Source organism: Pseudomonas sp. Irchel 3H9, from assembly GCF_900187495.1.
Taxonomy (GTDB): Bacteria; Pseudomonadota; Gammaproteobacteria; order Pseudomonadales; family Pseudomonadaceae; genus Aquipseudomonas; species Aquipseudomonas sivasensis.
This window is the reverse complement of sequence record NZ_FYDK01000007.1, coordinates 115,343-171,685: the sequence shown is the minus strand read 5'-3', so window position 1 is coordinate 171,685 and position 56,343 is coordinate 115,343. Positions and strand designations below refer to the sequence as shown.

Genomic DNA, 56,343 nt, shown 5'->3' with positions numbered 1-56,343 from the left:
CGGGGAGCCGGCTCATGAACCCACGCGTTTTACTGCCGTTGACGTTGCCGCTGGTATTCGCGGTGATCGTGTTGGTGTTTGCCTTGCAGGCGCCGGGCTTCCTGAGCGGCGGCAACCTCAAAAGCCTGGTGCTGAATAACTTCGTGCTGCTGGCGATTGTCGCCATCGGCATGACATACGCCGTGGCGGCGGGTGGCATCGACCTGTCAGTGGGCACGGCACTGGATTTCGCCAGTTTCAGTTTTGTGGTGTTGCTCAATGGTGGGCATGGCTGGGCAGTTGCCGCGACCGGGGCGTTGGTCGCGGCCCTGTTGGTCGGTGTGGTGAATGCCGGGTTGATCGCCGGCCTGCGGATCAGTCCATTCCTTGCCACCTTGGGCACGCTGTTTATCGGCACCAGTGCCCAGCAATTGCTCTCGGACGGCGGCCAGCCTATCTACATCAGCCAGGGTGTGAAGCCTGAACTGACCGGCCTTACGCCTTTGCTGATCGTGCTGGGACTGGCGTTGTTCTATGGCCTGGTATTGGCGCGCGGACGCCTGGGCCGCGAACTCCTGGCCCAGGGCACCCAGCCGCTGCTGGCGTATTACTCAGGCTTATCGGTGCAGCGAATCGTCACCGTCGTGGCCTTGGCGACTGCCTTGGCCTGTGGCGTGGCGGGGGTGTTGCTCAGTTCGACGGTCAGCGCCTATGTGCCGCTGTCGGGCAATGCGTTTTTGCTCAATGCCATCGGCGCGGTCTTTATCGGCACCACCTTGAGCCGGCAGGGGCGGGCGAATGTTCCCGGAACCCTGTTGGGGGTGTTGTTTATCAACGTGATCGCCAACGGCTTGCTGCTGATCGGCTGGAATTTCTACTGGCAGCAAGTGGCGACCGGTGTGCTGATTTTTGTGGTGCTGGCGTTCAGCTTTGCCAGTCGCCGGTTGCTGGAATCCCGCTGATTAGAACTGGTACTCAGCACCTGCGCCGGCGTACCACGAGCGGCCCGGTGCCGCTTCGTAGTAGCGACCGTTGCTGTCGCCGACGATGACTGAGCCGACGTACTGGCGGTCCAGCAGGTTGTCCAGGCGCAGGGTCTGGTGGAAGGTCCAGTGCTCGACTTTCTGTTCGAAGCGCGCGCGCCAGTTGAACACGCTGTAGCCCGGCGCGGCGTGCTGGCTGTTGGTGTCTTCGACGTAGACCTTGCTGCGGTACATGCCCTCGATGGCGGTGCTCACCCAGTCGCGGGGTTTCCAGTTGAGTTCGGCGAACAGCGTGGTTTGCGGTACGCCAGGGAGGTAGTTGCCCTTATCGACGGCGGTACTGGTGCCGCTGACGAAGTCGCTGTCGTAGGTGGCTTGCAGGCGGGTATAGGCGAGGCTGGTGGTCCAGTGTTCGGCGAGTTGGCTTTCGAGGCCCAGTTCGAAGCCGCGGCGCAGGGTGCGGCCGGCGTTTTGATAGGTGGAACGCCCTCCAACGGATTGCTGTATCACCAGTTCATCTTCGCTCGTGATCTGGAAGACGGCAGCGTTGATGCGTGTGTCTTGGCCAAGTCGTGCTTTCAAACCGACTTCGTACTGCGTGCTGACCGACGGTTTGAGCGCGAAGTTGAAACCGTTTGAGCTGCTGGAGTAGGCCGACTCGGCTTGTGTCGGCGTTTCAAATCCTTTGCCCGCGCTCACATAGCCGTGCAGGTCGGGCGTGAAAGCGTACATCACGCTGACCGATGGGGTGTTCTTCTGGTAGGTCTTGCTGCCGCTGTCGTCGCCGTCGGTACCACTGACGAAGCGGTCGTCCACGTCCATTTTCATAGTGTTGTGACGCAGGCCGGCTTGCAGGGTCCAGTCGCCCAGCAACCAGTTGGCTTGCACGAACGGGTCGAGGCTGGTGGCGGTGTCGGTTTCATCGCGGCCCAAGGCGCCTTTGACGCCTTGCACCCCGTTGACGGTGTTGGAATAACCTTGGCGATCATCCTGGCTGCGATCGTAGTCCAGGCCGGCGATGAGGGTCAGGTCGCCGGGCGCGCTGTTGATAGGTTGCAGCCAGTGGACAGAGCCGCCGTAGAACTTGCGGTCGAACGCTACTACGCCGCCGCGTTTGCCCGCGGGGATAGTGCCTGGAATCGACAAGTACTGAATCACACTCCTACGCCCCGTATAGGCATTTACCTGCAACGTCGCATCGCCGATGTAGCGCTCGTAATTCATCCCCAATTGCTGGTGATCGATGCTTTTGCGCGTGTTGTACGTCAGCGCGTTACTGCTCACCGAGCGCGGGTCCGCTTTGTACGCTTCCCACGTTTGCCCCAGCGGGTCCTGGGTGCCGTTCTGTTCCAGGCTGCTGTAGATCAGCGCCAGTTTGCTGTCGTCATCGGGCTGGACATTGAGCTTGGCAAAGGTCTGGTCCCGGCGTGCGCTGCTGTGGTCGCGGTAGCCGTTGGTGTCCATGCGCGAGGCGTCGAGCACAAAACCTGCGCCGTTGGTCGCGCCTTCGGCGCTCAGGTGGTTTTTGTTCAGGCCGTCGCTGCCGATCAGGGTTTCGGCGCCGATACGTGGCGGGCCTTCGCCGTCGCGGGAGAACATCTGGATCACGCCGCCGGCGTTGCTGCCGTACAAGGTGGCGGCCGGCCCACGCAGCACTTCGATGCGTTCGGCGGTGTCGAGGTTGAATGTGGCCGCCTGGCCCTGGCCATCCGGGGTGCTGGCGGGGATGCCGTCGGCGATCAACTTGATGCCGCGCACGCCAAAGGCCGACCGGGCGCCAAAGCCGCGTGAGGAAATCTGCAGGTCCTGGGCGTAGTTCTGGCGATTCTGCACCACCAGGCCGGGCACGCGGGACAGGGCTTCGGAGGCGTTGATACCCAATTGGCCGTCGCTGATCTGTTCGCGGCTGACACTGTCCACCGAATACGGCAGGTCGAACGTCGGGCTGGCGCTGCGCGAGCCGGTGACCACGCTGGGATCGAGGACCAGGGGCGCATCGTCGGCCAGGGCGGTGGTGCACAGGCCTAGCAGCAGAACGGCAAGGCGAGTGGGGATAATTGGGGTCATGATGAGGCCGGGTCTATGGCGCAACGCGAGTGATTGGCGTAGGCGTAAAAAGTGCGAGTTTAACGATTCAACCCTTGTTTTGCCGAATTCGTTGCAACTGGTCAGAACCGGAAGCGTCCTACGCTAGGCGTCGGTTCCGGATGCCTGAGCCGCGGGTTTCGCAGTGCTAGCTTTTCGCTCCCTGAATTTAAAAGAAGAATTAGATATGCGGACCCCTATCGTGCGGTTGTTGGTGTTGGTGGGCATGACGTTAATCATGGGCGGCTGCGGAACGGTCACCACGGTGTTTCGTGGTGATGACGTCACCGTGCGGGAACTCAAGGGGAAAAAAACCTATTGTCAGTCTGTTCCGCGTGTCTACAGCGGCGTGGCGTATGACTTGTGCGTGCTGCATGGGCCGGCGAATTCTGCCGATGGGCTTTCGCTGAACGGAATTCCCTGGGCTGTTCTCGATGTGCCGATATCCGGTGTTCTCGATACGCTCATCCTGCCCTACACGATCTACCGGCAACGTGCTGACGGGAGTGTTGAGCTTCGCTAACCCCTTGCGGCTAGCAGTTTCCCATCATTTTTAAGCTATAATCCCGCCCTTTAGCTGTTTCCTGCCCAGGTGGGAAGCACACTTTTTTCAGGCGCAACCCGCCTGCATGCAGACTAAAAGAGGCTAGACCCCAGTGGCATTGACGATTCTTGGCCTGTCCGGCGCCCTTAGCCATGATCCTTCCGCAGCCTTGTATATCGACGGCAAGCTGATCGCGGCCGCCGAAGAAGAGCGCTTCGTACGCGACAAACATGCAAAGAACCGCATGCCCTACGAATCGGCGAAGTTCTGCCTGGAACAGGCCGGTATCAAGCCTTCCGACGTTGACGTGGTAGCGATCCCGTTCGCCCCGATCAGCCTGTTCGGCGAGGCACGTTGGCACTACGCCAAGCGTTACTGGTACGCCCCGGACCGCGCCCTCGACGCGATCCTGATGGGCAACCGTCGCTACAAACGCTATCGCAACAAGATCGTCTGGTGCCTGGAGCAACTGGGCTTCGATCCGAAGAAAATCAAGATCGAACCGGTTGAACACCACCTGGCCCACGCTTCCAGCGCCTACCACTGCTCCGGCTTCCAGGAGAAGACCGCGATCCTCGGGATCGACGGCAAGGGTGAGTACGCCACCACGTTCTTCGGCTACGGCGAAAACGGCAAGATTCACAAGATCAAGGAGTTCTACGATCCGGACTCCCTCGGCGGCCTGTACGGCGCGATCACCGAGTTCCTCGGTTTCGAGATGCTCGACGGCGAGTTCAAGGTCATGGGCATGGCGCCGTACGGCGACGCCAGCAAGTACGACTTCTCGCGCCTGGCCTCCTTTGAGAACGGCGAGCTGGTGATCAACACCGACTACGCCAACGTCATCGGCCTGCGCCGGTATAAAGAGAAGGGCAAGGGCTTCTACTTCTCGCCAAAACTGATCGAGTGGCTGGGTCCGAAGCGCGAAGGCGACATCGCCGACGAGCCTTACATCCACTACGCCGCGAGCATGCAAGCGCTGTTCGAGAAACTGGCCTTGCAGATGATCGACCACTATCTGGGCGACATCCTCAAGGACACCGGCAAGCTGGCCTTCGCCGGCGGCTGTGCACTGAACGTCAAGCTGAACCAGAAGATCATTGCCCGCGACGACGTAAAAGAGCTGTTCGTGCAGCCTGCGTCCGGCGATGCCGGCACTGCGGTTGGCGCGGCGGCCTATGTGTCCCACGCCCGTGGTGTGCCGGTGGAGAAGATGGAGCACGTCTACCTCGGCCCGTCCTACAGCAACGAAGAGGTGATTGCTGCGTGCGCCAAGCACGAGAGCAAACCGGTGTGGCGCAAAATCGAAAACATGCCCAAGCGCATTGCCAAGATCATGGTCGATGGCAACCCCGTGGCCTGGTTCCAGGGCCGCATGGAGTTTGGCCCGCGTGCGTTGGGTGGTCGTTCGATCATCGGTTGCCCAAGCGCGACCGGCGTGGCTGACCGCATCAACCACCAGATCAAGTTCCGCGAGCGCTGGAGGCCTTTCTGCCCGTCGATGCTCGACACCGTGGCCCCACAGATGATCAAGGTCGATCACCCGGCGCCGTTCATGACCTTCACCTTTGAAGTGTCGGAAGAATGGAAGACCCGCGTACCGGAAGTGGTCCATGAAGATGGCACCTCCCGCGCCCAGGTGCTCAAGCGCGAATACAACCCGCGCTACTACGACATGATGAAAGAGCTCGAAGTGCTGACCGGCAACGGCGTGTCCCTGAACACCTCGCTCAACCGTCGTGGCGAAGCAATGATCTGCTCGCCGAAAGACGCGCTGGACATGTTCTTCGGCTCCGACCTGCAGTACCTGATCATGGAAGACATCCTGGTCGTCAAAGACGGCGTGGACCCTTATGACGCGCTCGGCTGACCGCCACGTCCTGCAGTTCTGCCATGGCTATGACGGGCCGTTCCTGGACTGCGCACGGCAGTACGCGAGTCTGTTCGCAGGCTCTGGCTACAAAGTGACCACGGTGTTTCTCACCGGGGTCGCTGACCCTGCTGTAGCGGCCGGGTGTGCGTCCGATGAAGTGTTGTTCATGGAATTCAGCTCCAAAGCCATTCGTGGCTTGAAGCTGGGTGCCATCCGTGAACTGCGCAAGATCGCCGCGTCGCGCAATTTCAGCTTTTGTATCGCCCACCGGTTCAAGCCGATCTATATCGCCTTGCTTGGCACGCGGTTGCCGGTCATCGGCGTGCATCACGCGTTCGGTGATTACCTGCGCGGCAGCCGTAAGCTGTTTGCCGGGATCTTTCGCAAGCGCCTGAGCTTGCTGGGGGTTTCCGACGCTGTGCGTGATGACATGCGCCGCTGCCTGCCGGCCTGGCCCGCTGCGCGCATCCAGACGTTGTATAACCGCATTGATGTCGACGCTTTGCAGGCCATCCAGGTGCCTGTGGATGAGGCGCGCGATGCCTTGGGCCTGTCGCCGGATGAGTGGGTGGTCGGCAATGTCGGCCGCCTGCACCCGGATAAAGACCAGGCCACGCTGCTCAAGGGTTTTGCCCTGGCATTGCCGCACTTACCGGCCGAGAGTCGCTTGGCGATCCTTGGCACCGGGCGCCTTGAACAAGCGCTCAAGGATCAGGCTCGTGAGCTGGGGATTGCCGACAAGGTGCTGTTCCTCGGCCAGGTGCCGGATGCGCGTCGGTATTTCCGCGCATTCGTTGTGTTTGCCCTGAGCTCCGATCACGAACCGTTCGGCATGGTGCTGCTGGAGGCCATGGCAGCCGGCGTACCGTTGCTGGCCACGGCCTGTGGCGGCGCGAAGGAAGTGGTCGAAGGCGTCGGTATTCTGTTTCCCTTCGGCGACGCCGAACATCTCGCGCAGGGGCTGCGGCACCTGGCCGGGATGGATCAGCACCAGCAACGGCAGTGTGCCGAGATGATGCTGGAACGCCTGCGTACGCGTTTCTCGGATCAGGCGGTACGCGATACCTTCTGGCAACTGCCGCACGTTATTGAACTGACCGCGGGGGCTTGATGCTCAATCGATTTCAAGGCTGGCGCGAGCGCGGCTGGTCCGTCGTCGACGCGCGTGCGTACAACGACGCCTGGCAACGTTTTGGCGGCAGTGTCGCGACCCATCCTCAAGTGATCGAACGTCTGGCCGGGTTGGCCGATATCCCGGTGCGTTACCTGGCCTGGGAGCAGGGCGGTGAACTGCAGGCGTGCATCGCCACCTGGGGCCGCGACCTTGCGTTGTCCAAGGACGTGCTCAAACAAAAGGGCAAGAAAGGCCTGTTTGACTTGGGTAACGCCGAGTTGATCCTGCCGGCCGCCGCGAACACCCAGGCGCCGTTGCGCCACCGCGCACGCTACCTGTCGGTCCTGAACGAAGGCCGTTTCAGCGGCCTCAAGCCCCAGGCCGAGCAACTGGCCATGGCCCGCACCCCGGAAGAACTGTCGAAGAAATTCCGCTATAACCAGCGCCGCGAACTGCGTTTGCTCGAAGAGGCAGGCGGTGTCGTGCGCCCGGTCAGTGAGTTTTCCAGTCAGGAATTGGCTGCGATCTACTGCGATCTGTTCCTACGCCGCTGGGGATTTGTCGCCACGGGCGCCGAGCGTATGGCTGAAGTGATCGAGCTGTTGCGCGAGTGGCTGATCGGCTCGGTTATTTTTCTCAACGATGCGCCCATCGCTGTCCAGTTGGTGTACCGGGTCGAATCGCCCGAGTGGATCAGCGTGGAGTACGTCAACGGCGGTGTCGACCCTGAAACCCGCGCGTTCAGCCCGGGCAGCGTCCTAAGTTTTCTCAACACCCAAAGCGCTTGGGAACAGGCGCGTGAAGTCGGCAAGCCGCTGCGCTTTTCCTTCGGGCGTGCCGACCGTGAGTACAAGGACCGTTGGTGCAACCCCGTGCCGGTGCTGACCGTATGAGCCGCAAACAACAATTGCTCAAGCGCCATCGGCGCAACAAACGTGTCGCCGTATTGATCGGCCTGTTGCTGCTGGTGGTGATCGGTGTCTGGGTTGCCTGGTGGCTGCCGCTGGTACTCGGAGTGCTGGCCTGGATCGCCCATGAGGCGTGGTTTGCCGACCATCTGTTTTATGCCCCCGGCGAAGACTATCAATACCGTTTTTCGGCGGAAGCCGAAGTGGCTGGGGTTCGCTTCGAAGGCGGGCAGCTGCGGGTTGATTCACCCCTGCAAGCCGATGCGACCTTGGTATTGGCCATCAAGATCAAGAGCGGTTGGTTAGGTCGCTTTCTGGATCCGGCCGTTGAGATTACAGGCGGTGACAGCACTGATCGCCAGGCTTTCGAGCGCGGTGTGAACGGCATTCGTTATCTCAATCTCAGTGGCCTGGCGCCCGCCCTGGCGGCGGGCGAGCTGCGTTTGCGCGGGCGCTTTTGCACGTTGCACGGCACGCCCCGGTTGTGGGCCTGGGTCAATCCCGAGTATTCAAAACAGCGGGTGATGGTCATCGCGCCCCATGCCGACGACGCCGAGCTGGCCGCTTTTGGCTTATACAGCCAGGCTGAAAAACCGTGGATCGTGACCCTCACCGCCGGTGAAATCGAAGCCGAGCATTATCAGCAAATGGGTCTGGACCCGGTCGAAGCCTCGCGTATCAAGGGCCGCCTGCGCGCCTGGGACAGCATTGCCGTGCCGCTTTGGGCCGGTGTGCCGCAGGCGCATTGCGTGCAGTTGGGCTACTTCTGCCTGCAACTGCCGGCGATGCGCGCAACGCCTGATCAGCCAGTGGCCTCGCGCGAAGCTGAGCTGTCGGATATCCGCTTGTTTCGCCAGTTCAATCCGTTCCCGTTGCCGGCGGATGTTGACGGCCTGCCGACCTGGAACAACCTGCTGGCCGATCTGCGCCAGTTGCTGCTGACGGCACGTCCCGAAGTGATCGTATTGCCGCATCCAGTGCTCGACCCTCACCCAGACCATATCTGCGCGCAGCAAGCGGTGGTCGAGGCGTTGCAAGGGTTGGAATGGCAGCCGACCGTCGTACTGGGTTACGCCAACCATCTGCATGACAACGACCGCTGGCCCATGGGTGACGCGGGCGCCGGTATTGCCTTGCCGCCGCTGTTCGACGATACGCTTGAGCTACGCCCGTGCAGCCTGCCACTGTCGTTGGCGCAGCAGCGTGACAAGGCCATGGCGCTGGGCATGATGCATGACCTGCAGCCCGCTCCGCCGTTCAAGCGTCGTGTGCGCCGCTGGCTGCAGCGGTTGCTGGCGGGCCGGGCGCGGTCGCCTTATGGTGAGAACGAGTTTTTCCGCAAAGCCGTACGACGGCATGAGTTGTTCTGGCGTTTGTGAAGGCATTTGTGAAAGGGAAAGTCATGAAAGTTTTATTTCTGGTGCAGAAAGAGCAGCGTGCGATTCTGGATCGCTTGTACGAAGGCATTGCCGAGCACTGCGAGTGTGATACCCGCTGGCTGAGCAGTGATGAGCAGCGCAACCTGCGCGGGTACTTCAAACGCGAAGTCGACGTGACGCGCTATGACCGCATCGTGTTCTTCCTGCGCTTCAAGCAGGAAATCCGCCAGGCCGGGTTCATCCGTACGATCCCGAATCTGGTGATCCTCGAACACGATGCCTACCAGAACTACATTCCCTGCAAGTACACCGGTAAATTCAGTGCCCACTACCGTCGTTTGCCCTGGGCACGGGTGATCAGCTCGGGCCACATGGTGACCGAGCGCCTGCGTGCCGAAGGCTTTGATGCGGTGTTTGTGCCCAAGGGTTACGACCAGGCGTTGTTGCAGCCCCAGGGACTTGAGCGCGACATCGAGCTGGCATTTGTCGGCAGCACCAACAGCGTGGCCTATAGCGGACGCAAAGCACTGCTCGATGAGTTGGCACGGGTTGAGCCTTTGGTGGTCACGCGCACCAAGTCGGGTGAGGAGTACTGCGCGACCCTCAACCGGATTCGCTTTTTCGTCAGCGCCGACGTGGGCATGGGCGAGTACATGATCAAGAACTTCGAAGCCATGGCCTGCGGGTGTGTGCTGCTGGCGTTTGACCAAGGGGCTGCGGAGAACGAGGCCCTTGGCTTCAAGGACATGGTCAATGTGGTGTTCTACAAGGACATTCCACAGTTGCAGCAAAAGCTCTCGCAACTGCGCGCCAACCCGCAACTGGCTGCAGAGATTGCGCGCAACGGGCAAGACCTCGCCGTCAGCCAGTTCAGCTTTGCGCGCATCGGGCAGCGTATTGTCGAAGCCCTGAAGCCGCCGTTGCGGCCGCGTGCTCCACTGAGTTTGCTGGAAACGCTGCGCCTGAAACTGGGCGTGTGACATCGGACGCATGGCAGCCAATGATGGCTAAACAACCTATCGAGACTTGAATGCAATTCTCCGATCAGAGCGACATAACCCTCGTCGTGACCAGTTGCGGTCGCTTCGATTTGTTGAAGCGTACGCTTGAGAGCTTCGACCTGTTCAATACCGCAGACATACGCGAAGTCTTCATTACTGAAGACTCTGGCGATGAAGCGGTACGTCTCGCGATTCCCGAGCACTGGCACAGTCATTGCACTTTTTTGATCAACCGTCCGAAGCTTGGGCAACTGGCTTCCATCGACCTGGCCTATGGATCGGTCAAAACCCCCTACATCTTCCATTGCGAAGATGACTGGGCGTTTTACCGGTCTGGGTTTGTCGAAGATTCCAAGATGGTGCTGGAGCAGCGTCCCGATATCCTGCAAGTCTGGTTGCGTAACTTTGTCTACGATTTGCAGGTGCACAGCCCCTATATCCACCGTGGGCCACGCGAGGTGATTGGTGGCGTACCGTGTTATCCGTTGTTGTCTGAGAAACCTGAATGGCAGGGGTTTTCTCTCAACCCCGGCCTGCGGCGTATCAAGGAATACTGGTTGTGCGCACCTTACGCCGGGTTCGAGGGTGAGAAGGGGCTTTCCAAGCGGTACGCCCAGTTGAATCTGCCTGCCGTTACCCTGGAAGGCGATGCGGTGTTGCACACTGGCTTTGGCTTGCATGTGTCGACATCAGAAGAGCGCGCGACCAAAGCACGGCGTAAGCGCAGAGAGCGGGTGAAGCTGGCAGTCATGCTGAGCCTGGGGCTGGTTATCGGGTGGGCGATTCCCTGGTAATTCCAACACGCGACAACAACGCCTCATAAGGTTTTGCGATGAGTATTCTCAACATCATGTGGGCCGGTGGTTCTGCATTTGCTTCGGTGCAGAAGGTTCATCGGCAGATACTGTCCCGCGCCGACAGCGGCGTACCGATTCACACCTGGTTGCTTCAAGGCAGTGCTGATTCGAGTGACGGCCTGGTTGAACAGGCCGTGGAGTGGAACCTCTCTTCCGCCAGGCTCAAGGGGCGGCACCTCTGGAAATGGTTGATGCCCTTGATGCGTGCACGCTTCCAGAAGGCCCTGCCTGAGGATGTACAGGTTGTGCTTCTTGATGGGGTCGGTGTTGCGCGGGTGCTTTTGCCCGTGCTCAAGCGTTTACCGAACGTGCGTGCGGTGGTGATTTTTCATGGTGCCACGCGCTTGCGGCGTGCAGATCAACAGTTGTTCGATCAATTCCCGGCGTCCCAACTGACGCTGACGGCCGTCTCGAAAACCCTCGCACACTCGCTGGAGCGTTCTCTGCAACGGCCAGTGACGGTGCTGCGCAGCGCCTTTGACCCGGCCGTTTTTCGCGCTGCGGCGCTTTCCCGTGAGCAGGCGCGATCCCGTCTGGGCTTGCCGTTGTCTGGCACGCCCGTAGTGGGTGCGGTTGGTCGACTGGTAGACGGCAAGGGGTTTGCCTGTTTGTTGGAGGCCTTTGCCCGTGCGGCGGCTGATCAGCCCGATGCGCGCCTGGTGATCCTCGGCGAAGGGCCAGCGAGGCCCGGGCTTGAGGCACGTATTGCAGCGCTTGGCTTGCAGGACAAAGTGTCGCTGCCTGGGCATCTGCCTGATGCGGCCAGCCTTTACCGGGCGTTTGACTGGGTTGCCATCCCTTCGACGGAAGAAGGCCTGGGGTTGATTCTGCAAGAGGCGGTGATGGTCGGCGTGCCCGTACTGACCAGTGAACTGGCAGTGTTCCGCGAGCAACTGGGGGATGCCGGTTGGTACGCCCCGGCAGACAATGCCGCGTTTTGGGGCGAGCTCCTGACCCGCGCGTTCGCGAGTTCGGGTGAGGAGGTTGTCGAGGCTCAGTTGCGGGCGTTGGCGCCGGAGCAAGCCTGGAATGAATTCAGTGAAACCACCCGGCGTCTGTTCTCATGCACCTAGCAGCGCTTGCTCCAGTGCCTGCATTGGAAAGCGTTCGTTCAGCTTCTCGCGCGCAATATAGCGGGCGAAATGCTGCAGGTTGCGCCGCGCCAGTGCCGGGCTCAACGGCGCGCGCAGGAAGCGCATGTCTGCTACGTCGATCAGGCCCATCTGGTTGTCCGGCGTGACGACGATATTGCCCAGGTGCAGGGAGCGAAAGTAGATGCCGGCAGTGTGCAAGCGGCGAATCAGCGCCACCAGCGGGTCCAGGTTCTGCTCCCAGTCAAAGCCTTCTTTGTTGGCAATCTGGCGCAGTGTCTCGCCCGGCAGCGGGCTATACAGCACAGCGGTCATGCCTGCAGCGTCCAGTTGGAAGTACTCAAGGACGGTCAGGGTTGGAATACCGCGTTCTTGCAGCTTGACCGCGTTATCGATGAAGCGCTTGGAGTAGGGGCGCAACAGTGCCGACGAAAAAAAACGTTTACGACGAAACAGTTTAAGAATGTTCCCGTCCGTCAGCAGGTAGACTTTGGGCCCGTAGCTGTCCTTTTCCAGGATTCTGGCGCCTTCAATCATCGTGTTTAGCGTGGTTTGGGGGAGCCTTGAACATTGCATCGTCGGAAAGCCTTGTTGGAGTCACGGGCACAGTGGTCGGCAATGATGCCGAAAGTTTTTAGTTTTAACCATGCCAGGTTGGCAGGTTGGCCGTATTAGGAGCGGGTGATGCAAGCAGGTCGTTGGGCGCGCGGATGGATGTGTTTTGGGTTGTTGTGGTTTTTGCTGGCGATAGCGTTCGCGCCGACCAACAAAGTTTATCAACAGGGGCTGGCGCTCTTTCTGTGGCTGCCGGCGCTGGTGTTTGCCTGGTCTGCCCGTGAGCAACTCAAACAAGTCTGGCGCGCTCAGCGCTGGATCTGTCTGGCACTCGCCGCGCTGGCGGCATGGGGCTTGATCAGCCTGTGGTGGACCAATGCCGAAGACGGCTCCCGCGAGGCCAAGCGCCTGCTCTATATCGGCGTGTTCCTGTTGTTCTTTCCGATACTCGCTGAAGCTCAGCCCCAGCGCGTGATTCGTTTGATGCAGTGGGGAGGCTTTGGTCTTGCCTTGTCGTCGCTGCTGGCCATGATCAAGTTCTATGGCATGGAAGGGAACGTTTGGTACGCGCGTCTTGAAGGGCTGGGTCAGTTGTCTCACCCGATCCTGGGCGCGTATGTGATTGGTCTGGCTGCTGTGTGGTTGCTGCACTGGATGCCGCGTGAGCGCTGGATGCAAGTAGCCTGTATGGCGGCGATCGGCTTGCTCGGCCTGTTTGTGGTAGCCAGCCAAAGCCGCGGCGCCGCATTGGCCCTGTTTTTGAGTGTGGTGGCCATGCCGCTGTGGTGCCGAGACCGGCGCAGCACCCTGATTGCCATTGCGTCAGTGGTGGCGGCAGTGCTGGTATTCCTGTCGATGCAGTCGTTGATGCTATCCCGTGGCGCGTCGTTCCGGCCGCAGATTTTTATGGCGGCGATGCAGATGATTAGCGAGCGTCCCTGGACGGGCCTGGGCCTGGGTGGTGATTACAACCTGTTCTGGGATGAGCACCGTTTCGATCACTCCCACAACCTGTTCACCCATGTGACCATCGAGCTGGGCCTGCCGGGCCTGATCCTGTGGTCGGCGGTATGGTTCGGCGTGCTGTGGCAAGCCTTGAAAATGCGCGACACCCCGTACGGCAAGGGCATTATCGGCATGTGGGTGTTCTCGTCCCTGGCGATGCAATTCGATGCGGCAAGCCTCACAGGCACTCCTCGGGCCGAGTGGTTCATCACCTGGTTGCCGGTTGCGCTGGCCAGTGTTTTGGTCTGGGCGCGGGCCAAACCCGACGTGTGTGATAAAGTTCGCGTCCTACCCAATCAGTGAGCTCGACACATGAGTGACGCACCGCCCAAAGCGGACCAGGAATCCAGCCTGAAAATTTATTTCCGGCTGCTGGGCTATGTGAAACCGTACCTCGGCATGTTCCTGCTGAGTATCGTGGGCTTCGTGATCTTTGCTTCGACCCAGCCAATGCTCGCCGGGATTCTCAAGTACTTCGTGGATGGCTTGAGCAATCCCGATGTGGTGTTCCTGCCCAAGGTTCCGTTTTTCAAGGACCTGAAGTTGCTGATGGCCGTGCCGCTGCTGATCATCCTGATCGCCGCGTGGCAAGGCCTCGGGTCTTTCCTGGGCAACTACTACCTGGCCAAGGTTTCCTTGGGGCTGGTGCATGACCTGCGGGTCCAGCTGTTCAACAAGCTATTGGTGCTGCCTAACCGCTACTTCGATACCCATAACTCGGGGCACCTGATCTCACGCATCACCTTCAACGTGACCATGGTCACCGGCGCTGCCACGGATGCGATCAAGGTCGTGATCCGCGAAGGCCTGACGGTGGTGTTCCTGTTCGGTTACCTGCTGTGGATGAACTGGAAACTGACCCTGGTGATGCTGGCGATCCTGCCGCTGATCGCAATCATGGTCGGCAGCACCAGCAAGAAATTCCGCAAGCAGAGCAAGAAGATCCAGGTGGCGATGGGTGACGTGACCCACGTCGCCTCCGAGACCATCCAGGGCTACCGTGTGGTGCGCAGCTTCGGTGGCGAAGACTATGAGCAGCGTCGCTTTGCCGCCGCCAGCCAGGGCAACACCGACAAGCAATTGCGCATGAACAAGACCGGTGCGGTCTATACGCCGATGCTGCAGCTGGTGATCTACACGGCCATGGCTGTGTTGATGTTCCTGGTCCTGCTGTTGCGCGGTGACGCCACGGCAGGCGATCTGGTTGCCTACATCACCGCGGCGGGCCTGCTGCCCAAGCCGATCCGCCAGTTGTCGGAAGTCAGCTCGACGATCCAGAAAGGCGTGGCGGGTGCCGAGAGCATCTTCGAACAGCTGGATGAAGTGCCTGAAGTCGACGGCGGTACCGTGGAGCGTGATCGCGTCAGCGGTCGCCTGGACGTGCGCAACCTGAGCTTCACTTACCCAGGTACTGAACGCGAGGTGCTCAAGAACATCAGCTTCAGCGCAGCCCCTGGGCAGATGATCGCTCTGGTTGGCCGCTCAGGCAGCGGCAAGTCGACCCTGGCCAGCCTGATCCCGCGTTTCTACCATCATGAAACCGGGGAAATCCTGCTGGACGAGGTGGAGATTGAAGACTACCGCCTGCGCAACCTGCGCCGGCATGTAGCCCAGGTTACCCAGCACGTGACTCTGTTCAACGACACCGTGGCCAACAACATCGCCTATGGCGACCTGGCCGACGCGCCGCGTGCCGACATCGAGAAAGCTGCGGCCGATGCCTACGCCATGGACTTCATCTCGGAGCTGCCAAAAGGCCTGGACACCGAGGTCGGTGAAAACGGCGTGCTGCTCTCCGGTGGTCAGCGCCAGCGTCTGGCAATCGCCCGGGCCCTGCTGAAAAATGCCCCGCTGCTGATCCTGGATGAGGCGACATCGGCGTTGGATACCGAGTCCGAGCGGCACATTCAAGCTGCGTTGGATAAGGTCATGAAAGGTCGCACCACCCTGGTGATCGCGCACCGTTTGTCCACTATCGAGAAAGCCGACCTGATTCTGGTGATGGACCACGGTGAAATTGTCGAGCGTGGTACGCATGTCGAACTGCTCGCCAAAGGCGGCTACTACTCGCGGTTGCATGCGATGGGGCTGGACGAGCCGGTCGCGAACAACATCACCTGATCCGACGGGGCGCGCAATGCGCCCCGTTGTTTGTATCGAGTTCCTTACAGGGCTTGACCAAAGCCAAATAATTCGTTGCCTATCGTTTGTTATGTTGGCCTTCTCGATTCGAATGACGAACGAGAGGGCTAACCTTCTTGCGTGGGTAATGGAATCTTGCAACGTCTGTTCTGGAAAATGCTTCCCAAGCACCAGAGGGTGTTTCTGCTGGGGCGTTTGTCGGTGGTTGACCGTCAGGCGGTGAACAAATCCCTGTCTGGGGTGACCACCCTTAATCCCGCGTTCGAGCGACACAAGTGCGTGTTTATCCATGTGCCAAAATGCGCCGGCAGCAGCGTGTGCTCGGCGCTTCTTGATGGCCGCTGGCCGGGGCATCTGCCGTATTACTGGTATCAGCAGCAGTTTCCCGAACACTGCGAGCGCAGTTTCAAGTTTGCCTTTGTGCGTGACCCGCTGGAGCGGGCTTACTCGGCCTACACCTACTTGCGCGGCAACCACATGGGCGCCCGCGACGTGCAAGCCCAGGCCCTGGTCAGCAGCTACCGTGACTTCGACCAATTTGTGGCCGGCTGGCTGCACCCGGACAACCTGCGCCGCCAACTGCATTTCGCGCCCCAGACCGACTTTCTGGTTGATCACCTGGGCGGGATGGCTATGGATTTTCTCGGCCGTCAGGAATCGCTGGAACAAGATTTCCAGCACCTGTGCGAGCGCCTCGGCGTGACCTCATCCCTGCCACATCTGAATGTTTCACTGGGGCGGCGCAGCGAGCCGGTCAGGGCGTTCTGCTCGGTGCGTACGCGCCGTTTGGTCAGGCGCGCCTATCAGCGTGATTACGAGGTGTTGGGTTATGAATAACCAGTCGCTTGCCAGTGGGTCCGCTGCCATTCGTCCCTTTGCCCTGTCGTTGTCGGCGGCGGCACGGGCCGCGCTCAAGCATCAACAGCCGTGCTGCCTGTGGTTGACGGGGTTGTCCGGTTCCGGCAAGTCGACCCTGGCCAATGCCCTTGAGGTGCAACTCAACGAGCAGGGCCGGCACACCTTTGTGCTCGATGGCGATAATTTGCGCACGGGGTTGTGCAATGACTTGGGCATGAGCGATGCGGCGCGCAAGGAAAATATCCGGCGCATTGGCGAAGTAGCGCGGTTGATGGTCGATGCGGGATTGATTGTGATTGTGTCAGCGATCTCGCCGTTCAGCGTTGATCGGGCAACCGCCAGGGCGCTGTTCGGGCCGGGGCAATTCTTTGAGGTTTACATCAGCACGCCGTTCGACGTGTGTGCTCGGCGTGACCCCAAGGGCTTGTACCGAGCGGCGTTGGATGGGCGTATCAAAGCGTTCACCGGTTTGGACAGCCCCTATGAAGCGCCGAGCGCGGCTGACTGTGAGATCAACACCGATGAGGTCGAGCTGGCCGATGCCGTTGAGCAGATCCTGGCGGTTTTGTTTAAAAAATAACCAGTTTTGGCGCATGGCGCATTGCGGATAAAGCTCTCGAACTAGGCAGCGCTCACCCTGTGCTAATATCGCGCCCCTGTTCATTTTGTATGTGGGTTGCTCCATGAAGTTGTCCATGCCGCGATTCGATCAAGCCCCTGTCTTGGTGGTCGGCGATGTCATGCTCGACCGTTACTGGCATGGCGGTACCTCACGGATTTCCCCTGAGGCGCCGGTACCGGTAGTCAAGGTCGAGCAAATCGAAGACCGTCCGGGTGGCGCTGCCAACGTTGCCCTCAATATTGCCGCCCTCGGCGCCCCGGCCTCCCTGGTGGGTGTGACCGGCGACGACGAAGCCGCCGACAGCCTGGCCAACAGCCTGCGCGGTGCTGGCGTGCGTGCGCTGTTCCAGCGCATTGCCCACCAGCCTACCATCGTCAAGCTGCGGGTCATGAGCCGTCACCAGCAGTTGCTGCGTATCGATTTCGAAGAACCCTTCGCCACCGACGCCTTGGCCCTTAGCGGTCAGGTCGACGAGTTGCTCGAAGGCATCAAGGTGCTGGTGCTGTCCGACTACGGCAAAGGCGCGTTGAAGAATCACCAAGTGCTGATCCAGGCCGCCAAGGCCAAGGGCATCCCGGTGTTGGCCGATCCCAAGGGCAAGGACTTCTCGATTTATCGGGGCGCCAGCCTGATCACGCCGAACCTCAGCGAGTTCGAAGCCATCGTCGGCGGTTGTGCCGATGAGCACGAACTGGTGACCAAAGGCGCGGCACTCATGGCCGATCTCGACCTCGGTGCCTTGCTGGTAACCCGTGGCGAGCACGGCATGACCCTGCTGCGTCCAGGCCACCCGCCGATGCACCTGCCGGCGCGGGCCCGTGAAGTGTTCGACGTCACCGGCGCCGGAGACACCGTGATTTCTACCCTGGCCGCTTCCATCGCGGCCGGCGAAGAGCTGCCTCACGCCGTGGCCCTGGCCAATCTGGCGGCGGGCATCGTGGTCGGCAAACTGGGTACCGCTGCCATCAGCGCACCTGAGCTGCGCCGCGCCATCCAACGCTCCGAAGGCTCGGAGCGCGGTGTGCTGACCATCGAGCAATTGCTGCTGGCGATTGACGACGCTCGCGCGCATAACGAAAGCATTGTGTTCACCAACGGCTGCTTCGACATCCTGCACGCCGGCCACGTGACTTACTTGGAGCAGGCGCGCGCCCAAGGCGATCGCCTGATCGTTGCGGTCAACGACGACGCTTCGGTCAGCCGCCTGAAAGGCCCTGGCCGTCCAATCAACAGCGTCGACCGGCGCATGGCCGTGCTGGCTGGGTTGGGTGCAGTGGACTGGGTGATCAGTTTCCCTGAAGCGACCCCGGAAAATCTGCTGGCTCAGGTCAAGCCGGACGTTCTGGTCAAGGGCGGCGACTATTCCGTCGACCAGGTGGTCGGTGCGGATATCGTCAGCGCCTACGGCGGCAAGGTCAAAGTGTTGGGTCTGGTTGAGAACAGCTCGACCACGGCGATTGTCGAGAAGATCCGCAATAATGAGTAAGGCTGATCCGTTGGTTCTGATCACCGGTGGCGCGGGCTTTATTGGCTCGCACCTCGTGGATGCCTTGCTAGCTAAGGGCTACGCGGTGCGTGTGCTGGACAACTTGTCCACAGGCAAACGCAGCAACCTGCCGTTGCACAACCCGCTTGTCGAGCTGCTCGAAGGTGATGTCGCCGATGCCGGGCTGGTTGCGCGTGCCGCTGTTGGCGCAACGGCGGTGGTGCACCTGGCGGCGGTCGCGTCCGTGCAGGCCTCGGTGGATGATCCAGTCAGCACGCACCAGAGCAATTTCGTCGGTACCCTGAATGTCTGCGAAGCCATGCGCAAGGCAGGCGTCAAGCGCGTGGTCTTTGCATCCAGCGCAGCGGTGTATGGCAACAACGGCGAAGGTGCTTCGATTGACGAAGAGACTACCAAGGCGCCGTTGACGCCCTATGCGTCCGATAAGCTGGCCGGCGAGCACTACTTTGATTTCTATCGCCGCCAGCATGGTCTGGAGCCGGTGATTTTCCGCTTCTTCAATATCTTCGGGCCGCGCCAGGACCCGTCGTCGCCATACTCCGGCGTGATCAGTATCTTCAGCGAACGTGCACAGCAGGGTTTGCCGATTGCCGTGTTTGGCGATGGCGAGCAAACCCGCGACTTCATGTACGTGGAAGACCTGGTTGACGTGTTGGTGCAGGCGATCGAAGCGCCGCAGGCTCCTTTGGGGGCGATCAACGTGGGCTGGAACCGTACCACTACGCTCAAGCAAGTGCTGCAGGCGCTGGAAGAAGCGGTGGGCTCCTTGCCATCCGTGACTTACGGGCCGGCGCGGTCGGGGGATATTCGGCATTCACGGGCGAACAACCAGCGGTTGTTGGCGAGTTTCACGTTGCCGGAACCTACCCCGCTGAAAGTCGGCCTGGAACGACTGCTTAACGGCTAACCCCAATCTAATGTGGGAGTGGCAATCCCTCTCCCACATTTAGATTGCAGTTTAGCCCTTGGCCTTTTTCTTCGGCACGATCTTGCGCAACACGCGCCGCGCCAATCCCTTCAACTTCGACTCCTTCTCCGGCTCCGCCAGACCTTGCTGTCTCAGCCAATCCTTCCAGCGAATGCGCTCTTCCCGCACCAGCCAGCCTTCCTGCTGGGCGAAGCTTTCCGCCAGGTACAAACCCCGCGTACTGGCCGGGTACAGTTGGTCTTTCTTCACGGTGTACAACTCGGGAAGGGGCTGGCCGTCTTTTAGCGGCATCAGGTACAAGTCCGGACGCTTGCGGTCCAGGCGCGCGACCAACTGGTCGCCTTCCAGGCGCTCATCCACATGGAACAGGCTCAGCGACTTGGCTTCCTTCGGCACTTCCAGGCGAAGGTCGTAGATCAATTGCAGCGATGCCGTGGGCAAATGCACATAGGCCCGTGGTCGTTCGATCAACTGGGTGGTGGCGCAACGCACCGGGCGGGCCGCACCGGATAGCGGGCTCAGGCGAAACGGCAGCGCTTCGCGGTAATGCAGCGCCGCGGAGTAGGGCGCCGGCAGCCAGGTGTCATTGAAGCGCCCGCCGAGCCAGCCTTCGGGTGTTTCCAGCAGGCACTCTTCAGCAATTTCCTGGATGGCGGTGTGCAGTGGCAGATTCAGCTCGTGGGCCGGGACGTAGCCGGAGATGAGCTTGAGCACCACATCACCACGGTCCTGGCGACGCTGGCGCACCAGCACCCAGTAATCGCGGTTTTGCCAGTGCAGGGTCAAGCGTACCGACACGCCGAGGTTGGCCAGTTCCAGCACGAAACGTTCCGAGTCTGCCACCTCCACCGGCTTGCGCCGTTGCAGGGTCTGGGCGAAGTTGAGCGGCATGCCCACGCTCTGATAGCTCAGGCCTTCAGGGGTGGCTTCGACGTGCAGCGGCAGTGTTTTAAAGTTGCTGGGGTTTTTTCTTATGAGCGTTCGCGGCATGTCGGCTCCTTTTTGCGACGGGGTCGGCCGCGTGGGCGGCATCAGAGTTGACGAATGACCTTGGCAGCGGTCGCCACGTTATGGGCCAGGTGCAGCGGATTAATGGTCCCGACAATAGCACTGGCGACGCCGGTTTGCGCAAACAACAGCATGAAACTGGCATGTATTGGATCCATTCCGGGCTCCAGGCAAACGTGGCCGCTGGCCAGCGCCTTTTTGACCAGGATGCCCTTGCCATGGGCCGCTGCATAATCAATGACGGCTTTCTCCGCCTGTTCGTTCAAATTGTAGGTAACCATCGCGCAATCACCTTGTTCCAGAGCCTTCACGCCGCCTTCGACGGTTTTGCCGGAGAAGCCGAAACCGCGAATCTTGCCCTCTTTTTTCAGCTCTGCGAGGGTCTGGTAGACCTCGCACTCGTTGAGGATGTGCAGGTCGTTACCATCGGAATGCACCAGCACCAGGTCGATAAAATCCGTTTCAAGTCGTTTCAAGCTGCGCTCAATGGACAGCCGAGTGTGGGCGGCGCTGAAATCGTGCTGGGAGACACCATTTTCGAACTCTTCACCTACCTTGCTGACGATCACCCAATCCTTACGCTGGTCGCGTAACAGCGGCCCCAGGCGTTCTTCGCTGCGGCCATAGGCAGGGGCGGTGTCGATCAGATTGATGCCAAGCTGACGAGCCTGGCGCAGTAGCATTCGCGCTTCGTCGTCATCCGGAATCTGGAAACCGTTGGGGTATTTAACACCCTGGTCGCGGCCCAGCTTGACGGTGCCCAGGCCCAGCGGCGATACCAGAATGCCGGTGCTGCCCAAAGGGCGATGCAGGTCGTGCAAAGTTGGCAGGCTCATGGCAACAGTTGCTCCCAAGCTGGAACGCCGAGGGCGGGTTTTGGCAGGTCCGGCAGCGGTTCAGCTGCGCTTGGGCGGATGCCGTCACGTTCGAGGCTGTTAATTACGCGATCGGCGAAGTCAGGCGCCAAGGCCAGTTTGGTCGGCCAGCCCACCAGCAGGCGACCTTCGTCGGCGACAAAGGCGTTGTCGGGACGGCTGAGGCCTGATTGCAGCGGTTCGGCGCGGTCGACGCGCAGAGTGGCCCAGCGGGTTTGGCTCATGTCGATCCAGGGCAGCAATTGCGCGAGTTCTTTCTGGGCGGTGGCGATTTGTTCCTCGGGCGTACGTGCAACGCCGTCGGCCTCGGCAATATCACCGCCCATGTACCACACCCAGTTGCCATCGGCAGCCGGGTGGGTGGTCACGGTGATACGTGGCTTGGTGCCGCCGCCCAGACAGTGAGCGTACAGCGGCTTCAGGCCTGGGCCTTTGGCGATGATCATATGCAGTGGCCGTTTTTGCATGGCCGGATTGTTCAGGCCAAGGGTGCTCAGCAGTTCAGCGGTGCCGCCGCCAGCGCTCAAGACAATGCGCTGGGCGCGGATTTCACGGCCATCCACCTTCAAGCCCACCAGCGTGTTGGCGTCCAGCAGCGGTTCGATATGTTGACCTGCAAGCAGGCCGTCACCGGCAAGCTGCGCGAGGCGTTCGATCAGGCTTGGTACATCAACCACCAACTCGGCCAGGCGATACACCTTGCCCTTGAAGCGGCGGTCTTGCAGCGCCGGTGGCAGGTCGTCGCCCTTGACCTGATCGACACGGCCACGCACGGCCTTGCTGGCAAAAAAACTGGTGAGGTTGCCGGCGAGGGTACCGGGGGACCACAGGTAATGGGCTTCGGACAGCAAACGCACGCCCGACAGGTCCAGTTCGCCGTTGCCCGCCAAGGCTTCACGCCAGCGGCGCGGCATGTCGGCAATCGCTTCGGAGGCGCCGGTAAGGGCGCCATGAAGGGCGTATTTCGCACCGCCGTGAATAATCCCCTGGGACTTCACGCTTTGCCCGCCACCCAAGGTGGCGCTCTCCACCACCACCGTGGAAAACCCCTGGCGGCGCAGCCGCGCATTCAGCCAGAGGCCGGCAACCCCGGCGCCGACAATCAGAACGTCGGTGGAAATAACGGATGGCATGGGCGACCTCAGTGTTCAAGACAAGAGGCGCAGTATACAGGCTGTTGAGTAGCGGTCAGTGCCCGGCGGTTTTCGAGAACAACTGGATGACCACCACGCCCAGCACAATCAGCCCCATCCCCAGCATCGCCGGGACATCCAGCTTCTGCCCATAGATAAACAGCGCCGCGATACTGACCATCACGATACCCATCCCGGCCCACACGGCGTAGGCCACACCCACCGGCACCGTGCGCACCACCAGCGTCAGCATCCAGAAGGCCACGCCGTAGCCGACGACTACCAGCAACAACGGGATCGGCGTGCTCCAACCCTTGATGGCTTTCATCGAGACGGTAGCGATCACTTCCGAGCAAATGGCGATAGCCAGGTAGTAGTAGGCAGGGTTCATGGCGTCAATCCTCGGTGTACAGCGCACTTGATAAGGTCGGCATTTTAGGGCTTTACCAGATGGGGTAAAGTCATTACCTATCCGATTTGAAGATGGGTTGGCCATGCAGTGGAATCTTGAACAGATGCGTCTATTTGTCGACGTCGCCGAGCAGCGTTCGTTTTCAGCGGTGGCGCGTGGGCAGCGCAAGGCGCAATCGGCGGTAAGCAATGGGATTGCATTGCTGGAAGCGGACTTGGGGGTGAGCCTGTTTGAGCGTAGCAGCGGGCGCCAGCCGCGCCTGACTGAAGCCGGTAGTGTGTTGCTGGAGGAAGCGCGCGAAGTGTTGCGCCAATGTGAGCGGCTCAATGGCCGCGCGCTGTCATTGACCCGTGGTGAAGAAGCCTGCCTGCGATTGGCTCAGGACGAGGCGATGTTGTTCCAGCCGGTGCTCGATAGCCTTGAGGCGCTGGCGGTGCAATACCCGTTGCTGGAAGTGCAACTGTCCAGTGCCGCCCAAGGCGACGTGGCGCGCAAATTGGTGGAGCGCAAGGCAGACCTGGGCCTGTTGTTCTATCACGACCAGATTCCCGAGGCCCTTGAGCGGCGCGTGGTGGGCAGTGTGGAAATGGTCACCGTCTGCGGCGTGAACCATCCGCTGGCCAAGAACGGGTACGTGACGTGCCAGCGCTTGGCCCAGTACCGGCAGCTGTTGATGTCGACTCAGACCAGTGTCTACCCCGGCAGCGAAGCAGCCAGTCCGCTGGTGTGGCGCGCCGACAGTTTCTACGTATTGGCCGAATGGCTGATGAGTGGGCTGGGCTGGGCCTGGTTGCCGCGGCATATCGTGCAATACCCGACCTATCAGCAACAAATGGTGGAGCTGGACAGCGAATGGACGCCGCCGGCCCTGGTCGTGGAGCTGGTATGGCGTCGCGACGAGCACCTTGGGCCTGCTGCGCGTTTCCTTGCCGAACGTTTTGCCGAGTGCCTGCGGGCGATTGATTGAAAAAGTGGGTAAACTCCGCCGCCATGAATAGAACTCTCTACAGCTGTCTGTTTTACCTGGCGCTGCCGTTGGTGGCTTTACGTCTGTGGCTGCGCGCGCGCAAGGCACCGGCCTACGCCAGGCGCGTGGGCGAGCGGTTTTCCTATGGCTTGCCGGTGATGCAGCCTGGCGGAATCTGGGTGCATGCCGTGTCAGTGGGCGAAAGCATTGCCGCTGCGCCGATGATCCGTGGGCTGCTGGAGCGTTATCCACAGCTGCCGATCACCGTCACTTGCATGACGCCCACCGGTTCCGAGCGGATCCAGGCGTTGTTCGCCAACGAGCCGCGTATCCAGCACTGCTATTTGCCCTATGACTTGCCGTGCGCCGCCAAGCGTTTTCTCGATCGCGTGCAGCCCAAGCTCGCGGTAATCATGGAAACCGAACTGTGGCCCAACCATATCCACGCCTGCGCCCAGCGCGGAATTCCGGTGGCGCTGGCCAATGCGCGGCTGTCGGCGCGCTCTGCCAAGGGCTATGGGCGTTTCGCCAAGCTGACGGCGCCGATGCTGGCTGAAATGAGCTTGTTTGCTGTGCAGACGCACACCGAGGCCCAACGTTTCTTGAGCCTGGGCGCGCGGCCGGAGACTGTGGAAGTGACCGGCTCTATCAAGTTCGACCTGACCATCGACCCGCAGCTACTTGAGCGTGCCGCCGCCTTGCGCGAGCAATGGGGCGCCAGCGAGCGTCCCGTGTGGATCGCCGCCAGTACTCACGAAGGTGAAGATGAAGTGGTGTTGGCCGCTCATCGTCAGTTGCTCAGCCACTATCCCAACGCGTTACTGATTCTGGTCCCGCGTCATCAGGAACGCTTCGGCCCGATGTTCGAGCTGTGCAAGCAGCAAGGATTTGCCACGGTGCGCCGTTCTACAGGCGAGCCCGTAAGCGCACAAACCTCAGTGCTGCTCGGCGATACCATGGGCGAGTTGCTGTTTCTCTACGCCCTCGCCGACAGCGCCTTCGTCGGCGGCAGCCTGGTGGCGACCGGTGGGCACAATCCTCTGGAGCCGGCGGCACTGGCCAAGCCGGTGATCATGGGGCCCCATGTGTTCAACTTCCTCGAAATCACCGCGATGATGCGCGAAGCGGGTGCGTTGCGTGAGGTGGATGACGCTGAAGGGTTGGCCGAAGCCGTGCGACAGCTGTTCGAGCTGCCGCAGGATGCGCGCAAGGTGGCGCAGGCGGGGCTCAAAGTGATGCAGGCTAATCAGGGCGCGCTGAAGCGGTTGCTGGATGGTTTGGGCCGATTGATCGCTCGCTGACCCAGCGCCGATCCAAAGGTAGGAGGGCGCTTGCTTCTGATAGCAGAGTGTCAGTCAAAACGACTGACCTGAAAGATTGCTATCGGGAGCAAGCCCCCTCCCACAGTTGTTTTGTCGTGTGCTCAGTATCCCGGGCGGGCCTTGAGTTGTTCGGCAGCGGCCTTGGCGAGGTCCGGCGGCAGGAAGTCCTTGTCCGGGTTGTAGTCCGCCTTGAGGTAGCGTGCCAGGTCTTGCAAATCCCCTGGGTTCAAGGTGCCCGCAGCCTGCTTCAAGCGCAGGTTGTCGAGGATGTAGTCGTAGCGGCTGTTGTTGTAGTTGCGCACCGACGAGTAGAGCTGGCGCTGTGAATCCAGCACGTCGACGATATTGCGCGTACCCACCTGGTAACCGATTTCCGTGGCTTCCACCGCGCTCTGGTTAGAGATGATCGACTGGCGGCGCGCTTGCACCTGTTCCACATCGGTGTTCACCGCGCGGTGCAGGTTGCGCGTATTTTCCACCACCTGGCGGCGCAGGCCCTCGCGCTGCTGCTCGGTCTGGCCCAGGCGTGAGTAGGACTCACGCACTTGCGAGCTGGTCAGGCCGCCGCTGTACAGCGGGATACTCAGGCGCAGGCCGATGGTGCGCTGCTCGACGTCGCCGCGATACGGCGTGCCGAAAGCATTCGGGTTGCTGAAACCGAGCGCGTCGTTGTCGCCTTTTTCGTATTGCGCCACTGCGTCCAGAGTCGGCGCATGACCGGCCTTGCGCTGTTTGAGGGTTTCTTCAGCGGCGGTGACGGCGTAGTTGCTGGCCAACAGATTCAGGTTTTGGCGGCCAGCGGTTTCGACCCACGCCTTGGCGTCGTTCGGCAGCGGCGGCAACACCGGCAACGTGTGCACGATGCCTTGGATCGAGTTGTATTGACGGTTGGTCAGCGTAATCAGCGCTTCAAAGGCGTCTTCCACCTGGCGCTGAGCCAGGATCCGGTTGGCGCGAGCGGTGTCGTAGCTGGCCTGGGATTGCAGCACGTCGGTCTTGTCCGACAAGCCCACATCGAAGCGCTCGTTGGACTGGTCCAGTTGGCGCTTGAATGCATTTTCTTCGGCCTTGGTGGAGGCCAGGTTGTCCTGGGCGCGCAGCACGGCGAAGTAACTTTCGGCGCTCTGCAGAATCAGGTTCTGTTCGGTGGCCGACAGTTGCAATGCGGCCTGCTCGTTGACGGCTTCGGCGGCTTGCAACTGGAACCAGCGGTCGGCGCGGAACAGTGGCTGGCTCAAGGTCGCGCGCCAGGAATGGGCGTCACGGTTGGCGGTGGCCGAGGGCGTGTCGATCTGGGTGCGCACATTGTTGATATCGGCACCAGCCGACAGATTCGGCAGCAACCCGGCGCGGGCCTGGGGTACCACTTCTTTTTGCGCACCGTATTGGGCACGGGCGGCGGCCAGGTCGGCGTTGTTATCCACCGCTTCCTGATAGACGCTGACCAGATCGGTTCTGGCAGACAAGGGCGCTTCAGCTGCCCAGACCATTCCGTTGGTCGCACAAGACACGGCAACAGCCAGTGAAAGTTTGCGCAGCATGAGGCGATCCCTAGTGTGAATATTACGGCGATAATTTAGCGCCCAAGGCTACGGCTGGTCATTTCTGGCGTCAAGCCTTGAGGCGGCATCCGAGTGTAGTGGCGCGACCCCGGCACAACAATCCTGTAATTGCGCCATTCATCACGCTGAATGCTCCACTGTTGGCAATTTGCCCACGCCATGGTCTAGACTGGCCGCGTTCTTGTCGGGGTGCCTTGTTGGAAGGCTGAGATCGGTAAATACCGGATCCCGTTGAACCTGATCAGGTTAACGCCTGCGTAGGGAACAAGATTTCTCGTCACCCGGCGAGTCCTCTTGTGCTTCGTCCGGGATGCTGTTCGACAATCGAACAGTCCTCGTGCGCCAAGCACAGCACTGGTTTCAGTGCGTCCATCCGTCACAGGTTCGCTCCGACAAAAATCCACCGCCTGGATAAGTTGGAGCCCGTGATGACTACAAAACTAAAAAACACTGTGCATTTAAGTGAATCGGCCAAGGTCGACTCCGGCTCTGTGCAGCCGTTTACCCGCTCGCAAAAAATCTACGTACAAGGCACTCGCCCGGACATTCGTGTGCCGATGCGTGAGATCAGCCTGGACGTGACCCCTACCGACTTTGGCGGTGAAATCAACGCACCCGTGGTGGTCTATGACACCTCCGGCCCGTACACCGACCCCAATGTAATCATCGACGTGCGTAAAGGCCTGGGCGATGTGCGCTCGCCGTGGATCGAAGTACGCGGCGACACCGAGCGCCTGTCCGGCCTCAGCTCGCATTTCGGCCAGCAGCGCCTGAGCGATGCCGAACTGACCGCACTGCGCTTTGCCCATGTGAAAAATCCGCGCCGCGCCAAGGCCGGCGCCAACGTCACCCAGATGCACTACGCGCGCAAAGGCATCATCACCGCCGAGATGGAATACGTCGCCATCCGCGAAAACATGAAGCTCGAAGAAGCCCGCGCCAGCGGTCTGTTGGACCAGCAACACGCCGGCCACAGCTTCGGTGCCAGCGTGCCGAAAATCATCACCCCCGAGTTTGTGCGCGAAGAAATCGCCCGTGGCCGCGCAATTATCCCGGCCAACATCAACCACACCGAGTTGGAGCCGATGATCATCGGCCGTAACTTCCTGGTGAAGATCAACGGCAACATCGGCAACAGCGCCTTGGGTTCGTCCATCGAAGAAGAAGTGGCGAAACTCACCTGGGGCATTCGCTGGGGCTCGGACACGGTGATGGACCTGTCCACCGGCAAGCACATCCACGAAACCCGCGAGTGGATCATCCGTAACTCGCCAGTGCCAATCGGTACCGTGCCGATCTACCAGGCCCTGGAAAAAGTCGGCGGCGCCGCCGAAGACCTGACTTGGGAGCTGTTCCGCGACACCTTGATCGAACAGGCCGAGCAGGGCGTCGACTACTTCACCATCCACGCCGGCGTGCTGCTGCGCTACGTGCCGCTGACTGCCAAGCGCGTCACCGGCATCGTGTCCCGTGGCGGTTCGATCATGGCCAAGTGGTGCCTGGCGCACCACAAAGAGAACTTCACCTATACGCATTTCGACGAAATCTGCGAAATCATGAAGGCCTATGACGTCAGCTTCTCCCTCGGCGACGGCCTGCGCCCCGGCTCGATTGCCGACGCCAACGACGCCGCGCAGTTCGGCGAGCTGGAAACCCTGGGTGAACTGACCAAAACCGCCTGGAAGCACGACGTGCAAACCATGATCGAAGGCCCCGGCCACGTACCGATGCAGTTGATCAAAGAGAACATGGACAAGCAGCTGGAGTGCTGCGACGAGGCGCCGTTCTACACCCTCGGCCCACTGACCACCGACATCGCGCCGGGTTACGACCACATCACCTCGGGTATCGGTGCGGCGATGATCGGTTGGTTCGGTTGCGCCATGCTGTGCTACGTCACGCCCAAGGAACACTTGGGCCTGCCGAACAAGGATGACGTGAAGACCGGGATCATCACCTACAAGATTGCCGCCCATGCCGCCGACCTTGCCAAAGGCCACCCGGGCGCGCAGATCCGCGATAACGCCTTGAGCAAAGCGCGCTTCGAGTTCCGCTGGGAAGACCAGTTCAACCTCGGCCTTGACCCTGATACCGCGCGCTCCTATCACGATGAAACCCTGCCGAAGGACTCGGCCAAGGTCGCGCATTTCTGCTCGATGTGCGGGCCGAAATTCTGCTCGATGAAAATCACCCAGGAAGTGCGTGAATACGCGGCCAACCAGCGCATTGAAGCGGTGGATGTGGACGTGGCCAAGGGCTTGGCGGAGCAGGCGGAGCGGTTCAAGCAGGAAGGTAGTCAGCTTTATAAGAAGGTCTGATCCGAGGTTGCAGGTGCTTTTAAGGGCCTCATCAGGGGCAGGCCTCCTCCCACACTTGAACGTGTTCGCCATTCAAAATGTGGGAGGGGGCTTGCCCCCGATAGCAATCTTTCAAACAACACATGCCCCTCAGAGATAACACCCTTGAACATTCAACCGAGCACCTACTCACCGGACATCGCAGTCCCCCAAGACAAACGTGTTTTCGGCGCCCGTGACCTGTTCTCCCTATGGTTCTCCCTCGGCATTGGCCTGATGGTCCTGCAAACCGGCGCTTTGCTTGCGCCGGGGCTGGGCCTGTCGGGTTCATTGCTGGCAATCTTCCTCGGCACTCTGGTCGGCGTGTTGTTGCTGGCCGCCGTCGGCGTGATCGGCAGCGACACCGGCCTGTCCGCCATGGCCGCGCTCAAGCTCAGCCTCGGTGCCAAAGGCGCGAGCCTGCCCGCGTTGCTCAACTTGCTGCAGTTGATCGGCTGGGGTTCATTCGAAATCATTGTGATGCGCGATGCGGCCAGCCTGTTGGGTACGCGAGCATTCAGCGAGGGCAGCCTGCTGGCCAGCCCGTTGCTGTGGACGCTGTTTTTCGGCGGCTTGGCGACGCTGCTGGCAGTCAGCGGTCCATTGACCTTTGTGCGTCAGATCCTGCGCAAATGGGGCATCTGGCTGCTGCTCGCCGCCTGTCTGTGGCTCACCTGGAACTTGTTCGCCAAGGCTGATTTGGCCGCGCTATGGGCTCAGGTCGGTGATGGTTCGATGCCGTTCGCCGTGGGCTTCGATATTGCCATCGCCATGCCGCTGTCCTGGTTACCGCTGATTGCCGATTACTCCCGTTTTGGTAAGCGCGCTAAAAGCGTGTTCGGCGGCACCGCGGTGGGCTTCTTTATCGGTAATTTCTGGCTGATGAGCCTGGGCGTGGCCTACACCCTGGCATTTGCGCCGAGCGGTGAAGTGAACGCGCTGCTCCTGGCTTTGGCTGGCGCCGGCCTGGGGATTCCGCTGCTGCTGATCCTGTTGGACGAGTCGGAAAATGCTTTTGCCGATATTCACTCGGCGGCGGTGTCCAGCGGGGTTCTGTTGCGCTTGAAAGTCGAGCATCTGGCGTTGGCCATCGGTGTCATCTGCACCTTGATCGCCTGTTTCGCGCCGTTGGCCCAGTACCAGAACTTCCTGCTATTGATCGGCTCAGTGTTTGCGCCGTTGTTCGGTGTGGTGCTGGTGGATCATTTCATCCTGCGCCGTCGTGGTCAGGGTGTGGTTGCCGGCCTGCGTTGGCCGGCGCTGTTGGCCTGGTTAGGTGGCATTGCCACTTACCATCTGTTGGCCAATCTGTACCCGGATGTCGGCGCAACCCTGCCGGCGCTGGTGCTGGCAGGGCTGCTGCAGTTCATCCTGGGTCGGGCCTTCAGCGGCGTGCGGGTACCAGCTCAGGCTTGAGAATGCCGTCCAGGCGCGAGTAGGGAATCTGCAACTCGACATGGCCCAAGGCATACGGCGCGATGGTGGTGGTGGGGTACTTGAGGACCACGCCACCATAGGTCAGCGCAACGTTCGGGGTTTTCTGGAAGGGGTAGGTTTTCACAAACTCCGGCTCCAGGCTCAGGCGGGTGCTGATCAACCAACTGTTGTGTGCCACTTGGGCGGCTTTCCAGAAGGCGTCCTCTTTACCCGGCAGTAGCATGTCGGTGAGCGAGAGGGCCTTTTGCTGCTGGCGCGAATAGTTGATGAATGCGCGGCCTGGCTCGCCATGGGTGGCGCCCTGGTCCAGATAGCTGGACAGTTCGATGATCACCAAGCCGTCATGCTGCTCCCGTACCTTGGCCTGCAAATACATGCTGTTGCTTGGGGCCGCGGTTTTCAGGAATTGCTCGCGATAGGTCTCAAGGCTGGTCGGCAGCGGGTTGGCGCCGGTCATTTCCAGCAGGCGCTGTTCGATCAGCGCGTCCAGCTTGGGTTCCTTGGCGAAGTGCACGGTGTCGATATTCACCAGTGCGCAATCGGCGCTGGCGCAGCCCGGCCGGGTTTGTTCAGTGGTGTCGCGGGTGGCTTCCAGCGGGGTACGCCAGTTGGGTTGGAACAAGCTTTGGCAGGCGCCGAGGGTCAAGGCGATGCAGGCCACGGAGGCGATTTTTAAAAGCGACATGGGTGTCCTTCGTCTATCGATAAGAGCGAAATTGTGCAGCTTCGACTACCAGCAAGGCAGTCAGTTCGCCACTAAGCTGATTAGAGTGAGTTTGACGCCCGCCGTCTATCCCGGCAACCGGAAAGGGGCTGCATCCGAGGGCGGGAGCGCGTTAGGATGGCGCGAATTGCTCAGGCATAACGAGGAAGGGATATGACGGACACAGCAAAATCGACGCCGAGCACAATCGAAATTGTTCAGCGCGACAATGCCTACAAGGGCTTCTACCAGCTTGATCGCGTGCAACTGCGCCACGAAAAATTCGATGGCGGCATGAGCCGGGTGATCAACCGCGAAGTCTTCGTCCGTCACGACGCGGTGTGTGTCTTGCCGTACGACCCGCAGCGCGATGAAGTGGTGTTGATCGAGCAGTTCCGTGTAGGCGCCATGGGCCGCAGCAACAACCCTTGGCTGGTGGAAATGGTCGCGGGCCTGATCGACAAGGATGAAGAGCCGGAGGAGGTTGCACACCGCGAAGCCGAGGAGGAAGCTGGGCTGACGTTCTCCGCGCTGTGGCCGATTACCAAGTACTTCCCGTCGCCCGGTGGCAGTACCGAGTTTGTGCATTTGTACCTGGGCCGTTGCGAGAGCGCCGGTGCAGGTGGTGTCCATGGATTGGAAGAAGAGGCAGAAGATATCCGCGTCACCGTCTGGGCCTTCGAAGATGCCCTGCAAGCGGTGCGCGACGGCAAGATTTCCAACGCAGCCAGCATTATCGCCCTGCAATGGCTTGCGCTTAATCGCGCGGAAGTGAGGGGGTTATGGCAGTAAAGGCACGGGAACGTTATCGAGTCGACCTGATCGGGCTGCAAGCCGCCTGCGAAGCCAACTATGCGCGGCTGATGCGCCTGTTGCCCGATATGCGCCACGCCCCCGAGGCACGGCGCATCGGCGTAACCCATGGCGACCAAATGCTCGGCGTACTGGCCCTGGAAGTTATCGTCAACTGTCCGTACACCACCACCCTGCGCGTTCGTCAGGAGCACAGCCTGCCTTGGCTGCCGGTGCCGCAACTGGAAGTGCAGGTTTACCACGACGCCCGCATGGCCGAAGTGATCAGCGCCGAACATGCACGACGCTTTCGCAGCATCTATCCTTACCCAAATGTGTTCATGCACCAGCCCGATGAGAAAGCACAGCTCAATGTGTTCCTCGGCGAGTGGTTGAGCCATTGCCTGGCTCTGGGTCATGAGTTTGAGGTCGTGCGGTAGATGTGAACTGCGTCTGCTTCCTTGGGTTTCCTCTTTGCGTTCTGCCCCAGCATAATCGCCCCAATTGTCTATTCCTGTGATTGCCTTGGGAGAGCGCCTTGCCGAGCGTATCCACCGTGAACCCCGATGCGCCGGCGTTGCTGGTGCAACTGTCCGACAGCCACCTGTTTGCCGAGGCCGACGGCACGCTGCTGGGTATGAATACCCGTGAGAGCCTGCGGCGTGTAATTGAGTTGGTGTGCCAGCAACAGCCGCAAATCGACCTGATAGTGGCTACCGGGGACTTGTCCCAGGACGGCACGCTGGAGTCGTACCAGCAATTTCGCGACATGACCGCATCCATCGGCGCCCCTGCCCGCTGGATTCCCGGTAACCACGACGAGCCGCAAATCATGGCGCACGCCGCTGCGCACAGCGACCTGCTTGAACCGGTGGTGGATGTGGGCAACTGGCGCATCACACTGCTGGACTCTGCCGTACCGGGCTCGGTGCCAGGCTACCTTCAGGACTCGCAACTGCAATTGCTGGCCCAAGCCCTGAGTGAAGCCCCCGGCCGTCATCATCTGGTGTGCTTTCACCATCACCCAGTGTCTTTCGGCTGTGCGTGGATGGACCCCATCGGCCTGCGCAATCCCGAAGCGTTGTTTGCCGTGCTGGACCGCTTTCCCCAAGTCAGGGCAGTGCTCTGGGGGCATGTGCACCAGGAAATCGACCGCGAACGTAATGGCGTGCGCTTGCTAGCGTCGCCGTCTACGTGCATCCAGTTCGCGCCGGGCAGCGAGGACTTCAAGGTCAGTGAGCAGGCGCCGGGGTATCGTTGGTTGCGTTTGCATGCCGACGGGCGGCTGGAGACCGGGGTAGAGCGCTTGGTCGGGTTCGCGTTTACGGTGGATTACGGTAGCAACGGCTACTGAGATTTACCTGTAAACTGCGCGCTTTTGGCGCAAGCACGGAGAGCCCGGTATGTCTGCTTCGATCCTGTATATCCACGGTTTCAACAGTGCGCCGGCGTCCAACAAGGCCAGCCAGCTCATCACCGTGATGAACAGCCTCGGCCTGGCCGACCAACTGCGCGTGCCGGCGCTGCATCACCACCCCCGTCAGGCAATTCCTCAGTTGGAGCAAGCCATTGCCCAACTGGGGCGGCCACTGCTGGTCGGCAGCTCACTCGGCGGCTACTATGCAACCCATCTTGCCGAGCGCCATGGCCTCAAGGCGCTGCTGGTCAACCCGGCGGTGAGCCCCCATCGGATGTTCGACGGCTACCTGGGCACCCAGAAGAACCTCTACACCGATGAAACCTGGGAACTGACCCACGACCACGTCACGGCACTCGCCGAGTTGGAAGTGCCGGCACCCCAGGATGCTGCGCGTTATCAGGTGTGGTTGCAGACCGGGGATGAAACCCTGGATTATCGCCTCGCCCAACAGTATTACCGGGCCTGCGCCTTGCGCATCCAGGCCGGTGGCGACCATGGTTACCAAGGGTTCGCCCAGCAATTGCCGGCGCTGTTGAGCTTTGCCGGCATTGGCGCAGATCAGTATCAATCCTTCGATTTTTCGGCACTGTAATTGCCTTGAAAACCGCAGGTTACTTTTTAATCGAACGACTCACGACGAGACCCCATGGCCACTCCCAGCGCTAGCTCTTATAACGCCGACGCCATCGAAGTCCTCTCGGGCCTCGACCCGGTGCGCAAACGCCCCGGCATGTACACCGACACCAGCCGGCCGAATCACCTCGCCCAGGAAGTCATCGACAACAGCGTTGACGAAGCCTTGGCCGGGCACGCGAAGTCGGTGCACGTCATTCTCCACGCTGACCACTCCCTCGAAGTGTCCGACGATGGTCGCGGCATGCCCGTGGACATTCACCCGGAAGAGGGCGTGTCAGGCGTCGAGCTGATCCTCACCAAGCTGCACGCCGGCGGTAAGTTCTCCAACAAGAACTACCAATTTTCCGGTGGCTTGCACGGTGTGGGTATTTCCGTGGTCAACGCCCTGTCGACGCTGGTGCGGGTCAAGGTCAAGCGCGACGGCAACGAGTACCAGATGACCTTCGCCGATGGCTACAAAGCCACCGACCTCGAAGTGATCGGCACTGTGGGCAAGCGCAATACCGGTACCAGCGTGTACTTCGCGCCGGACCCGAAATACTTCGATTCGCCGAAATTCTCCATCAGCCGCCTCAAACACGTACTCAAGGCCAAGGCCGTGTTGTGCCCGGGCCTGCTGGTGACCTTTGAAGACAAAGGCACCGGTGAGAAGGTCGAGTGGCATTACGAAGACGGCCTGCGCTCTTATCTGGAAGATTCCGTCAGCGACTTCGAGCGCCTGCCCAACGAGCCGTTTTGCGGCAGTCTGGCCGGCAATAAAGAAGCCGTCGACTGGGCGCTGCTGTGGTTGCCCGAGGGCGGCGACAGCGTGCAGGAAAGCTACGTCAACCTGATTCCCACGGCTCAGGGCGGCACCCACGTCAATGGTTTGCGCCAGGGCCTGCTCGATGCCATGCGCGAATTCTGCGAATACCGCAGCCTGCTGCCGCGCGGCGTGAAGCTGGCGCCGGAAGACGTGTGGGAGCGCATTGCGTTCGTGCTGTCGATGAAAATGCAGGAACCGCAGTTCTCCGGCCAGACCAAAGAGCGTCTGTCGTCCCGCGAGGCGGCGGCGTTTGTCTCTGGTGTGGTTAAGGACGCCTTCAGCCTGTGGCTCAACGAGCATCCTGAGCTTGGCTTGGCCTTGGCTGAACTGGCGATCAATAACGCCGGCCGTCGCCTCAAAGCCAGTAAGAAGGTTGAACGCAAGCGCATCACCCAAGGCCCGGCACTGCCAGGCAAACTGGCCGATTGCGCCGGGCAGGACCCGATGCGCTCCGAACTGTTCCTGGTGGAGGGTGACTCCGCCGGCGGTTCCGCCAAACAAGCGCGGGACAAGGAATTCCAGGCGATCCTGCCGTTGCGCGGCAAGATTCTTAACACTTGGGAAGTCGACGGCAGCGAAGTCCTGGCCAGCCAGGAAGTGCACAACATCGCCGTGGCCATTGGTGTCGACCCAGGTTCTGCGGATATCGCCCAACTGCGTTACGGCAAGATCTGCATCCTCGCCGACGCCGACTCCGACGGGCTGCACATCGCCACGTTGCTCTGTGCCCTGTTCGTGCAGCACTTCCGCCCGTTGGTGGATGCCGGTCACGTCTACGTCGCCATGCCACCGCTGTATCGCATCGACCTGGGCAAGGAGATTTTCTATGCCCTGGACGAAGCGGAGCGCGATGGCATCCTCGACCGCCTGGTGGCCGAGAAGAAACGCGGCAAGCCGCAGGTCACGCGATTCAAAGGTCTGGGTGAAATGAACCCGCCACAATTGCGTGAAACCACCATGGACCCCAACACCCGGCGCCTGGTGCAGTTGACCCTGGAAGACTACGCCGCCACCTCGGAAATGATGGACATGCTGCTGGCGAAGAAACGCGCGCCGGACCGCAAGTCCTGGCTGGAATCCAAAGGCAACCTGGCCGAGGTGGTGGGCTGATGCGCACAGGCGTCGCCCTGGCGATCCTGATGATGAGCGGGCTGGCGGCCACCCCGGTGGTTGCTGCGCCCGTGGCAGAGCTCAAACTCGTGTCCGAGCACCCGGTGGATGGCATGCGCGGCGGCAATCTGTCGGGTCTGGCTGTGTGCGGCAAGGAATTGTGGACGGTTTCCGACCGTGACGACGATCAGATCTACCGTCTGGATATCAGCGCGCCGACCTGGCAGGCAGAAACAGTGAAAATCGAAGTGCCGCCCGTGCCAGAGTCCGGTCTGCCTTGGGGGCTGCGTTCGCGCACCACGGCTGCTTCGTTTATTCGCGGTGGCGACCTGGACTTTGAAGGGATCAGCTGCGATGTTGCCGGTAATCGCTACATCGTCAGTGAAGCCCATGCGGCAGTGCTGCAAGTGCCTGCCACCGGCGCACCTGAATGGCTGAAGATTGCCCCAAGCATGGTGCGTGAGGCCCGGGCCAGTGGCATGTTGCTGCACTTCAATGCGCTGTTTGAAGGCTTGGCAGTGAACCCTGAAGGCAATCAAATCTGGCTGGCGGCCGAGCGTGAGCGGCGTGGCTTAATTTCCATCAAGCGAGGGCAAAGCCTGTGGAGTTGTGAGGGCCCTTGCGTGTTGTTAAGTGAGGCCGGCCAGGAGGTACAACCGGCTAAATTCACCGACGCCAAGCCCGTGTCCAAGGATTTCGCTGATCTCTCCCTGTTCAACGGCAAGCTGTTTACGCTGGAGCGCAACGCGTTCCAGATTTGCCGGCGCGATGCGGTCACCGCCAAGGTCGAGCTGTGCTGGTCGTTTGCCGACGAAACCCTGGTGCCCGAGCGGCGTTATGCCCAGCCCTATGGTCTTGCCGAAGCCCTTGTGGTTGATGCTGAAGGCGCGTGGCTGGGTATCGACAACAACTTCGGCCCTCGCGCCGATGGTGAAAAACGCCCGGTGGTCTATCGTTTTGCCGCCCCGGTCGGCGGCTGGAGTGCCCAGCCGTGAATGATCAAACACTTGAATTGACTCAGCGCAGCGGCATTTCCGCTGCGCCTTACCAAACAATGATGAGGCCCGCATGAGTGACATCCTCGCAGACAGCTTAGACGGCGTAGAACGCCGGTCGCTGGCTGACTTCACCGAAAATGCCTACCTCAACTACTCCATGTACGTGATCATGGACCGCGCGTTGCCGCATATCGGCGACGGCCTCAAGCCCGTACAGCGGCGCATTATCTACGCCATGAGTGAGTTGGGCCTGGATGCCGATTCCAAGCACAAGAAATCGGCGCGTACCGTCGGTGACGTGCTGGGTAAGTTCCACCCCCATGGCGACTCGGCGTGCTACGAAGCCATGGTGCTGATGGCCCAACCGTTCAGCTACCGCTACACGCTGGTGGACGGCCAGGGTAACTGGGGTGCGCCGGATGATCCCAAGTCCTTCGCCGCGATGCGTTACACCGAGGCGCGGTTGTCGCGTTACTCGGAAGTGCTGCTCAGCGAACTGGGCCAGGGTACTGCGGATTGGGGCCCGAACTTCGACGGCACACTGGACGAGCCTCTGGTGTTGCCGGCACGTTTGCCGAACATCCTGCTCAATGGCACCACCGGTATCGCGGTCGGCATGGCCACCGACGTACCGCCGCACAACCTGCGGGAAGTCGCCACCGCCTGCGTACGCTTGCTGGATGAGCCAAAGGCGACCGTCGAGCAGCTCTGTGAGCATATCCAGGGCCCGGACTACCCGACCGAAGCGGAAATCATCACGCCGCGCGCCGATCTGCTGAAGATGTACGAAACTGGCAAGGGCTCGGTGCGCATGCGCGCTGTGTACCACATTGAGGACGGCGACATTATCGTCACCGCTCTGCCGCATCAGGTGTCGGGCGCCAAAGTGTTGGAGCAGATTGCTGCGCTGATGCAGGCCAAACCGTCGAAACTGCCCCAGGTCGCCGACCTGCGTGACGAGTCCGACCACGAAAACCCATGCCGTATCGTGATCATCCCGACCAACAGCCGGGTTGATCACGAAGTGCTGATGCAGCACCTGTTCGCCAGTACCGATCTTGAGTCCAGCTACCGGGTCAACATCAACATCATCGGTCTGGACGGTAAGCCGCAGCTGAAAAACCTGCGCAACCTGCTGGTGGAGTGGTTGGAGTTCCGCGTACAAACCGTTCGTCGCCGCCTGCAATTCCGCTTGGACAAGGTCGAGCGCCGCCTGCACCTGTTGGACGGCTTGCTGATTGCCTATCTCAACCTGGATGAAGTGATTCACATCATCCGTACCGCCGAGCACCCGAAAGCCGAATTGATCGCGCGCTTCGAGCTGAGCGAGATCCAGGCTGACTACATTCTCGACACCCGCTTGCGTCAATTGGCGCGACTGGAAGAAATGAAACTGCGCGACGAGCAAGACGCGTTGCTTAAGGAGCAAGCCAAGCTGCAAGCCCTGTTGGGCAGTGAAGCCAAGCTGAAAAAGCTGGTGCGTACCGAGCTGATCAAAGACGCCGAAACCTACGGCGATGACCGTCGTTCGCCAATCGTGCAGCGTGCTGAAGCGAAGGCGCTGACAGAAACCGAACTGCTGCCAAACGAGAAAATTACCGTCGTTCTGTCGGAAAAGGGTTGGGTTCGTTCGGCCAAGGGGCATGATATTGACGCCACTAGCTTGTCGTACAAAGCGGGTGATGGTTTTAAAACCGCCGCGGCCGGGCGTTCTAACCAGTTTGCGGTGTTTATCGACTCGACGGGGCGCAGCTATTCAGTGCCGGCGCACACCTTGCCGTCAGCACGGGGGCAGGGCGAACCGTTGACCGGGCGTCTAACGCCGCCACCAGGGGCGAATTTTGAATGCGTGCTGCTGCCGGACGATGACTCGCTGTACGTCATCGCCTCCGACGCCGGTTACGGGTTTGTGGTCAAGGGTGAAGACCTGCAGGCCAAGAACAAGGCGGGCAAGGCATTGTTGAGCCTGCCGAATAACGCCAAGGTGATCCTGCCGCGACCGGTAGATGACCGTGAGAGCAATTGGCTGGCGTCGGTGACCACCGAAGGGCGTCTGCTGGTGTTCAAGATCAGCGATCTACCCCAGCTGGGCAAAGGCAAGGGCAACAAGATTATTGGTATTCCAGGGGAGCGGGTGGCCAGTCGCGAAGAGTACGTGACCGACATCGCGGTGATCCCGGAAGGTTCCACCCTGGTGCTCCAGGCCGGCAAGCGCACGTTGTCATTGCGCCCTGACGACCTTGAACACTACAAGGGCGAGCGTGGTCGTCGCGGTAATAAACTGCCTCGCGGCTTCCAGCGTGTGGATGCTTTGCTGGTGGAAACGCCGGTTTAAGGCGTATTAGAGCCCTCGATCTACGATTTAAAGCGTAGATCGACTCTTTGGCGCTGGAGTCATGGCGCATATTCACGGATGATATGGCCTTTCCAGCGCCGGCGTGGCCGAGCGTGTTTAGGTTATTTTTAGTATTACATTGTGGTTCGCCTTGTGGCAGCCACCTGGATGGGATGATGACTGCTCCACGCCTTCCTTTATTTTTGATGCTCGCTGGCCTTTTGGGGTTGGCGGGTTGCAGCACACACCAACCGGTGTCGCTGTACCAGCTGGACAGCGGAAGTCCGGCGCAACCTGCACAAAGTGCCGGTATGGCAGTTCTGCTGGGCCCGGTGGTCGTTGCCGACTACCTGCAACGCGAAACTCTGCTGCAGCGTCAGAATGACGGTAGCCTGCAAGGTTCCACCGATGGTCGTTGGGCGGGTAGCCTGTCTTCGGATATCAACCAGTTGGTATTGCGCCAAGTCGCGGGCCATCTCGATAGCCAGCGCGTGGTACTGGCACCCGCACCGACGGGTTTCAGCCCGGATGTGCAGGTGTTGCTGACCATTACGCGCCTCGACTCGGGTGTGTCGCAACCGGCAATCCTGGATGCACAGTGGCGCTTGATCGACCGTCGTGGCCAGGTGCGCGATAACCGTATCGTGCACCTGCAGGAAGAACACACCGGTTCCACGGCATCCCAGGTCCAGGCCCAGGGCGTGCTGTTGCAGCACTTGGCACAGCAGTTGTCGGTGGCCCTCAAACCACTGGCTAACCAGCCGCCGATTGCCGAGGCGCCGCGCAAGCAAGCTCCGGCGGTGCAGGCCAAGCCAGCAGAGCCGCAGAAGCCGAAGATGCCGATGGCTACGCCCATTCGTACGGATATGGAAGTGTTCAGGTTCTGATCTGAAACAACTCCAACAAAAAAGGCCCGCTGACTTAGCGGGCCTTTTTGTTTGTGGAGATATAAGTCACGGCGCAGATCAAGTGTGGAAGGGGGCTTGTCCCTGATAGCGTCGGTTCAGTTAATGATGTGCTAACTGATGCTCCGCAGTCGGGGGTAAGCCCCCTCCCAATTGGTTCGGCGGTGTTCTTCAGGGCTTGGAGCGAGTCTCATGCATCCGCGCCAACTGGCGTTCAAGCATCGAGGGATACGGCTCCATCAACCGCTCCACACAGCTTGCGCCTTCAGGGCTGGCAATCGGTCGGATGCGAGCGCGTTGGCGGATCAGCGTGTCTTCACTGATCTTGCGCTCCACCAGCAGCAGGTTGCGGCTGTGTTGCGAAAGGGCCAGGGCGTCTTGGGCGATTTCGGTCAGCAGCAGGTCGATCTGGCTCATGCCAAACAGGTCGTCACCTACCGTCAAGCCAAGTTGCAGTTGCAGGGTGATGCCGCTGTCCGCCACTTCGATCTGCAGGGCATGGCCCAGGGCGCGCAGCAGTTCGCCGCAGCAGATGGCGTTGGTCAGGTAGTCTTCGCCGCTGTCTTCGCTGTGGAACAGCATCAGCGTGCTGCCATCGTTCAGGGTGTGCAGTTCGCTCTGGTACAGCGAGGCCGCTTGGTCGAGGCAATCGCGATAGCGTTCCAGCAGTTCCGTCAGGCGTGCGCGGGGCAGGCGGCGCAGTTGGTCCTGGGCACCCAGTTGCACGGCCAATACGGCGCTGTGCTGGGGCTCGGTGTTCCTCGCAGGTACCGGTTTCGGCGCGACGGCCGGGCTGTTGGCCGAGGTGTCGCGCAGGTCGGCGAACGGGTCTTCATCGTCCAGCTCGTCTTCTTCAGCCTGGATGACCTTGCGTGTTGCAGGCTTGAGGCCTGCCACCGGGGTGCTTTCGTCGAAGCCAGGATCACGCAGGTCGCGCACTTCAAACTCGGGCTCGTCGTCGTAATCGGTGTCGTCGAACTCAGGTTCCGGCTCCACCTCACGAACCACCGGTTCCGGGGCGAAGCTGGCGTGGAGTTGGCGGGCGAGGTCGCCGATTTCGTCCTGGCGGTCGGTGGCTGGCGTGTGTTCGTCGATATCCCGTAACCAGATGCGCAGTTGCATCAATGGCGTAGAAATGTGCCGACCCAGCCGCAGGCTTAAGGCCAAGGCCAGTGCCAGCAGGATTGCGCTGAGGATGCCCATGCTTTGCAGGCTGATGGTCATCGGCTGCTGGAATTGCTGCATGTCCAGGCTGATGCGCAGTTGACCGGCCTTCACATCCTGGAACGTTATGTTGCTCTGGTACAGGCCTTCGGCTTCACCCAGCAGGCCGTTTTTCGGGCGTTGCCCGGCTTCGGCCATGATCCGGTTGTCCACGCTGTAGATGGCGGCGTGGGCCACCAGCGGGTTTTTGGTCAGGTTGTTGAGCAGCACGTTGAGGCTGAGGATGTCGTTGGACACCAACAGCTCAGTCGCCGAGGTGGCGGTCTGGGTCGTCAAGCTCTCGCCCAGGGCGTCGGCTTGCTCGTGCATGGCCTGTTTGAACTGCAAACCCATCACGCAGGCATAGATCACCAGGGCCAAGGCCACCAGGATCACGTTATGGCTGGCGATGCGTAATGCGATCGGTACACGGCGGTGGCGCAGTGCCCGGAAGATCAGCAGGAAGAAGTTATCGGTTTTTACTGGCGTGGGCCGGTTCACTTGCGCTCGGCTCTCGGTCCGTGAAGTTGACGCGCAGTATAGCGACAGGCCTAGGACCGGCAAAGCGCTGGCTGTGCCCGATGGTCACTGAAAGTGGGTAGAATGCGGTTTTTTTCCAGCCTGGGGGTGCGCCTTGCGCGAAATTGTCCTGATTAACATCACCGGTGAAGACCGCCCGGGTCTTACCGCCGCCATTACCGGTGTTCTGGCCCAGGGTGGTGTGAACATTCTCGACATTGGCCAGGCAGTGATCCACGACACCCTGTCGTTCGGCATCCTGGTTGAAATCCCCAGCACCGAACAGGCCTCGTCCGTACTCAAGGACATCCTGTTTACGGCGTATAAGCTGGATCAACAGGTGCGTTTCACCCCTGTTTCCGAAGACGACTACCAGCATTGGGTGGCTGGCCAAGGGAAGAAACGCCATATCGTCACGTTACTGACCCGCAAGGTCACCGCCGAACAACTGCAGCGCGTCAGCTCCATTACCGCGCAGTATGGTTTGAATATCGACCATATCGACCGTCTGTCGGGGCGCATGCCGCTGGACACGCCGGCAGATCAGGGCAAGGGCTGCATCGAGTTCTCCGTTCGCGGCGAGCCGGCCGATCCGCAGGCCCTGCGCGCCGAATTCCTTAGCGTGGCCCAGGAGCTGAATGTCGACATCGCGTTCCAGGAAGATTCGCTGTTCCGTCGTAACCGTCGCCTGGCGGTATTCGACATGGACTCCACGCTGATCGAAGCCGAAGTCATCGACGAACTGGCCAAAGCCGCCGGCGTGGGCGAGCAGGTTTCCGCGATCACCGAGCGCGCCATGGCCGGCGAGCTGGACTTCCGCGCCAGCTTCAAGGAGCGCCTGGCACTGCTCAAAGGCCTGGATGTCAGCGTGCTGGATTCCATCGGCGCCTCGCTACGCCTGACGGAAGGTGCCGAAACCCTGTTCGCCGAACTCAAGCGTCTGGGTTACAAGACTGCGATCCTGTCCGGCGGCTTCACCTACTTTGCCAAGCAATTGCAGGCAAAGCTGGGCATCGACTATGTGTTCGCCAACGAGCTGGAAGTGGTCGATGGCAAGGTGACCGGCGTCGCGGTCGAGCCGATTGTCGACGCGCAGCGCAAGGCGGATCTGCTGAAGGAATTGGCACACAAGGAAGGTTTGCGTCTGGAGCAGACCATTGCGGTCGGTGACGGCGCCAACGACTTGCCGATGCTTGCAATCGCCGGTTTGGGCGTGGCGTTCCGCGCCAAGCCATTGGTCAAACAATCGGCCAAGCAGGCGATTTCGACCTTGGGGTTGGATGGCGTGCTGTATCTGCTGGGCTTTCGCGACCGCGACGGTCAGCTGTAACTGACTAAATGTGGGAGGGGGCTTGCCCCCGATGGCAGTGGTTCAGTCACTGATGTGTTGACTGATACCCCGCTATCGGAAGCAAGCCCCCTCCCACATTGGGTTCGGTGTCAGGCTTTAGGTAAAGCGATACCTTGGCCCATCTGCACTGGCGAACCCGCCACCAGTTCTTCAGCCCACTTCACCTGATCCGGCCCAAACAGCACAATCGCGGTCGAACCCAACTTGAAGCGACCCAGCTCCGCACCTTTCTCCAGATGAATAGGCGCACGCGCCGCTTCGTCGTAGCGGAAGGTTTTCAGTTCGCGCTTCGGTGGGGTCACCAGGCCAGCCCATACGGTTTCAATCGACGCGACGATCATCGCACCCACCAACACGACGGCCATCGGACCGCGCTCGGTGTCGAAGATGCAGGCGACACGCTCGTTACGCGCAAACAGCTCCGGCACATTTTCGGCGGTGGTCTGGTTCACCGAGAAGATACGGCCTGGGATATAGACCATTTCCCGCAGGGTGCCAGCCAATGGCATGTGCACACGGTGGTAGTCCTTCGGAGACAGATAAACCGTTGCGAAGTCCCCGCCCATGAACGGTGCCGACAAGGCCGCATCGCCACCCAGCAACTCCAGCACGCTAAAGCTGTGGCCTTTAGCCTGGAACACACGCCCATGCTCAATCGGACCAAGCTGGCTGACCGCGCCATCGGCGGGGCTGAGCACCGCGCCTGGGGTTTGATCCAGCGGGCGCGCGCCATCTTTGAGGGCGCGTGTGAAGAAGGCGTTGAAGTGCTCGTAGGCGGTCACGTCTTCAACCAACGCCTGGGACATGTCTACTTGGTAGCGTTTAGCGAACCAGGTGGTGAAAGCGTTCTTGAACCAACGCACGCGGCACTCGGCAATGCAGCCAGCGAGGCGCGACAGCAAATGGTGCGGCAGCAAGTACTGGCTGAGGATAAACAACTGCTTTTTCATAACTGTCCTTAAACCTTAAATCTCAACGGGGGTGTCGGGGTGGTTGCCCCATTCGCCCCAGGAACCGGCATAACCTTTGACTCGGGGATAACCGAGCGCCTTGGCCACCAGGTAGGTGAAGCCAGAGCGGTGGTGAGTCTGGCAGTGGGTGATGATTTCTTTATCTTTCGTCAGCCCGAGGTCTTCGAGGATCTGCGGCATGTCGCGGCGGATACGCAGGCTGCGCGCCTTGTCCATGCCGGCAGTCCATTCGAAATTTACCGCGCCGGGGATGTGCCCGCCTTTGGCGGCGAGTACCTTCTCGCCGGAATATTCCAGCGGGCCGCGTGCGTCCCAGATACCCAGGTCGGCCGCGCCGAGACGGCTTTGCAGGTATTCGCGGGTGGCCGTGGGGCCGTCATGCAGCGTGAGGCTGACGGGGCCGCCGACGGGGCCGGGCACTTCGGTGGAAACGGGGTATTTCTCCTCCAGCCAGGCCAGCAGGCCGCCGTCGAGGTAGTGGTATTTCTGGTGGCCGATTACGTCGAGCAGCCAGATAAAGCGCCCGGCCCAGCCGCCGCCTTCGTCGTCGTACACCACGTAGGTGGCGTCGGGCGTGTGGCCCAATTCGCCGAAGAGTTTTTCCAGGTCGGCTTTATTGGGCAGCAGGCCGGGGGCCGGCGGCTGGCCCAGTTGGGTGCGCTTGGGGTCAACGAAATGCGCGCCGGGGATATGCCCTTCGGCGTAGCGGGCGGCACTGGTGAGGTCCACCAGAATCAGGTGTTCGGCATCCAGTTGACCGAGCAGGTCGCTGGATTCGATCACCAGCGGCAAGCCAGAGAAGTCAGGCATGTGAGGTCTCCTGGGCACAAATGTTGGCGATAAAGGACGGCGATTGTAGCGCAAGCATCAGGCGCTGCGGTTGGTAAAGCTGTGCAGGGCTTTCTCTATGCACTGGGCGGTTTTGCCGAAAGCCTGCACGGTGGTTTCCGAAAACGGTCCGCCGCCCTGGTCGGCGACCATCAGCATTACCACGCGGCCGTTGCAGCTCATCGAACGCAACAGCAGGTGTTCGCCTGTGAACAGACGGCGCAGGATCGGCGGCAGCAAGGCCGAGAACTGCGCGTGGTTATCCGGCGTGAGGCGTACTTGGGCGGATTTCTCCAGCAGGCGCTGTAGCAGCGTGCTGTTGACCACGTCCAGGCTCAAGTTGGCGGCGTCTTTGGGCAGACCGTCGGCCTGGTGCACGCGCAAGGTGCTCAGGGCGCGATCGGCCATGAACAACAAGACTCGCTGCATGCCGCTGGCCACCAGAGCTTCCTTGGCGCAGGTGGTCAAATGCATGGCGTTGGCAAAGCGGCTTGGTTCCAACAGCAGTTCGGTGCAGCGGTTACGCCACACGGCCAGGGCCTCGGCAGTCGGTGGCGGCGCCGGCAGCAGGCCGCGATGAATCTTCTGCACATTCCACGGCCAGATCAGCGACAGCGCCGGGTGCCAGAGGTCGGGCATTAGAGTGCTGCGGGCGCTGGTGACGGCTTGTTGGTGAGATTGTTGCTGCACTTCAGCCAGCGGTTGCTGCAAATACAGCGCGGTAAGGTATTGCCAGCGTTGAGTGTGCGGGCAGGTCCAGGACTCTTGGGCTGACATCGCCAGGCCGTTGGCTAGCAGCACGGTATTGGCCGGCTGGTTCAGCCAACGGCGCAGGTTGGGTTCGGCGTCTAGCAATTGCTGATGGCGCAATGAGTCGTCTTCACGGGCGATATGAAGTGCCTTGACCAGCAAGCGTTGCTCGTTCAACAGCAGGTTATAGCCCTGGGATACCCAGATCGGTAGGTGCCAGGCTTCGGTCAGGCCTAGGCACAGGTCCAGCAGGCGCACGCCGAACAGCTCCTGCTCGACTTTGCGTGCAGGCTCGCCCTTGTGGATGACACGCAGTTCCCACTCTTCAAGGAGCTTGGGGTAGGCAACGGCCATCGGCCACAGCGGCGACAGAAACAGCAGGCTACCCCAGTGGATGTCTTGCCAAAGCCGCGCCAGACGACTGCCGAACAGACCGTTGGCTTGCTGCGACGCGTGCTGGCTCACCAGCAACAGTTGACGCAATGCTACGGGAATCTCTTGGGCGGGCACCGAGGGCAGGCGCGCCAGCAGTTCCTCGGCGCGCTTGAGGCCCAGGCGATTGAGCGCTACTTCGAGGTTTTCCGCCGGCTCCGCCAGGCTGCCATGGTTATGGCTGTTGGCCTCGCGCATGACGCTGAGTACCAAAGCCGGGCTGTTTTGCATCAGCTCGGCAATATCTCGCAACGAACTGCGGCTGTCGCGGATGGCTTTGCACACACGGTCGTGGCTGGCCTGGGGAACTGGCAGCAGCACGTCGTCCAGGCGCTTGATCCAAGCGGCGAGAGAGATAGGTCTTACAGATGGGACTGTCGTTTCATTAGCCATGATTGGGGCGCGATCATCACTTGCGGTCAACACGCCCGGAGCGGGCCGAACTGGCTTTTCGCCTTAACGGGCTATAGTCTGGCGCAGTTTTGCCGATAAGAGGAACAAGAGTTTTCCAGTTCCCCCAAATATGTCCATGAACCCGACGGCGCAAGTACTCATCTCCTATGGCTAAAATTATCGGCATCATCGTCGTCTTCGCGAGCGTGCTCGGCGGGTACGTCCTGTCCCACGGTAAAATTGCGGCACTGATCCAGCCTTTCGAGGTGATGATCATTGGCGGTGCTGCACTGGGCGCTTTCCTTCAGGCCAACCCCGGTTACATGACTATGCACGTGGTCAAGAAATCGCTGGCCATGTTCGGTTCGCGCTTCACTCATACCTTCTACCTGGAAGTGCTGGGCCTGGTGTACGAGATCCTCAACAAGAGCCGCCGCGAAGGCATGATGGCCATTGAGGCCGACATCGAGGACGCCTCTGCCAGCCCGATTTTTGCCAAGTACCCGGCCGTGCTCAAAGACGAGCGCATGACCGCCTATATCTGCGATTACCTGCGCATCATGTCCTCCGGCAACATGGCTCCCCATGAGCTGGAAGGCCTGTTCGACATGGAATTGTTCAGCCTTAAAGAAGAGTTGGAGCATCCTTCCCATGCCGTGACCGGTGTGGCCGACGGCATGCCCGGCTTTGGTATCGTCGCGGCGGTACTCGGTATCGTGGTGACCATGGCCTCCCTGGGCGAGGGCGATCAGGCGGCCATCGGTATGCACGTAGGTGCGGCGCTGGTGGGTACCTTCTTCGGTATTCTCGCCGCTTACGGTTTCTTCGGCCCGCTGGCCACCTCCCTGGCTCACGATGCCAAGGAAGAAATCAACCTGTACGAATCGATCAAGGCCAGTCTGGTAGCGTCCGCGTCCGGCATGCCGCCATCGTTGGCAGTGGAGTTCGGTCGCAAGGTCTTGTACCCGAAGCATCGCCCAAGTTTCGCCGAGCTGGAACAAGCGGTTCGCGGTCGCTAAGCCATGGAAAACAACCAGCCGATAATCATCAAGCGCGTCAAGCGCTTCGCTGCGGGGCACCATGGCGGCGCCTGGAAAATCGCCTTCGCCGACTTTGCGACGGCGATGATGGCGTTCTTCCTGGTGCTGTGGCTGATGTCGACCGCCACGCCCGAACAGAAGATCGCCATCGCCGGTTACTTCAAAGATCCGATTGGCTTCTCGGAGAGCGGCACGCCCTTTGTGATCGACCTGGGCGGCTCGCCGCAGTTGGCCCCTGAGCGCACCATCAATCCAGAGGTCAAGACTGAATCGCCTCAGGAGAACATCCCGATCGAGCGCGACACCGTCGAGAGCATGGCTGAACAGGTTGAGCAGGAACGCCTGGAGCTGTTGCTGCAAGAGTTGCAGACCAAGGTGGATGAAAATCCGCAGTTGCTGAAATTCAAGGATCAGATCTCGTTCGAGATCACTCCGGAAGGCTTGCGCATCCAGATCACTGATGCAGCCAACCGGCCGATGTTCGATTCCGGCAGTGCGCGGCTGAAGCCGTACTTCGAAGACATCCTGCTGGCCATGGCTGACACCATCAAGGCAGTGCCGAACAAGATAAGCATCAGCGGCCACACGGACGCCAAGCCGTATGCCGGCCAGGGTGACTTCGGCAACTGGGAACTCTCGGCCAACCGCGCCAACGCTGCCCGTCGTGCGTTGGTGGCAGGCAGCTACCCCGACCCGCAAGTGGCGCGCGTGGTGGGTTTTGCCTCCTCGCAGCTATTTGAACCCAAGGATCCGTTCAATCCGATCAACCGGCGCATTGATATCGTCGTGCTGACCAAGAAGGCTCAGCGTGCGATAGAAGGTGATCAGCCACCTGTCGTGCCAACCCCAGGTGCGGGCGCGCCGGGCGAAGTGCCGGTTGACCCGAATGCCATTCCGCCAGGGCAGGAGCCGTTGCCGGCCCATGAACTGCGGCAGAAGCTGAACCTGTTTGACGATGGTGGGATGAAGGATCCTACGGCGCCTAAGACGGGCTCGTAAGTCCTTCTGCAGTTGTGGTGAGCGGGACAAGCCCGCTCACCACAATGCTGGGTCGATTTAGTAACTGCTCTCGGGCAAGCTCGCAATAATCGACCGGTAGCTGTTCATCCGCTGCTGCTGCACACGGCCATCGTCCAGGGCCTTGAGCAACGCACAGCCCGGCTCGCGGTCGTGTTTGCAGTCGCGGAAGCGGCACGTACCGATCAGGTCGTTGAACTCGATAAAGCCGGCTTCCACATCGCTGCGGCTGACGTGGCCGAGGCCGAATTCGCGAATGCCTGGGGAGTCGATTAGCTCACCGCCGCCGGGGAAGTGGAACAATCGCGCGGTGGTGGTCGTATGAGTGCCCTGGCCGGACAGTTCCGACAGCGGGCCTACACGGGTGTCTACTTCCGGCAGCAGGCTGTTGACCAGCGATGACTTGCCAACGCCCGACTGGCCGACAAACACACTGATGCGTCCGTCCAACTGCTGTTGCAGCTGTTCCATGCCGTTGCCGTGGTGAGCCGAGACTTCCAGCACTGGGTAACCCAAGGTGCGGTAGACCGCCAGCAACGCATTGAGCGCTGGGGCGTTCTGTTCGTCGATCAGGTCGAATTTGTTCAGCAGCAACAGCGGGCGAATACCAGCATGCTCAGCCGCCACCAAATAGCGGTCGATCAGGTTGGCATGGGGCTCGGGCAACGGTGCGAACACGATCACGATCATGTCGACGTTGGCCGCTACCGGCTTGAGTTGGCCGCGGCTGTCAGGACGACGCAGTTCGGTGGTGCGCGGCAGTTGAGCGACGATCACGCCGATGCCCTGGTTGCCGGCGCGCCACACCACCTTGTCGCCGGTGACCAGTGCAGGCAGGTTGGCGCGCAAGTGGCAGCGGGATACTTGGCCTGCGAGTTCGCCTTCCAGCGCCTCGACTTCGACCTGCACACCAAAGTGCGCGATCACCAGGCCCGTTTGCTCGGGGCCCAGGTCGCCGCCCTCGAGCGCTTCCACGGCGGAGGATTCACGTTTGGCGGCGCGTGCGGCGCGCTCACCTTGAATCTTTTCGATGCGCCAGTTTTGGCGACGGTTGAGCTGGCGTTTGGCCATTGGTGTTCCGTGTCGATAATGCAAAGGTTGGGTAAAACGGTCGCGAGTCTAGCACGGCCCCGCCTGCTAAACTGCGCAGCTACGCCAAGGTGCCAAGAGAATCAAGCCATGCAAAACCCACAGAACCTGATTTGGATCGATCTGGAAATGACCGGTCTGAACCCTGACACCGACGTCATCATCGAGATGGCGACCATTGTCACCGACAGCAACCTCAACACCTTGGCCGAAGGTCCGGTGATCGCCATCCACCACAGCGACGCCGTGCTCGCCACTATGGATGAGTGGAACACCCGCACCCATGGCAACTCCGGCTTGACTCAGCGTGTACGCGACAGCCGAATCAGCATGGCCGAAGCCGAAGCCGAAACCATTGCCTTTCTGGAACAGTGGGTGCCCAAGGGCAAATCGCCGATCTGCGGCAACAGCATCTGCCAGGACCGCCGCTTCCTTTATACCCACATGAAGGCGCTGGAAAGCTACTTCCACTACCGCAACCTGGATGTGTCCACGCTCAAGGAACTGGCCGCGCGCTGGGCGCCGGAAGTCAAAGACAGCTTCCATAAAGGCAGCACCCATCTGGCGCTGGATGATATTCGCGAGTCGATCGCCGAGCTGCAGCATTACCGCAAGCATTTCATCAAGGCTTGAAATGGGGGCGGCTGACCGGGCGCCATCGCAGACAAGCCAGCTCCCACAGTTGAATGTATTCCCAGGTCCAAATGTGGGAGGGGGCTTGCCCCCGATGCAGGCAACTCGTTTTATCGCCAAGCGCCCCCTTTTGGTGCCATCAGCAAATGATTAGACTGCCGGCCTCTTTGCAAGGATCGCCATCATGCTGCTGATGCTCTACCTCATCGCCATCACCGCCGAAGCCATGACCGGTGCCTTGTCGGCTGGTCGGCGCGGCATGGACTGGTTTGGTGTGGTGCTGATCGCTTGCGTAACGGCGCTGGGCGGCGGCTCGGTGCGCGATGTGCTGTTGGGGCATTACCCGCTGACGTGGGTCAAACACCCGGAATACCTGGTGCTGACCTCCGTCGCGGCGCTGGTGACGATCTTTATCGCGCCGCTGATGCGTCACCTGCGCTCGCTGTTTCTAGCGCTGGACGCCGTAGGCCTGGTCGCCTTCACGCTGATCGGCTGCATGACTGCACTGGAAATGGGCCACGGCATGCTGGTGGCCTCGGTCAGCGGGGTGATCACCGGCGTCTTCGGCGGCATTCTGCGGGATATCTTCTGCAACGACATTCCGCTGATCTTCCGCCGTGAGCTGTACGCCAGCGTGTCATTTCTGGCCGCCTGGTTCTACTTGCTCTGTCTGTATCTGGAATTGCCCAGCGAGCAGGCAATTCTGCTGACCCTGTTCAGCGGCTTTCTATTGCGCCTGCTGGCGATCCGTTTTCACTGGGAAATGCCCAAGTTCGTCTACAACGACGACGTGCACTAGCGCGTAGCGTGTTGGTTCAGCGCCCATTCCACATGTTCGCGCACCAACTCCGACGGGTAATCCCGGCGTGCCTTCAAGGCTTCCAGCACCGGAATGCTCGACGGCGCATTGCCCAGGCCCACCGCGAGGTTGCGCAGCCAGCGCTCGTAGCCCGCGCGGCGCAGGGGTGAACCTTCGGTGCTGCTGAGGAATTTATCCTCGTCCCACATAAACAGTTCGGCCAGTTCTGCGTTATCCAGGTTATGCCGTGGCTTGAAATCGCCCTCGGCTGTGGATCGAGCGAAACGATTCCACGGACAAACGATCTGACAGTCATCACAACCGAACACCCGATTGCCGATCAATGGGCGCAGGTCTTCAGGGATCGCGTTCTTCAGTTCAATGGTCAGGTAGGAAATGCAGCGCCGGGCGTCCAGCACATAGGGACCGACGAAGGCATTGGTTGGGCAGATATCCAGGCAGGCGGTGCAGCGGCCACAGTGTTCGGTGCTGTGTGGCTCATCGACCGGCAGCGGCAAATCGACGAACAGTTCGCTGAGGAAGAAATAACTGCCGGCCTTGCGGTTGAGTACCAGGGTGTTTTTACCGATCCAGCCCAGGCCGGCTTTTTCGGCGATGGCTTTTTCCAGTACGGGGGCGCTGTCGACGAATGCACGAAAGCCAAATGGGCCGATCTGTGCCTGAATGCGGTCGGCCAGTTGCTGTACGCGCTTACGGATCAGTTTGTGGTAGTCGCGGCCCAGGGCGTAGCGCGAGATGTAGGCTTTTTCCGGCTGGGCCAGCAGTTGCGCCATTTGTGTGTCGCCAGGCAGGTAGTCCATGCGCAGCGACACCACGCGCAACGTGCCGGGCACGAGCTCGTCGGGATGGGAGCGCTTGCTGCCATGGGCGCCCATGTAGTCCATCTCGCCGTGGTAACCCGCGTCTAGCCAACGTTGCAGATGCTGTTCATGCTCGGCCAGGTCCAGGCCGCTGATGCCGACTTGTTGAAAGCCCAGTTCGCGGCCCCAGTCTTTGATCGATTGGGCGAGGGCGGGCAGATCAGAGGTAATAGCGGGCATGAGACACGGGAAACCACAGGTTAGATGCGTATAATTCTGCCAGACATCGGAGCTTGAAGACGCATGCCGCAGACAAAACACGAAATAACCGACGTTCAGTCCTTGTTGCACGGCCATTTGCCGCAACTGGCTGCGCGTTCCTCGGACGCCCATAAAGGCCAGTTCGGCCATTTGTTGGTCATTGGTGGCGACCGCGGCTTTGGCGGCGCTGCGCTGTTGAGCGCGGAAAGTGCCTTGCGCAGCGGCGCCGGCATGGTGTCCCTGGCCACTCGCCTTGAACACGTGCCTGCCGCGTTGGCCCGCGTGCCTGAGGTCATGACCGTGGGCGTGAGTTCGGCGAACCAGCTTATGGGCTTGCTGGAAAAAATCTCGGTAATCGTTATTGGTCCGGGGTTGGGTGAGGCGTCCTGGGGTAAAAGCCTGCTATCGGTTGCCGCCAACGCGCTGCTGCCGCAGGTGTGGGACGCAGACGCGCTGAATCAGCTGGCTACCGGCAATGTGAGTCTTCCGAGCGGTAGCGTGATTACGCCGCATCCGGGCGAGGCTGCGCGCTTATTGGGCATTTCTACAGCCGAGGTTCAGGCCGATCGCCTTAAGGTGGCGCGCGCGTTGAGCCAGAAATTCAGTGCAGTGGCTATCCTCAAGGGTGCTGGCAGTTTGATTGCCTGCCCCGATGGACGTGTTTCCCGTTGTGATCAGGGGCATCCAGCGATGGCCACAGCGGGCCTTGGCGATGTACTGGCCGGGCTGGTGGGCGCGTTAATGGCCCAAGGCATGCCTGCTTATGAAGCGAGCTGCCTGGCTGTGTGGTTGCACGCTACGGCGGGGGACCGCCAGGGCAGCCTGGGTCGCGGCTTGGCGGCCAGCGACCTGATACCGGCCATTCGTCAATTGTTGGAGGAGCAGTCGCCGTGCCTGAAGTAATCCTTTTCCTGGCCAATGAAGACGCCATGGTCGCGTTCGGTCATCGTATTGCACAGGTCACGGGCGCAGCGGGGCTCATCTTTCTCGAAGGTGACCTGGGGGCGGGCAAGACGACGTTGTCCCGAGGCATCATTCGCGGTTTGGGGCACGCAGGGGCGGTGAAAAGCCCAACGTTCACTTTGGTCGAGCCCTATGAGATCGGTGCGTTGCGTGCTTTCCACTTCGACCTCTATCGTTTGGTCGATCCCGAAGAGCTGGAGTACATGGGCATCCGTGATTACTTTGACGAAGACGCACTGTGCCTGATCGAGTGGCCAGATAAAGGCACAGGCTTTTTGCCAAAGCCGGACCTGACCATTACCATTACGCCGCGTGAATCAGGACGTCAGCTGAAGTTGTTGCCCCAGAGTGCGCGCGCAGAGTCGTGGTGCGCCGCTTTGGCATTGGAATTCAAATAATTGGTGGGGTTAGGTATGCGCTTTCGCGCGTTGGTTGCTGTCGTAGGGGTGTTGCTTGCGGCAATGACTGTCAATGCTCTGGCTGCTTCACAGGTGAAAAGTGTTCGCCTGTGGCGAGCACCGGATAACACGCGACTGGTGTTCGACCTGTCTGGCCCGGTCCAGCACAGCGTCTTTACTCTCACGGCGCCTGATCGCCTGGTGATCGACATCAACGGTGCGACCCTGGCCGCGCCGCTCAAAGTGTCTACTGCCAACACCCCGATCACCGCCATGCGCTCGGCCCAGCGAACGCCCACCGATTTGCGCGTTGTCATCGATCTGAAAAAAGTCGTGACGCCGAAAAGCTTCTCCCTGGCGCCGAATGCCCAATATGGCAACCGACTGGTGGTCGACTTGTTCGACAACGCTGCCGATGCCGCACCGCCGCCTGCGCCAACCCCGAGCGTGGCAACGGTGCCTGCCGTGCCCGTCAGCCCGTCGCAACCCCAGGTCAAGTTGCCACCGCCGCCACCGGCCCCGGCTGGCAAACGCGACATTATCGTAGTGATCGATGCCGGCCATGGTGGTGAAGACCCGGGTGCTTCCGGCTCACGCGGCCAGCATGAAAAAGACGTGGTACTGGCTATCGCCCGTGAGTTGCAGCGTCAGATCAACGGTATGAAAGGCTATCGCGCCGAACTTACCCGTACCGGCGACTACTTCATTCCGCTGCGCGGCCGTACCGAAATCGCCCGTAAGAAAGGTGCCGACCTGTTTGTGTCGATTCACGCCGATGCTGCGCCATCGTCCGCTGCGTTCGGCGCCTCGGTGTTTGCGTTGTCTGATCGCGGGGCCACGTCCGAGACTGCTCGTTGGCTGGCGGACAGCGAAAACCGTTCCGACTTGATCGGTGGTGCCGGCAACGTGTCCCTCGATGACAAGGACAAGATGCTCGCTGGCGTTCTGCTCGACCTGTCGATGACCGCTTCGCTGACTTCCAGCTTGAATGTCGGCCAGAAGGTCTTGAGCAACATCGGTCGCGTGACTTCGCTGCACAAGCAGCGTGTGGAGCAGGCCGGGTTTATGGTGTTGAAGTCTCCGGACATCCCATCGATTCTGGTGGAAACCGGGTTCATCTCCAACGCCAACGAAGCCTCCAAGCTGGCCAGCGCCAGCCATCAGCAGGCGTTGGCGCGCTCCATCAGTGCCGGCGTGCGCCAGTTCTTCCAGCAGAACCCGCCGCCGGGCACTTACGTCGCTTGGCTGCGTGACTCCGGCAAGATCGCCCAAGGCCCGCGTGACCATCGCGTGCAGCCCGGCGATACCTTGGCGATGCTTGCGGTGCGTTTCCAAGTCTCGGCCGCGACATTGCGCAGTGCCAACAACCTGAAAACCGATGAGTTGAAAGTCGGTCAGGTGTTGACCATCCCAGGCACAGAATTGGCGGCGCAGTAATGAGCGAATCTACCTTGAACAGCGGGTCGCGCATTGAGTTGCTCAGCCCGCGCCTGGCTAACCAGATTGCAGCGGGTGAGGTTGTTGAGCGCCCTGCATCGGTGATCAAGGAGCTGCTGGAAAACAGCATCGACTCTGGTGCAAAGCGTATCGATGTCGATGTGGAGCAGGGCGGTGTCAAGTTGTTGCGGGTACGTGACGATGGCAGCGGCATCTCTTCCGATGACCTGCCCCTGGCCCTGGCCCGTCACGCCACCAGCAAAATCCGCGATCTGGAAGACCTTGAGCGGGTCATGAGCCTGGGCTTTCGCGGTGAGGCTTTGGCTTCGATCAGCTCCGTGGCGCGTCTGACCCTGACATCGCGCACCCGCGATGCCGAGCAGGCCTGGCAAGTGGAAACCGAAGGCCGCGACATGGCGCCTCGGGTCCAGCCGGCCGCACACCCGGTGGGCACCTCGGTGGAAGTGCGCGACCTGTTCTTCAACACCCCGGCGCGGCGCAAATTCCTCAAGGCCGAGAAAACCGAATTCGATCACCTGCAAGAAGTCATCAAGCGCCTGGCCCTGGCCCGCTTCGACGTGGCCTTCCATCTGCGGCACAACGGGAAGACCATCCTCAGCCTGCACGAGGCTCATGACGACGCCGCGCGCGCTCGGCGAGTGTCTGCGATTTGCGGCGGCGGGTTCCTGGAGCAGGCGCTGCCGATCGAGATCGAGCGCAATGGCCTGCGTCTGTGGGGCTGGGTTGGCTTGCCGACGTTCTCCCGCAGCCAGGCGGACTTGCAGTATTTTTTCGTGAATGGCCGTGCGGTGCGCGACAAACTGGTGGCCCACGCGGTGCGTCAGGCGTATCGCGACGTGCTGTTCAACGGGCGTCATCCGACATTTGTGCTGTTTTTTGAGGTCGATCCCTCGGTAGTCGACGTCAACGTGCACCCGACCAAGCACGAAGTACGTTTCCGTGATGGGCGCATGGTGCATGACTTCCTCTATGGCACCTTGCACCGCGCGCTGGGCGATGTGCGCCCGGACGATCAACTGTCGGCTCCGATAGTGACCGCTGTGGTGCGTCCGAGCGGTCCCGAAGCGGGTGAGTTCGGCCCCCAGGGCGAAATGAGCCTGGCGGCCAACCTGCTGCAATCGCCGCAGTCGCAGCCTGCTTACACCGCACCGGGCTCTGGGGCTGGCGCGGGCTATCAATACCAATACACCCCGCGCCCGCAATCGACCGTGCCAGTGGCCGAGGCCCAGG

General features: G+C 60.8%; 51 protein-coding genes and 1 riboswitch (2 of these 52 only partly in view). Of the genes, 37 read left to right on the top strand and 14 right to left on the bottom strand.

Annotated features, from left to right (window positions below; genetic code table 11):
* Window positions 1-18 carry the 3' end of an ABC transporter permease gene (locus CKW32_RS23020; RefSeq protein ID WP_095186093.1) on the top strand. The gene continues 933 nt to the left of window position 1, outside the view, so the window shows 18 of its 951 coding nt (coding positions 934-951); its start codon lies off the left edge, out of view; it ends in the stop codon at window positions 16-18.
* The gene (locus CKW32_RS23015) at window positions 15-941 is read left to right on the top strand and encodes an ABC transporter permease (RefSeq protein WP_095186092.1); all 927 of its coding nucleotides are present in this window, start codon (window positions 15-17) and stop codon (window positions 939-941) included. Before CKW32_RS23020 ends, CKW32_RS23015 begins: the two co-directional genes overlap by 4 nt.
* Here the strand turns inward: CKW32_RS23015 and CKW32_RS23010 are convergent, their stop codons facing one another.
* Window positions 942-3,029 carry a TonB-dependent receptor gene (locus CKW32_RS23010; protein ID WP_095186091.1) on the bottom strand — a complete coding sequence of 696 codons (2,088 nt, stop codon included), beginning with the start codon at window positions 3,027-3,029 and terminating at the stop codon, window positions 942-944.
* A 205-nt stretch (window positions 3,030-3,234) separates the two neighbouring features.
* Here CKW32_RS23010 and CKW32_RS23005 point away from each other — a divergent pair, with 205 nt between their 5' ends.
* The 8 genes from CKW32_RS23005 (at window position 3,235) to CKW32_RS22970 (ending at window position 11,796) form a co-directional block, all read left to right on the top strand.
* Complete coding sequence (locus tag CKW32_RS23005; RefSeq protein WP_095186090.1) at window positions 3,235-3,570, top strand: YceK/YidQ family lipoprotein; 336 nt, start codon at window positions 3,235-3,237, stop codon at window positions 3,568-3,570.
* Window positions 3,571-3,703: 133 nt separating this feature from the next.
* Window positions 3,704-5,461, top strand: coding sequence for a carbamoyltransferase (locus CKW32_RS23000; protein ID WP_095186089.1), 1,758 nt, complete (start codon window positions 3,704-3,706; stop codon window positions 5,459-5,461).
* Window positions 5,445-6,575: a glycosyltransferase gene (locus CKW32_RS22995; protein ID WP_095186088.1), complete on the top strand. Its 1,131-nt coding sequence runs from the start codon at window positions 5,445-5,447 to the stop codon at window positions 6,573-6,575. The genes CKW32_RS23000 and CKW32_RS22995 overlap by 17 nt, the downstream gene beginning before the upstream one ends.
* The gene (locus tag CKW32_RS22990; RefSeq protein ID WP_032890397.1) at window positions 6,575-7,471 is read left to right on the top strand and encodes an antimicrobial resistance protein Mig-14; all 897 of its coding nucleotides are present in this window, start codon (window positions 6,575-6,577) and stop codon (window positions 7,469-7,471) included. Before CKW32_RS22995 ends, CKW32_RS22990 begins: the two co-directional genes overlap by 1 nt.
* Window positions 7,468-8,865, top strand: a complete 1,398-nt coding sequence (locus CKW32_RS22985) for a PIG-L deacetylase family protein (protein WP_095186087.1) — start codon at window positions 7,468-7,470, stop codon at window positions 8,863-8,865. The genes CKW32_RS22990 and CKW32_RS22985 overlap by 4 nt, the downstream gene beginning before the upstream one ends.
* 23 nt (window positions 8,866-8,888) lie before the next feature.
* Window positions 8,889-9,845 carry a glycosyltransferase gene (locus CKW32_RS22980; RefSeq protein WP_095186086.1) on the top strand — a complete coding sequence of 319 codons (957 nt, stop codon included), beginning with the start codon at window positions 8,889-8,891 and terminating at the stop codon, window positions 9,843-9,845.
* A 50-nt stretch (window positions 9,846-9,895) separates the two neighbouring features.
* Window positions 9,896-10,660 (top strand): hypothetical protein, encoded by a 765-nt coding sequence (locus CKW32_RS22975; protein ID WP_095186085.1) that lies wholly within the window; start codon window positions 9,896-9,898, stop codon window positions 10,658-10,660.
* 38 nt (window positions 10,661-10,698) lie between these two features.
* A complete protein-coding gene (locus CKW32_RS22970) occupies window positions 10,699-11,796 on the top strand; it encodes a glycosyltransferase (protein ID WP_095186084.1) in 1,098 nt (365 codons plus the stop codon).
* Here CKW32_RS22970 and CKW32_RS22965 read toward each other — a convergent pair.
* Window positions 11,785-12,351 carry a toluene tolerance protein gene (locus CKW32_RS22965; RefSeq protein ID WP_177326457.1) on the bottom strand — a complete coding sequence of 189 codons (567 nt, stop codon included), beginning with the start codon at window positions 12,349-12,351 and terminating at the stop codon, window positions 11,785-11,787. The genes CKW32_RS22970 and CKW32_RS22965 overlap by 12 nt on opposite strands.
* Before the next feature lie 147 nt (window positions 12,352-12,498).
* On the opposite strand from CKW32_RS22965, the gene CKW32_RS22960 reads away from it, so the two are divergent.
* From CKW32_RS22960 to CKW32_RS22935, 6 genes are all read left to right on the top strand, one after another.
* The gene (locus CKW32_RS22960) at window positions 12,499-13,677 is read left to right on the top strand and encodes an O-antigen ligase (RefSeq protein WP_095186083.1); all 1,179 of its coding nucleotides are present in this window, start codon (window positions 12,499-12,501) and stop codon (window positions 13,675-13,677) included.
* A gap of 9 nt (window positions 13,678-13,686) precedes the next feature.
* Window positions 13,687-15,495: a lipid A export permease/ATP-binding protein MsbA gene (gene msbA, locus CKW32_RS22955; RefSeq protein ID WP_032890412.1), complete on the top strand. Its 1,809-nt coding sequence runs from the start codon at window positions 13,687-13,689 to the stop codon at window positions 15,493-15,495.
* Window positions 15,496-15,648: 153 nt separating this feature from the next.
* On the top strand, window positions 15,649-16,353 hold the full coding sequence (locus CKW32_RS22950; RefSeq protein WP_095186169.1) for a sulfotransferase family 2 domain-containing protein: 705 nt from the start codon (window positions 15,649-15,651) through the stop codon (window positions 16,351-16,353).
* Entirely contained in the window at window positions 16,346-16,954 is a 609-nt protein-coding gene (gene cysC / locus CKW32_RS22945) for an adenylyl-sulfate kinase (protein ID WP_095186082.1), read from the top strand. Before CKW32_RS22950 ends, cysC begins: the two co-directional genes overlap by 8 nt.
* Window positions 16,955-17,057: 103 nt before the next feature.
* Window positions 17,058-18,482, top strand: coding sequence for a bifunctional D-glycero-beta-D-manno-heptose-7-phosphate kinase/D-glycero-beta-D-manno-heptose 1-phosphate adenylyltransferase HldE (gene hldE, locus CKW32_RS22940; protein WP_032890418.1), 1,425 nt, complete (start codon window positions 17,058-17,060; stop codon window positions 18,480-18,482).
* Window positions 18,475-19,410 carry an NAD-dependent epimerase/dehydratase family protein gene (locus CKW32_RS22935; protein WP_095186081.1) on the top strand — a complete coding sequence of 312 codons (936 nt, stop codon included), beginning with the start codon at window positions 18,475-18,477 and terminating at the stop codon, window positions 19,408-19,410. The genes hldE and CKW32_RS22935 overlap by 8 nt, the downstream gene beginning before the upstream one ends.
* A 51-nt stretch (window positions 19,411-19,461) precedes the next feature.
* Here the strand turns inward: CKW32_RS22935 and CKW32_RS22930 are convergent, their stop codons facing one another.
* Genes CKW32_RS22930 through CKW32_RS22915 form a run of 4 tightly spaced genes read right to left on the bottom strand, consistent with a single transcriptional unit; the run spans window position 19,462 to window position 22,838 of the window.
* A complete protein-coding gene (locus CKW32_RS22930) occupies window positions 19,462-20,421 on the bottom strand; it encodes a hypothetical protein (RefSeq protein ID WP_032890421.1) in 960 nt (319 codons plus the stop codon).
* 41 nt (window positions 20,422-20,462) lie between these two features.
* Complete coding sequence (locus CKW32_RS22925; RefSeq protein ID WP_032890423.1) at window positions 20,463-21,275, bottom strand: aldo/keto reductase; 813 nt, start codon at window positions 21,273-21,275, stop codon at window positions 20,463-20,465.
* On the bottom strand, window positions 21,272-22,447 hold the full coding sequence (locus CKW32_RS22920) for an FAD-binding oxidoreductase (RefSeq protein ID WP_032890424.1): 1,176 nt from the start codon (window positions 22,445-22,447) through the stop codon (window positions 21,272-21,274). The genes CKW32_RS22925 and CKW32_RS22920 overlap by 4 nt, the downstream gene beginning before the upstream one ends.
* A 55-nt stretch (window positions 22,448-22,502) precedes the next feature.
* Window positions 22,503-22,838, bottom strand: coding sequence for a multidrug efflux SMR transporter (locus CKW32_RS22915; protein WP_032890426.1), 336 nt, complete (start codon window positions 22,836-22,838; stop codon window positions 22,503-22,505).
* A gap of 97 nt (window positions 22,839-22,935) precedes the next feature.
* Here CKW32_RS22915 and CKW32_RS22910 point away from each other — a divergent pair, with 97 nt between their 5' ends.
* A complete protein-coding gene (locus CKW32_RS22910; RefSeq protein WP_095186080.1) occupies window positions 22,936-23,826 on the top strand; it encodes a LysR family transcriptional regulator in 891 nt (296 codons plus the stop codon).
* Between the two features lie 23 nt (window positions 23,827-23,849).
* On the top strand, window positions 23,850-25,127 hold the full coding sequence (gene waaA / locus CKW32_RS22905; RefSeq protein WP_095186079.1) for a lipid IV(A) 3-deoxy-D-manno-octulosonic acid transferase: 1,278 nt from the start codon (window positions 23,850-23,852) through the stop codon (window positions 25,125-25,127).
* A 122-nt stretch (window positions 25,128-25,249) separates the two neighbouring features.
* On the opposite strand, the gene CKW32_RS22900 is transcribed toward waaA, so the two are convergent.
* The gene (locus tag CKW32_RS22900; RefSeq protein ID WP_095186078.1) at window positions 25,250-26,689 is read right to left on the bottom strand and encodes a TolC family outer membrane protein; all 1,440 of its coding nucleotides are present in this window, start codon (window positions 26,687-26,689) and stop codon (window positions 25,250-25,252) included.
* A gap of 196 nt (window positions 26,690-26,885) precedes the next feature.
* Window positions 26,886-26,991: riboswitch (TPP riboswitch) on the top strand.
* A 147-nt stretch (window positions 26,992-27,138) separates the two neighbouring features.
* Between CKW32_RS22900 and thiC the strand changes: the two genes are divergently transcribed.
* Complete coding sequence (gene thiC, locus CKW32_RS22895; protein ID WP_095186077.1) at window positions 27,139-29,028, top strand: phosphomethylpyrimidine synthase ThiC; 1,890 nt, start codon at window positions 27,139-27,141, stop codon at window positions 29,026-29,028.
* Window positions 29,029-29,172: 144 nt separating this feature from the next.
* Window positions 29,173-30,462 carry a putative hydroxymethylpyrimidine transporter CytX gene (gene cytX / locus CKW32_RS22890; protein ID WP_095186076.1) on the top strand — a complete coding sequence of 430 codons (1,290 nt, stop codon included), beginning with the start codon at window positions 29,173-29,175 and terminating at the stop codon, window positions 30,460-30,462.
* On the opposite strand, the gene CKW32_RS22885 is transcribed toward cytX, so the two are convergent.
* Window positions 30,431-31,168 (bottom strand): RsiV family protein, encoded by a 738-nt coding sequence (locus tag CKW32_RS22885; protein ID WP_032890438.1) that lies wholly within the window; start codon window positions 31,166-31,168, stop codon window positions 30,431-30,433. The two genes, cytX and CKW32_RS22885, sit on opposite strands and share 32 nt — an antisense overlap.
* A gap of 192 nt (window positions 31,169-31,360) precedes the next feature.
* Here CKW32_RS22885 and CKW32_RS22875 point away from each other — a divergent pair, with 192 nt between their 5' ends.
* From CKW32_RS22875 to CKW32_RS22840, 8 genes are all read left to right on the top strand, one after another.
* On the top strand, window positions 31,361-31,978 hold the full coding sequence (locus tag CKW32_RS22875) for an NUDIX domain-containing protein (RefSeq protein WP_032890443.1): 618 nt from the start codon (window positions 31,361-31,363) through the stop codon (window positions 31,976-31,978).
* On the top strand, window positions 31,969-32,418 hold the full coding sequence (locus CKW32_RS22870) for a DUF1249 domain-containing protein (protein WP_003171323.1): 450 nt from the start codon (window positions 31,969-31,971) through the stop codon (window positions 32,416-32,418). Before CKW32_RS22875 ends, CKW32_RS22870 begins: the two co-directional genes overlap by 10 nt.
* 98 nt (window positions 32,419-32,516) lie before the next feature.
* Window positions 32,517-33,332, top strand: coding sequence for a 3',5'-cyclic-AMP phosphodiesterase (gene cpdA / locus CKW32_RS22865; protein ID WP_032890445.1), 816 nt, complete (start codon window positions 32,517-32,519; stop codon window positions 33,330-33,332).
* 49 nt (window positions 33,333-33,381) lie between these two features.
* The gene (locus tag CKW32_RS22860) at window positions 33,382-33,990 is read left to right on the top strand and encodes a YqiA/YcfP family alpha/beta fold hydrolase (RefSeq protein WP_032890447.1); all 609 of its coding nucleotides are present in this window, start codon (window positions 33,382-33,384) and stop codon (window positions 33,988-33,990) included.
* A gap of 54 nt (window positions 33,991-34,044) precedes the next feature.
* Window positions 34,045-35,949, top strand: coding sequence for a DNA topoisomerase IV subunit B (gene parE, locus CKW32_RS22855; protein WP_032890449.1), 1,905 nt, complete (start codon window positions 34,045-34,047; stop codon window positions 35,947-35,949).
* Entirely contained in the window at window positions 35,949-36,944 is a 996-nt protein-coding gene (locus CKW32_RS22850) for an esterase-like activity of phytase family protein (protein ID WP_095186075.1), read from the top strand. The genes parE and CKW32_RS22850 overlap by 1 nt, the downstream gene beginning before the upstream one ends.
* A gap of 73 nt (window positions 36,945-37,017) precedes the next feature.
* Window positions 37,018-39,282, top strand: coding sequence for a DNA topoisomerase IV subunit A (gene parC, locus CKW32_RS22845; protein WP_095186074.1), 2,265 nt, complete (start codon window positions 37,018-37,020; stop codon window positions 39,280-39,282).
* A 176-nt stretch (window positions 39,283-39,458) separates the two neighbouring features.
* Window positions 39,459-40,169 carry a membrane integrity-associated transporter subunit PqiC gene (locus CKW32_RS22840; RefSeq protein WP_032890454.1) on the top strand — a complete coding sequence of 237 codons (711 nt, stop codon included), beginning with the start codon at window positions 39,459-39,461 and terminating at the stop codon, window positions 40,167-40,169.
* Window positions 40,170-40,358: 189 nt separating this feature from the next.
* On the opposite strand, the gene CKW32_RS22835 is transcribed toward CKW32_RS22840, so the two are convergent.
* Window positions 40,359-41,891 (bottom strand): AhpA/YtjB family protein, encoded by a 1,533-nt coding sequence (locus CKW32_RS22835; RefSeq protein WP_032890455.1) that lies wholly within the window; start codon window positions 41,889-41,891, stop codon window positions 40,359-40,361.
* A 133-nt stretch (window positions 41,892-42,024) separates the two neighbouring features.
* On the opposite strand from CKW32_RS22835, the gene serB reads away from it, so the two are divergent.
* Complete coding sequence (serB, locus tag CKW32_RS22830) at window positions 42,025-43,239, top strand: phosphoserine phosphatase SerB (protein ID WP_032890457.1); 1,215 nt, start codon at window positions 42,025-42,027, stop codon at window positions 43,237-43,239.
* A 110-nt stretch (window positions 43,240-43,349) separates the two neighbouring features.
* On the opposite strand, the gene asd is transcribed toward serB, so the two are convergent.
* The 3 genes from asd to CKW32_RS22815 are packed head-to-tail and all read right to left on the bottom strand — an operon-like array spanning window position 43,350 to window position 46,634.
* Window positions 43,350-44,210, bottom strand: coding sequence for an archaetidylserine decarboxylase (gene asd / locus CKW32_RS22825; RefSeq protein ID WP_095186073.1), 861 nt, complete (start codon window positions 44,208-44,210; stop codon window positions 43,350-43,352).
* Window positions 44,211-44,225: 15 nt separating this feature from the next.
* Window positions 44,226-45,041, bottom strand: coding sequence for a rhodanese-like domain-containing protein (locus tag CKW32_RS22820; RefSeq protein ID WP_095186072.1), 816 nt, complete (start codon window positions 45,039-45,041; stop codon window positions 44,226-44,228).
* A 57-nt stretch (window positions 45,042-45,098) separates the two neighbouring features.
* Entirely contained in the window at window positions 45,099-46,634 is a 1,536-nt protein-coding gene (locus CKW32_RS22815) for an HDOD domain-containing protein (RefSeq protein ID WP_032890462.1), read from the bottom strand.
* A 167-nt stretch (window positions 46,635-46,801) separates the two neighbouring features.
* On the opposite strand from CKW32_RS22815, the gene motA reads away from it, so the two are divergent.
* Together motA and motB are read left to right on the top strand one after the other, a co-directional pair.
* Complete coding sequence (motA, locus tag CKW32_RS22810; RefSeq protein ID WP_032890464.1) at window positions 46,802-47,653, top strand: flagellar motor stator protein MotA; 852 nt, start codon at window positions 46,802-46,804, stop codon at window positions 47,651-47,653.
* Between the two features lie 3 nt (window positions 47,654-47,656).
* Complete coding sequence (gene motB / locus CKW32_RS22805) at window positions 47,657-48,673, top strand: flagellar motor protein MotB (protein WP_032890466.1); 1,017 nt, start codon at window positions 47,657-47,659, stop codon at window positions 48,671-48,673.
* A 57-nt stretch (window positions 48,674-48,730) separates the two neighbouring features.
* Here the strand turns inward: motB and rsgA are convergent, their stop codons facing one another.
* Window positions 48,731-49,762 (bottom strand): small ribosomal subunit biogenesis GTPase RsgA, encoded by a 1,032-nt coding sequence (gene rsgA / locus CKW32_RS22800; RefSeq protein ID WP_095186071.1) that lies wholly within the window; start codon window positions 49,760-49,762, stop codon window positions 48,731-48,733.
* A 108-nt stretch (window positions 49,763-49,870) separates the two neighbouring features.
* Between rsgA and orn the strand changes: the two genes are divergently transcribed.
* Together orn and CKW32_RS22790 are read left to right on the top strand one after the other, a co-directional pair.
* A complete protein-coding gene (gene orn / locus CKW32_RS22795) occupies window positions 49,871-50,413 on the top strand; it encodes an oligoribonuclease (protein WP_024073074.1) in 543 nt (180 codons plus the stop codon).
* 181 nt (window positions 50,414-50,594) lie between these two features.
* On the top strand, window positions 50,595-51,212 hold the full coding sequence (locus tag CKW32_RS22790) for a trimeric intracellular cation channel family protein (RefSeq protein WP_172681530.1): 618 nt from the start codon (window positions 50,595-50,597) through the stop codon (window positions 51,210-51,212).
* On the opposite strand, the gene queG is transcribed toward CKW32_RS22790, so the two are convergent.
* Window positions 51,209-52,273 (bottom strand): tRNA epoxyqueuosine(34) reductase QueG, encoded by a 1,065-nt coding sequence (gene queG, locus CKW32_RS22785; RefSeq protein ID WP_032890472.1) that lies wholly within the window; start codon window positions 52,271-52,273, stop codon window positions 51,209-51,211. The two genes, CKW32_RS22790 and queG, sit on opposite strands and share 4 nt — an antisense overlap.
* 63 nt (window positions 52,274-52,336) lie before the next feature.
* Between queG and CKW32_RS22780 the strand changes: the two genes are divergently transcribed.
* The 4 genes in view from CKW32_RS22780 to mutL are tightly spaced (at most 15 nt apart) and all read left to right on the top strand, a layout consistent with a single transcriptional unit that may run on beyond the window.
* Window positions 52,337-53,197, top strand: coding sequence for an NAD(P)H-hydrate dehydratase (locus CKW32_RS22780; RefSeq protein ID WP_095186070.1), 861 nt, complete (start codon window positions 52,337-52,339; stop codon window positions 53,195-53,197).
* On the top strand, window positions 53,185-53,655 hold the full coding sequence (tsaE, locus tag CKW32_RS22775) for a tRNA (adenosine(37)-N6)-threonylcarbamoyltransferase complex ATPase subunit type 1 TsaE (protein ID WP_095186069.1): 471 nt from the start codon (window positions 53,185-53,187) through the stop codon (window positions 53,653-53,655). The genes CKW32_RS22780 and tsaE overlap by 13 nt, the downstream gene beginning before the upstream one ends.
* A 15-nt stretch (window positions 53,656-53,670) precedes the next feature.
* Complete coding sequence (locus tag CKW32_RS22770; RefSeq protein WP_032890478.1) at window positions 53,671-55,092, top strand: N-acetylmuramoyl-L-alanine amidase; 1,422 nt, start codon at window positions 53,671-53,673, stop codon at window positions 55,090-55,092.
* Window positions 55,092-56,343, top strand: partial view of a DNA mismatch repair endonuclease MutL gene (gene mutL, locus CKW32_RS22765; RefSeq protein ID WP_032890480.1) — the 5' portion only. It continues 662 nt past the right edge of the window; 1,252 of the gene's 1,914 nt are visible here — the first part of the coding sequence; it begins with the start codon at window positions 55,092-55,094; its stop codon lies off the right edge, out of view. The genes CKW32_RS22770 and mutL overlap by 1 nt, the downstream gene beginning before the upstream one ends.

What these genes read in the sequence shown, in the direction of transcription:
- CKW32_RS22920 (WP_032890424.1), bottom strand. Translation starts at nt 22,447, where the DNA reads ATGCCATCCGTTATTTCCACCGACGTTCTGATTGTCGGCGCCGGGGTT.
- CKW32_RS22860 (WP_032890447.1), top strand. Translation starts at nt 33,382, where the DNA reads ATGTCTGCTTCGATCCTGTATATCCACGGTTTCAACAGTGCGCCGGCG.
- CKW32_RS22970 (WP_095186084.1), top strand. Translation starts at nt 10,699, where the DNA reads ATGAGTATTCTCAACATCATGTGGGCCGGTGGTTCTGCATTTGCTTCG.
- parE (WP_032890449.1), top strand. Translation starts at nt 34,045, where the DNA reads ATGGCCACTCCCAGCGCTAGCTCTTATAACGCCGACGCCATCGAAGTC.
- CKW32_RS23005 (WP_095186090.1), top strand. Translation starts at nt 3,235, where the DNA reads ATGCGGACCCCTATCGTGCGGTTGTTGGTGTTGGTGGGCATGACGTTA.
- CKW32_RS22935 (WP_095186081.1), top strand. Translation starts at nt 18,475, where the DNA reads ATGAGTAAGGCTGATCCGTTGGTTCTGATCACCGGTGGCGCGGGCTTT.
- asd (WP_095186073.1), bottom strand. Translation starts at nt 44,210, where the DNA reads ATGAAAAAGCAGTTGTTTATCCTCAGCCAGTACTTGCTGCCGCACCAT.
- CKW32_RS22960 (WP_095186083.1), top strand. Translation starts at nt 12,499, where the DNA reads ATGCAAGCAGGTCGTTGGGCGCGCGGATGGATGTGTTTTGGGTTGTTG.
- rsgA (WP_095186071.1), bottom strand. Translation starts at nt 49,762, where the DNA reads ATGGCCAAACGCCAGCTCAACCGTCGCCAAAACTGGCGCATCGAAAAG.
- CKW32_RS22975 (WP_095186085.1), top strand. Translation starts at nt 9,896, where the DNA reads ATGCAATTCTCCGATCAGAGCGACATAACCCTCGTCGTGACCAGTTGC.
- CKW32_RS22850 (WP_095186075.1), top strand. Translation starts at nt 35,949, where the DNA reads ATGCGCACAGGCGTCGCCCTGGCGATCCTGATGATGAGCGGGCTGGCG.
- parC (WP_095186074.1), top strand. Translation starts at nt 37,018, where the DNA reads ATGAGTGACATCCTCGCAGACAGCTTAGACGGCGTAGAACGCCGGTCG.
- msbA (WP_032890412.1), top strand. Translation starts at nt 13,687, where the DNA reads ATGAGTGACGCACCGCCCAAAGCGGACCAGGAATCCAGCCTGAAAATT.
- CKW32_RS22985 (WP_095186087.1), top strand. Translation starts at nt 7,468, where the DNA reads ATGAGCCGCAAACAACAATTGCTCAAGCGCCATCGGCGCAACAAACGT.
- orn (WP_024073074.1), top strand. Translation starts at nt 49,871, where the DNA reads ATGCAAAACCCACAGAACCTGATTTGGATCGATCTGGAAATGACCGGT.
- CKW32_RS23015 (WP_095186092.1), top strand. Translation starts at nt 15, where the DNA reads ATGAACCCACGCGTTTTACTGCCGTTGACGTTGCCGCTGGTATTCGCG.
- CKW32_RS22840 (WP_032890454.1), top strand. Translation starts at nt 39,459, where the DNA reads ATGACTGCTCCACGCCTTCCTTTATTTTTGATGCTCGCTGGCCTTTTG.
- CKW32_RS22965 (WP_177326457.1), bottom strand. Translation starts at nt 12,351, where the DNA reads ATGATTGAAGGCGCCAGAATCCTGGAAAAGGACAGCTACGGGCCCAAA.
- waaA (WP_095186079.1), top strand. Translation starts at nt 23,850, where the DNA reads ATGAATAGAACTCTCTACAGCTGTCTGTTTTACCTGGCGCTGCCGTTG.
- CKW32_RS22925 (WP_032890423.1), bottom strand. Translation starts at nt 21,275, where the DNA reads ATGAGCCTGCCAACTTTGCACGACCTGCATCGCCCTTTGGGCAGCACC.
- CKW32_RS22930 (WP_032890421.1), bottom strand. Translation starts at nt 20,421, where the DNA reads ATGCCGCGAACGCTCATAAGAAAAAACCCCAGCAACTTTAAAACACTG.
- motB (WP_032890466.1), top strand. Translation starts at nt 47,657, where the DNA reads ATGGAAAACAACCAGCCGATAATCATCAAGCGCGTCAAGCGCTTCGCT.
- CKW32_RS22815 (WP_032890462.1), bottom strand. Translation starts at nt 46,634, where the DNA reads ATGGCTAATGAAACGACAGTCCCATCTGTAAGACCTATCTCTCTCGCC.
- thiC (WP_095186077.1), top strand. Translation starts at nt 27,139, where the DNA reads ATGACTACAAAACTAAAAAACACTGTGCATTTAAGTGAATCGGCCAAG.
- CKW32_RS22980 (WP_095186086.1), top strand. Translation starts at nt 8,889, where the DNA reads ATGAAAGTTTTATTTCTGGTGCAGAAAGAGCAGCGTGCGATTCTGGAT.
- CKW32_RS22780 (WP_095186070.1), top strand. Translation starts at nt 52,337, where the DNA reads ATGCCGCAGACAAAACACGAAATAACCGACGTTCAGTCCTTGTTGCAC.
- motA (WP_032890464.1), top strand. Translation starts at nt 46,802, where the DNA reads ATGGCTAAAATTATCGGCATCATCGTCGTCTTCGCGAGCGTGCTCGGC.
- CKW32_RS22995 (WP_095186088.1), top strand. Translation starts at nt 5,445, where the DNA reads ATGACGCGCTCGGCTGACCGCCACGTCCTGCAGTTCTGCCATGGCTAT.
- CKW32_RS22885 (WP_032890438.1), bottom strand. Translation starts at nt 31,168, where the DNA reads ATGTCGCTTTTAAAAATCGCCTCCGTGGCCTGCATCGCCTTGACCCTC.
- CKW32_RS22770 (WP_032890478.1), top strand. Translation starts at nt 53,671, where the DNA reads ATGCGCTTTCGCGCGTTGGTTGCTGTCGTAGGGGTGTTGCTTGCGGCA.
- cysC (WP_095186082.1), top strand. Translation starts at nt 16,346, where the DNA reads ATGAATAACCAGTCGCTTGCCAGTGGGTCCGCTGCCATTCGTCCCTTT.
- CKW32_RS23010 (WP_095186091.1), bottom strand. Translation starts at nt 3,029, where the DNA reads ATGACCCCAATTATCCCCACTCGCCTTGCCGTTCTGCTGCTAGGCCTG.
- CKW32_RS22875 (WP_032890443.1), top strand. Translation starts at nt 31,361, where the DNA reads ATGACGGACACAGCAAAATCGACGCCGAGCACAATCGAAATTGTTCAG.
- CKW32_RS22870 (WP_003171323.1), top strand. Translation starts at nt 31,969, where the DNA reads ATGGCAGTAAAGGCACGGGAACGTTATCGAGTCGACCTGATCGGGCTG.
- CKW32_RS22900 (WP_095186078.1), bottom strand. Translation starts at nt 26,689, where the DNA reads ATGCTGCGCAAACTTTCACTGGCTGTTGCCGTGTCTTGTGCGACCAAC.
- CKW32_RS22820 (WP_095186072.1), bottom strand. Translation starts at nt 45,041, where the DNA reads ATGCCTGACTTCTCTGGCTTGCCGCTGGTGATCGAATCCAGCGACCTG.
- CKW32_RS22915 (WP_032890426.1), bottom strand. Translation starts at nt 22,838, where the DNA reads ATGAACCCTGCCTACTACTACCTGGCTATCGCCATTTGCTCGGAAGTG.
- CKW32_RS22990 (WP_032890397.1), top strand. Translation starts at nt 6,575, where the DNA reads ATGCTCAATCGATTTCAAGGCTGGCGCGAGCGCGGCTGGTCCGTCGTC.
- queG (WP_032890472.1), bottom strand. Translation starts at nt 52,273, where the DNA reads ATGCCCGCTATTACCTCTGATCTGCCCGCCCTCGCCCAATCGATCAAA.
- hldE (WP_032890418.1), top strand. Translation starts at nt 17,058, where the DNA reads ATGAAGTTGTCCATGCCGCGATTCGATCAAGCCCCTGTCTTGGTGGTC.